We start from the raw sequence: 55,674 nt of genomic DNA, 5'->3' as shown, positions 1-55,674 counted from the left end.
ACCGCCGAGCGCGACGGCAATCGCCTGATGGCCGAAGCAGGCCCCGAACAGCGGAATGCGCCGCGCCTCGATCTCGCGGATCAATGTCATCAGTTCAGCTACCCAGGCCTCCGGCCCGTTCACCGACGCCGGCGAGCCGGTAATGACGTAGCCGTCGTAACTATCGGCGGACGCGGGAAATTCGCCATCCTTGACGCTGACAACATCGAAGCGCCAGTCTGGGCGCTGCGGCTGCAGCAGGGTGGTGAACTTCTCCCCGTCATCAGGATGACGCTTGGCGAAATCCGACCTGTCGGTGCTGGTCAGCAGGATGGCGATGCGTCGGGTCATTGCAAATCCCCTATCAAATCCCGTGTATGCAGGATCGGCTCTAGTGTGTGCATAAGGCACTTGAAAATATATTTAACACGTGTAATTGTTATTTCAACGACAAAAAGAGGGGTATGCGATGACGGTTTTCACGCCGACCGACGATGGCCACGCCGACCTGTCGAGCCATGACGCTTTCGTCAACGGCGCGCCCTACAACACCTTTGCCCGCATGCGCCGCGAGGATCCCGTCGCCTGGTGCGACTATGCCGGCGGCAAGGGCTTCTGGTCGCTGACGCGTCATGCCGACATCCTCGAGGCAAACCGCAACAACCAGATCTTCTCCTCGGCGCGCGGCATCCGCATGGAGGACCAGACCTACGAGGAATATTTGGCGCGCCGGACGTTCCAGGAGACCGATCCGCCCGAGCATACCCGCGTCCGCATCCTGGTCGCGAAAGCCTTTTCCAAGCCGGTCGTGGCTTTGTTCGAGGAACAGATCCGGCAGATCTGCGACGATATACTGGACAAGGTCCTGCCGCAGGGCGAGTTCGATGCGGTCAAGAGCGTGGCGCGGCAGCTGCCGATGCGGATGCTCGGCCAGATCATCGGCACGCCCGACGAGGATCTCGAATGGCTGGTGGAGAAAGGTGACGCGCTGATTGCCAACACGGACTCCGACTTCACCGATCTCGTGCTCGACAAGGCCGATACCGACGCCTACCGGCTGATGCCGTTCCGCTCGCCGGCCGGCGCAGAGCTCTTCGACTATGCCAAGCGGCTGATGCACGACAAACGCAAGCGCGGCGACACATCGGGCGTTCTCAACCTCATCCTGCAGCCCGACCGGGAAGGCAATGTCATCAGCGAGGAGGAGTTCCGCAACTTCTTCTGCCTTCTCGTGGCCGCCGGCAACGACACGACCCGCTATTCGATCGCCGCCGGCCTACATGCGCTTGCGAGCCATCCGCATCTCTTGACGGAATTGCAGACCGGCGACGACAGCCTCTGGGAAACCATGCCCGACGAGGTGATCCGCTGGGCGTCTCCGACCCTGTATTTCCGGCGCACCGCTACCCAGGATATCGAGCTGCAAGGCAAGACCATCCGCGAGGGCGATAAGGTACTTCTCTGGTTCGCCTCCGGAAATCGCGACGAGGAGGTGTTCGACCGGCCTTTCGAGGTGGATTTTCGCCGCTCGCCCAATCGGCACATGTCGTTCGGCCAGGGCGGTGCGCATGTCTGTCTCGGCATGTGGCTGGCGCGCCTCGAAGTGCGCTGCCTGTTCCAGGAATTCGCCAAGCGGGTGAAGAGCATGCGCCAGATCGAGCCGCACCAGTATCTCCGGTCCAATTTCATCGGTGGCATCAAGTCGATGCCCGTGGCTGTCGAACTCAACTGAAAATCAAGGGGAACCATGCCATGACACAGGATCGCCTGAGGGTCTTGTTCTGCGACCACCTCAATCTGGCGCGCGGCAAGTTCCTGCCGCCCTCGAAGATCGGCGACGGCGCCACCCGCGTCTGTCAGTCGACCTTCGGCGTGACCTACGACAAGGATCTGATCCCGGCACCGGGTTCGAAGGTGCTCGAAAACCTGCCCGATATCGAGATCCGCTACCGTGGCGAGGACATCCGCGCGGATTGGCTGCCCGGCACCCGGGTGGTTGTCGGCGATCTCTGGGAGGAGGGCAGCCCCTTCGGCGCCTGCGGCCGCCACGCCCTCAGGCGGGCCATCAAGGACTGGCAGGACCTGGGCTTCGAGCCGATGATCGGGCTGGAACTGGAGGCCTTTGCGTTCCAGCAGAATGCGGATGGCAGCCTCGTCCCCTATGACACGCCGAAGGCCTATGTCTATTCGACGGGCCCCTTCTCAGACCCGCGCGGCTTCACCCAGGCGATCTGGGAGCGGGCGACGGCGCGCGGCTTCAATATCGACTCCATGACCTCGGAATTCGATACGCCGCAATTCGAATTCACGCTGACCTATGACAAGGCCCTCAAGGCGGTCGACGACAACTTCCTATTCCGCCAGCTGGCGCGCGAGACCGCGCTCGAATTCGGCATTGTGCTGACCTTCATGCCCAAGCCGATCCTCGCCAAGGGTGGCAGCGGGCTGCATGTCAATTTCTCCTTCAAGGACAAGGAGGGCAGGAACGCCGTGGGCGAGCCCGACCGCCTGAGCCCGGTCGCAGAGGGCGCGATCGCCGGCCTGATGCATCATCACCGCTCGATGTCGGCGCTGGCGGCACCCACCGTCAATTCCTACCAGCGGCTCCAGCCATCGTCACTGTCGGGTTACTGGCGGAACTGGGGGGGCGATCATCGTGGCGTGACGACGCGCATCTCGGCCGAACGCGGCCCCAAGGCCCGGCTCGAACACCGCATGGGCGACGGCGCCTCCAATCCCTACACGCTGGTCGCCACGACGCTGCAAGCTGCGCGCCTTGGCTATGTCAACAAATACCCGCTGCCGCCCCGCGAAACGGCCGACTGCATGACGGCGCATGATGCGGTGGACGGTGTCCCCGACACGCTCGGCGAGGCGCTCGACGAGCTGGAAGCGGACGGCGCACTGATGGATGCCGTCGGCCGGCTGCTTTGCGAGAACCACATCTTCATCAAGCGCGACGAAATCGAGAAAGTGGGCAAGCTCGAAGACGATGATGCCCGCCGCGATTTCTACATCCATTACGTCTGAGGATTTCGAGATGGCCCAGATCACTTGGATCCTGAAGAACGGCGAGCGGATCTCTGCCGACGTCAAGGACGGCATGAACCTGATGACGGCCGCCGTGTTCAACAATGTGCCCGGCGTGGTCGGCGAGTGCGGCGGATGCCTCTCCTGCGCCACGTGTCATGTCGTCGTCGAGGACGAGTGGCGTGACGCGGTCGGGGCCGCCGAAGGCAGCGAGGACGACATGCTCGATGTCACCGAGAGCGGAAAGGTGGACGGCAGTCGCCTGTCTTGCCAGATAGTCGCCAACCCGTCGCTCGATGGCCTTGTCGTGCGCGTCGCCTGACGCGGGTCATCCCCAATCAAAGTGCACCGCTCAGCAATTCGTGGCCTCTGACAGGGGCCATGAAGAGTGGCTTATTTGCTGAATGGCATCGCGTGATGCGGCCAATCACAGAATGAGGCTCTGGAATAGGCATTGCCGGCCCCGAACGTTGACATGGCAGGATCAGCGTGCCGTCACGTCGCGACGGAAGGATAGTCCAGTTCCTTCCAGTGCTGGAGCTTGGCCGCGAATTCGCGCTGGAACGACAGTGGACCGGACTTGCTCATATAGGGCGCGTCATAGATCCCGATGAAGATCGTCAGGTTCAGGAAGAAGTGCGCGCCCATTTCGAAGAGGGCGACGAAATCGTGGTTGATCAGGGCCTCGCGTTCCGCGTCGGTGAAAGCGTGGACTGTCGAAGCCTCGGTTTCATTGCCGAGCAGCTTCGGTCCGATCGATTGTTCCCAAGTGACGACGAAGCTACTGGGATCCTCGATATAGCGTTTGAGATGTTCCGGATCCCGGTCGGTCATGAACAGGAACTTGTTGACATAATATTTGCTCATGCCGCCTGCTCCTTCGGGTACCAGGTGAAATAGGCTTCCATCGTGTGGAAGAGGTCGAGATTGTCGACATAGTCGGCGCCTTCAGGACCTGCGACGCCCAGCATCAGGATGAAATTGAGGAAGCCGTGGGTGGCGTTGCCGCTCTTGGCCATGCTGGCATGGGTGACATGGGTCAGGATGGAGTCGATATCGCCGGCGCGCAGCCATTCGATCGCCTGACGATCGAAGACCGGGTCGGGACCCGTCTCCATGAACTGGCGGGGTCCGCCGAGCTCCAGCGACAGATGCCCGGTGCCGATGGCGGCAACGCGCTTGTCGGACGGATAGTCGTCGATCGCCTTGCGGATGGCGCGGCCGAGATCATAGAAGCGCCGCGGCGAATGCAGCGGTGGCGCGAAGATGTTGGTGTAGATCGGCACGACCGGCAGATCGTTTTGCGGCCGGACGGTGATGATCGGGCAGATGATGGAATGATCGATCTTCAGCTCGTTCGAGAAGGCGAAATCGAAATTCTGGTCCATCAGCGACTGGTGCATGAATTGTGACATGTCTTCGTCGCCGTCGAGCACGTATTTCGGAATGTCGAACTCGCGCTCCTCATTGTAGAAGGTCGCGTCGTAGCGCGGCGCCTTGCCGATCAGGAACTGCGGGCAGTTGTCGAGGAAGATCTGGTGGAAATGGTCCGAGCCGACCATGACCAGAATATCCGGCTCGGTGCGGGCGAGGGTCTCGCGATAGGCCTCGATCTTGCGCTTCCATTCCGGTGCCTGCGGCATCTGCTGCTCGGGCGGCATGGTGGTCGCCTTGAGGTAGAACGGATGATGCGTCGATGCCAATGTGGCGACGAGTTTTGCCAATGCTCTCTCCTTTCAAAACAGGTGTGGATGCCGTTGCGACTGGTGTCATCGGCATCCGCAAGCGCAATCAGTGTCCGAACAGATTCCGCTCCACGCCGGCCGTTGCGAACAGATAGTCCCGGCTCTTTTCCAGTTCTCCGCGCAGACGCGCGACATCGAAGCCGAGAAGGCTTCCCTTCCATTTCTTCACCTTGCCGGCGACCAGCACGGTATCGACGTTGCTCCGTTCCATGAGCGTGACGACCGCGCCCGGCACGTTGTTGAGCGGCGCGACGTTGATGGCCTCGGCATCGAGCAGGATGACGTCGGCCTCCTTGCCCGGTGTCAGCGAACCGATCTTGCGGTCGAGACGGAGCCCCTTAGCACCGCCCATCGTCGCCATGCCGATCGCATCCAGCGCCGTCAGCATTGTCGGGTAATCCAGGCCGGAGAGTGCCTTTTCATTGACGAACATGCGCTGCAGGGTGACCACCGACCGCATCTGGGTGAAGAAATCCGACGTCATCGTGCATTCGACATCTGATGACAGCGAAATGCTCATGCCATGGTCGATCGCCTTCTGGATTGGCGGCGTGCCGTGCCGCATCTGCATCTCGATCGGCACGGAGAGGGAGACATGAGCGCCCGCGTCGGCCGCATATTTCCAGCCTTCATCCGACATGCCGGTCATGTGGAGGAAGATATTGTCGGGACCAAAAGCGCCGGATGCGCCGAGCTGGTCGAAAACCGGCTGCATTCCGAACGTGCCGACGACATGGAGCGCGATCGACAAGCCAAGCTCGCGTCCGACCCGCCACGATTCCTCGTAGCCCGGCAGATAGATTTCGCCACCCATTACCATGGTGAGCAACTGGTCGTCGGAAGCGAAGTGTTGTTCCCTCAGGCGTTTGGCGTCTCCCGGATACTGCGCCTTCTCACCCCAGCCCTCGAAATAGCCTAATACGGAGCGGCGGCCAGCATCACGAAGGCCTTCGATCAGCGCGTCGGAATGCTCCGGAGAATGGTGGATCTGGCTGACATCCATCACTGTGGTGACGCCCGCGTCGAGCTGGGCGATCGAGCCGAAGAGCGCATTGATGTAGACATCCTCCGGCCGGTAGACCATCGAGAATTTCTGCAGCACGGTCTCGTAATAGTTCTGGGCGTTCTCGGGCCGGCCATCGTTGATCAGAATGGCATTGGCGAGCTGGCCGCGCAGCGCGGTCTCGAACTGATGATGATGGGTGTCGATGAAGCCGGGCATGACGATCTTGCCGGATGCGTCGATGACGGCGGCATCCGGCGCGTCGATGCTGGCGGCGACCGCGACGATCTTTGAACCTTCGATCAGCACGTCGCCGACGACGAAATTGCCGATAGCGGGATCCATCGAGAGCACCGCGCCATTGCGGATGAGGATGCGGCGGCCGGCGCCGAGGCCTTCGGGCATGGCCGATGTCGCGGAGCCGGCAGCGTAGGCGCCGGCGCCCGAGGAGGAAGAAGCACCCGTGACATAGGTACCCGCCAGGATAGCCAGATCAGACCCTTCGGGCGCAACGGGGCAGGCGAATTGGGGTGTTCTCGGGTCACAAAGTCTGCACATGGGTCCTCCTCCCTTGTCCGGGTATTTGTCTACCTCGGACGCGTTCCTATGATTGATTGCAGTATTGGGTAACGGGCGATCTCGTGAGCGATATTGGACGCGGCCTCGCGCAGCGCCGGCAGGCGTTCCGCCACGAGAGTTTCCGGCGTGATCTTGCCGGTGTAGCCGGAGGTATTCAAAGCGGCAATCACGTGACCCTCGATGTCCCGGATCGGCACGGCAAGCGCCGTGATGCCGTAATCCAGCTGATCGACGGTGGTCGAGTAGCCGGCCTCCCGCACAGCGAGAATTTCGGAGTGCAAGACCTTCGGATCGGTGATGGATTTCGACGTCAGGGCGGCTGGACGCACATGCCCGATATAGCGATCGAGCGCGGCGTCGGGCAGGCCGGCCAGCAGGACACGACCCAGAGAGGTGGCGCATGCGGGATAACGTGCCCCGACGACGGCCGCGGCGCGCCGCGCCCGCTGGACCGAGACATGGGCGATATAGATCACGTCGTCGCCGTCGAGCGTACCGATCGATGAGGCGTCTCCGTAGGTCTCCACCAGAGCGCGGAGATTGGGCTGCAAAACATCTTCGATGCGGGTGGAAAAATAGAAGGTCGAGCCGAGCGTCATGATCTTCGGGCGTAGATGGAAGCGCTTGTCCTTCTGTCCGACATAGCCGAGGGTCTGCAGCGTGATCAGGCTGCGGCGGGCTGCCGCCGGCGACAGGCCGACGCGTCGGGCGACGTCGCTCAGCGTCATTTCCGCGTGGGTCGCATCGAAGGATTCGAGGATGGCCAGCCCCTTGGCGAGGGCTTCGACAAATTCCGCCGGCCTGTCATCCGTTTCGCTAGTCGCCTGCTCCACGCCTCGTCGAACCTCCCCGATGCATATGGCCGCCCCTCGCGACAAGTTCGCATTGTCACTTGACGGCACAGTAATTGCTGCTAACGTTTTCGGCAAGAGCAATTATTTTCGGCATGCGAAAACTAGGACCGTTATGCGAATAGGAAAGCAGGACCAGGCCTTCACCGCGATCGCGACTTCCGACGCCGAAAGCATCACCGTGCGCGGCTACGACCTGTGCGACGAATTGATCGGCAAGATCGACTTCACGGACTATTTCTGGCTTCTGGTGCTCGGCGAAAAGCCGAAGCGCGAACAGCGCGCTATGATGGACGCCTGCCTCGTCGCCATCGCCGAGCATGGCCTCGTGCCGAGTGTCCAGGCGGCACGGATGACGTTGGCCGCCGGGCCTGAATCCTGGCAGGGCGCGATGTCGGCTGGTTTGCTCGGCATGGGCAGCGTAGTGGCCGGCAGTTCGGAATCCGCCGGTCGCTATCTCGCCGAGATCATCGCCGATGCCGAGTCGCGTGGGATGAATATCGAGACCGTGGTCATCGACAGCCTGAAGGCGCTGAAGGCCGCGCGCAAGAAGGTGTCGGGCCTCGGCCATCCGCAGCACAGCGGCGGCGACCCACGGGCCGACCGGCTTCTTGCGATTGCCGACGAACTGGGTGTCAGCGGCCGCTATATCGAAACGCTGCGCCTTCTCGCCAAGCACGCGCCCGGCATCATGGATCGGCCACTGCCGATCAATGTCTCGGGGGCAATTCCTGCGGCGATCCTCGATGCGGGCTGGCCACTCGAAGCGCTCAAGGCGGTGCCGTTGCTGGCACGCACGGCGGGGCTCGCGGCGCATCTCTATGAGGAATCACTGCGCTCGATCGGCTTCATCATGTCCCATAAGGCAGATGTCGCTATTTCCTATGACGGCCAGGCTTCCTCCAAGACCTCATCATCCAAAGCGGATGGGCGGGCATCGGAATAGGGGCGGCAGCGTGGTCAAGATTCTGAAAGACATCCGCGTCATCGAGATGGGCACCTACATTACCGGCCCGGCCGCTTCAATGCATCTGGCCGATCTCGGCGCCGATGTGATCAAGGTCGAACGGCCCGAGACCGGCGACCCGTTCCGCGCCTTCAACGGCGGGCTCTATTCGCCGCACTACCAGACCTACAACAGGAACAAGCGTTCGATCGCGCTTGATACCAAGGAGGCATCGGATCTCTCGACGTTCCGCGAGCTGATCGCTGGCGCAGACGTCTTCATCCAGAATTTCCGCCCGGGCGTCGCCGAGAAGCTCGGTGCCGGCGAGGAAGACCTACACAAGCTCAATCCAAAACTGATCTATTGCGCCATTTCGGGCTTCGGCCAGTCCGGCCCGTCCCGCGACAGGCCAGCCTTCGATACGGTCGCACAGGCGGCGAGCGGCTATCTCAGACTCCTGACCCCGCCGACCAATCCGCGCGTCATCGGGCCGGCCATCGCGGATGCAGTGACGGGTCAGTATGCGGCAATCGGCATCATGGCGGCACTGCTTGAGCGGAGCACGACAGGCAAGGGGCGTCGCCTCGACATCTCGATGCTGGAGGCGATGACGCATTTCAATCTCGACAGCTTCACCCATTACTTCTCGGTCGGTGAGATCATGGGGCCGCTGTCGCGACCGGTCGTGTCGCAGAGCTACACATTCGAATGCGGCGACGGCAAATGGATCGCGCTGCATATGTCCTCGCCAACGAAATTCTGGGAGGGGCTTTTGGAAGCGACTGGCCAGCAGGCACTCGCCGCCGACCCGCGCTTTGCCGAACGGCTCGAGCGCATCAAGCATCAGGACGATCTGATCACGATTTTCACGCCGATCTTCAAAACCGACACGCGGGATGCCTGGTGCGAGAAGCTGCTGGCGCTCGAAGTGCCGCACTCGCCGGCCTATGATTCGGACGAGGCGCTCGAAGACCCGCAGGCCAGGCATCTCAAGCTGGCGGTGAAGACCTCGCATCCCGAGATGGGCGAATCGACCACGGTGCGACCGCCTTACAATTTCGACGGCACACCCGAACTCGAGGTGCGCCCGCCGCCAACTCTCGACGAGCATGGCTCGGAGATACGCGCCGAGCTCGCGGCAAAGAAGGCGCGATGACCGAACTTCTCTTCATTCCCGGCAGCCTGCGAACGGCCTCCTCCTCCCGCGCGACCGTTCGGGCGCTCATCAAGCGTCTGGAGTATGACGCTGTCTGCGTGACGGCCGATCCGGGACGGCTGCCGCATTACAATGCCGACGTGGCGGACGATCCCGCAGTCACGGCTTTCATCGACCAGGTCGCGCGCGCCGAGGGCCTGGTCTTCGTGACGCCGGAATACAATTACAGCATTCCCGGCGTACTTAAGAATGCCATCGACTGGGCGTCACGGCCGGCAATGAACTCCGTGTTCAAGGACAAGCCCTGTTTCGTCATGAGTGTATCGGGCGGTGCGCTCGGTGGCGTGCGGGCGCAGGCGCATTTGAAATACATTCTCAACGGCATGCTCGCCCGTGTTTTCGTCTGCCCCGAGATCGTCGTCCCGATGGCCAATGAAAAAGTATCGGACGGCCATCTCACCGAGGAAAAGGTGCTGTCCTTCGCAGAAGAGAAATTGCGGGCGTTCCTGGCTTCCATTCGCTGAGAAACTTGCTTCGACGCTAACGGGCATGCCGCCGCAGGGCACACTGCGCTTCCAGTGTCTTCCATCGCGCCGAGCACATTCCGGGTCTTGTGGAATCTAATGCGCAGTTCCGCACCCGTGCAGGCCTGCGTATGCCAGATCCGGCCGTCTCGCTCCCCCATCTCCCATTCCCATTGCAATACCTGCATCGCGGGCGCCTCAGCGAACGCCTTATTCAGCCGTCGCTATTGACAATTCATCGTTCATGCCGCTGGATATCGAAATCCAGTAATACGGACACATGTCTGATATATTGGACAACTGGGAAACAGCCAAAAGGGGAAATGCAATGTCTATGACCCTCCGTGCCGGATTGATCTCGCTGGTCGCCGCCACCCTTCTTTCTTCGACGCCTGCACTCGCTGACGGCAGCAAGCTCGACGAAATTCTCGCTCGCGGTCATCTGATCGTGGGAACGGGCAGCACGAATGCGCCCTGGCATTTCAAGGATGCCAGCGACAAGCTGGTCGGCTTCGATGTCGACATGGGCCACATCATCGCCAAGGCGCTGTTCGGCGATCCGGAGAAGGTGGAGTATGTCAACCAGTCGTCGGATGCCCGCATCCCGAACATCACCACCGGCAAGGTGGATATCACCTGCCAGTTCATGACGGTGACGGGTGAGCGTGCCCAGCAGATCGCCTTCACCATTCCCTACTATCGCGAAGGCGTGGGCCTGATGCTGAAGGCCGACAGCAAATATGCCGACTACGCAGCGATGAAGGCGGCCGGCTCCGCAATCACCATTTCGGTCCTGCAGAATGTCTACGCCGAAGCCATGGTGCATGCCGCCTTGCCGGAAGCCAAGGTCGACCAGTACGAATCCGTGGACCTGATCTACCAGGCGCTCGAATCCGGCCGCTCCGATGCCGCTGCCACCGACCAGTCATCGCTGGCCTGGTATATGACGCAGAATCCCGGCCGCTACAAAGATGCAGGCTATGGCTGGAATCCCCAGACCTATGCCTGCGGCGTCAAGCGCGGCGATCAGGATTGGCTGAATTTCACCAATACTGCGCTGCATGAAGCCATGACCGGCGTCGAGTTCGATTTCTATGCGAAATCCTTCAAGATGTGGTTCGGCAAGGACCTGGCGCCGCCGAAGATCGGCTTCCCGGTCGAGTTCCAGTAGGCCTTTCTCCCCTTGCGGCTCCACCGATCGGGTGGAGCCGCTGGAACGCTTGATGGATCGTGGGCTTGCATGGGCTATACTCTGAATTTTGCCGCTGTCTGGCGGAGCTTCGACCTGTTGCTCGAAGGGCTGGCGCTGAGCCTTGGCCTTGCCGTCGGGTCCATCCTCATAGGCTTCGCCATCGGTCTCGCCGTCGCCTTCGCCCTGGTGTCGAAATCGGCCTGGCTGAGGAAGCCCGCCGGTCTCTATGTCACGGTGATCCGCAACACGCCGATCCTGGTGCTCGTGCTTTTCACCTATTTCGCACTGCCTGAACTCGGCGTGCGACTCGGCAAGATCGAGAGCTTTGTGATGACCCTGGCGCTCTATTCCGGCGCCTATCTTGCCGAAGTGTTCCGGGGCGGGTTGCTCTCCGTGCCGCCGGGCCAGCGCGAAGCAGGGCTCGCCATCGGCCTGACCGAGATGCAGATCCGCACGTCGATCATCATTCCGCTGATGCTGCGCAATGTCCTGCCGTCGCTGTCGAGCACCTTCATCTCGCTGTTCAAGGATACGTCGCTTGCCGCAGCCATCGCGGTGCCGGAACTCACATTCGAGGCGCGCAAGATCAATGTCGAGACGTTCCGGGTGATCGAGACCTGGATCGTCGCCAGTTGCCTCTATGTCGCCACCTGCTCGCTGCTCGCCGCCCTTCTCCGGCAGGTCGAGCGACGCCTTTCGGTTCCAAGGTGACGCCGATGGAACTCTATGCTTTCTTTGACCAGCTATGGCTCGCCCGGCTTCCGATCCTGAAGGGTCTCGGCGTTACCATCTCGATTTCATTTTTCGCCATCCTTGCCGGCACCCTGCTCGGCGTCGCCGTCGGGCTCATTCTCACCTACGGGAATCGGCCGTTCCGCTGGCTGATCCGCGGCTACACGGATTTCATCCGGGGCACGCCGGTGCTGGTCCTGGTTCTGGCGAGCTACTATGTGCTGAGCACTGTCGGAATCGATCTCGGGCCATTCCAGGCCGGCGTTCTGGCGCTTTCTGTCTTCTGCAGCTCGCATGTCGGCGAGCTGACGCGCGGTGCCCTGCAATCGATCCCGAAAGGCCAGACCGAAGCCGCTAAGGCGATCGGGCTCACCTTCTCGCAGACCTTCCTCTATGTGCTCGGCCCGCAGGCTCTCCGCTCCGCGCTGCCGGCCTGGGTGAACACCGCGGCCGAAATGGTCAAGGCCTCGACACTGCTGTCGATCATTGGCGTTGCCGAGCTTCTGCTCCGGACGCAGGAGCAGATCTCTCGCACCTTCATGAGCCTCGAATTCTATTTCTTCGCGGGCTTTCTCTATTTTGTCATCAATTACGGCATCGAGCGTTTCGGCCGCTACGTCGAACGCAAGGTCACCGTCGCGTCATGAGGATCCGATGACTGGCGCGCTTCTCGAAATCAGCGATCTTCACAAGCGCTACGGCAATGTCGAGGTGCTCAAAGGCGTTGATTTCACCATGAACCGGGGGGAGGTGATCTCCATCATCGGTTCCTCCGGTTCCGGCAAGACGACCATGCTCCGCTGCATCAACATGCTCGAGGACTTCCAGGGTGGAACAATCCGCATCGACGGACAAGAGATCGGTTACGAGACCACCAATGGTGTGCGCCGTCGCAAGAAGGAGAGGGATATCGCCCGTCAACGGGCAATGACTGGCATGGCCTTCCAGCAGTTCAACCTGTTCCCGCATATGACGGCGGCCGGCAATGTCATGCTCGGCCTGATCAAGGTCCTCCGGATGAGCCGCGATGAAGCACGGGCGGTCGCCGAGAAATGGCTCGACCGGGTCGGCCTCCTCTCGCGTGTCGATCATTATCCTGGGCAGCTCTCCGGCGGCCAGCAGCAGCGCGTGGCCATCGCCCGCGCCATCGCCATGAACCCGAAGCTCATGCTGTTCGACGAGGTTACCTCGGCGCTTGATCCCGAACTGGTCAACGAGGTGCTGCAGGTCATCAAGGGCCTCGCCGCCGACGGCATGAGCATGCTGCTGGTGACCCACGAAATGCGTTTTGCCTACGAGACCTCGGCGCGGGTGGTGTTCATGAACCAGGGGCGGATCGGCGAACAAGGCGATCCGCGCGAGATGTTTCATCGGCCGCAAACCGAGCGGCTGGCAGAGTTCCTCAAGAATTCGACCTTTAACTGAAAGCGGAGAACAATTGTGACAATAAAACGCTATGGCGCAGGCGAAACGGGTGCGGGCGGTCAGGCCTTGCCCTTTGCACGCGCGGTCGAGGCCAATGGATGGCTCCACGTCTCGGGCCAGGTGGCGATGGAAAACGGTGAGATCGTCAGCGGCGGTATCATCTCCGAAAGCCGTCGGTCGATCGAAAACATGATCGCTATCCTCCATGAGGCCGGCTACACCGTCGACGATGTCGTGCGGATCGGCGTCTGGCTCGATGATCCCCGGGATTTCTGGAGCTTCAACGGTGTCTATGCGGAATATTTTGGCAAGAACCCGCCGGCGCGCGCTTGCGTTCAGTCGTCCATGATGGTCGATTGTAAGGTGGAGGTCGACTGCATCGCTTATCGTGCGGATCGCGGTTGAGGAATAGCCCGGAAACGGCATCGCCGAGGCGTCAACAGACACAATATCGCGACGCACAAGAGGGTTGGATCGGGCTTTCGAGATCCTGGAATTCCTGCGGGTCAATCGCCAGCCGATGCGCCCGAACGAGATCTCCTCGGAGACCGGTGCGCCGCGTTCGTCCGTCTATGAGCTGGTTGATCTGCTGCTTAGCCATGGAATGCTGGAATATCAGGACGGCGACGGGCGGGTCTTCCTCGTCCGGCGCCTCTACTTCCTTGGCACGGCCTATGCCCAGCAGTTCGATTTTATGCGGGGAATGCAACCGCATGCTGGTCCGGCTTGGCGAGGAGACCCGGGAAACTGCCCAGATGCGCCTGTATCGCCACGCTTTGCCTGGTTGCGCCCAGAGAAGACCGTCTCCGACATCGAGTGGCCTATCTCGATAGTCTGTTGAATGCTGCCGGAGAGATATCCGAAAAGCTGGGTTTCCACTCAGCGGAGAGCCCAGTTGCGCAAGCTCGGGCATGATGGCCGCTGACGGCATGGCAGACTGCCGACGCGACAACTAAATAGCCCCATTTCCGGTCTCCCCCTCATCACCACTGACGACGTGCTCGTTAATCTCGATCTTGCTGGGAGAACAGGTTCTCGTTGAGACATGCGTCGCAAAGGTTTGCCATTTCAAGAAGCATGGTCGTTCTCAAGATTTTTATTGACTAACTAATTAGTAAAATATATCCCAAACCCAGCAAGAGAGTTGGCCAGCCGACATACTGCAGGCGAATGGCCAGGAACGAGCGCAAGGGGAGCGTTTTGACAGCCATCGAGTCCGCCATCGAGGCGAAGGGCGTCACCAGGATTTTTCGATCGGCGGGACTGGAGCCGGTCACAGCGCTCGACGATGTCTCCGTCAAGATCCGCGAGAATGAGTTCTTCACCTTGCTCGGCCCGTCTGGCTGCGGAAAGACCACGCTGCTCCGGCTGATCGCCGGCTTCGAATATCCGACAGATGGCAAGATCCTGCTTTACGGCCAGGACATCGCGCCGCTTCCGCCCTTCAAGCGGCCGGTCAATACCGTGTTCCAGAGCTACGCCCTGTTTCCACACATGAGCGTGGCCGAGAACATTGCCTTCGGCCTTGAAATGCTCGGTAGATCCAAGGCTGAGATCGCAGCGCGCGTCGATGCAATGCTGAAGCTCGTGCATATGGAGGGCCTCCGGAACAGGCGCACCAGCCAGATCTCCGGCGGCCAGCAGCAGCGTGTGGCGTTGGCCCGTGCACTGGCACCGCAGCCGAAAGTGCTGCTGCTGGACGAGCCACTTTCGGCGCTCGACTACAAGCTGCGCAAGGAAATGCAGATCGAACTCAAGCGACTGCAGCACGAGACCGGCATCACCTTCATCTTCGTCACCCATGACCAGGAAGAAGCGCTGACCATGTCCGATCGGATCGCCGTGATGTCGTCAGGCAAGATCCTCCAGGTCGGATCGCCAAGGGCGATCTATGACCGGCCGGCCGATCGCTTCGTCGCGGACTTCATTGGCGAAACCAATTTCCTCACAGCAAGGATCGACAGCATCGATGGCGGCAAGGCCAGCGTGACGCTGAACTCGGGCGCCAAGATCTGTGCCACCGTGGCTGAGGACTACATGCCCAATGGCAAAGCCACCTTGGTTGTCCGCCCCGAGCATGCCAGGCTCGTCAAAGGTACGGGGGACATCGCAGGCACTGTCGATACCATCGTCTATTTCGGCACCGATACGCATATCAACGTCCGGCTCGGCGACGGCGAACTGTTCACCGTGCGCCAACAGAACACGCGCAACGGCGGATGCGGATTCGACAGCGGCGAGCCCGTCGGCATTCAGATCGGCGATGATGCCGCCCAGGTTCTCAAGGATTGAATGATGGGAACCGCCAGCGAGGTCATCGAAAGACATGAACGCCGGGATATTCGCTCACGCTGGCTGCTTTCGGCGCCCGCCCTTCTCATCATCCTGTTTGCGGCGGCCGGCCCGCTTCTGATCGTGGTGGTCTATTCATTCCTCGTCCCTGGATCCTATGGCGATGTGAAATGGCAGTTTTCGCCCGACGCATGGGTCGGCGTGCTTCTCGAACGCGACATGTTCGATGACACATTGTCTTTCGCCGACGCGCATCTCACAATCTTCTGGCGCTCGATCAAGCTCTCGGTCGCCACCACCGTCCTGACATTGGTCTTCGGATTTCCGACCGCCTATTTCATCACCACGCGATCGGAGCGCAGCCGGGATTTCTGGCTGTTCCTCATCACGATCCCGTTCTGGACCAATGTGCTGATCCGTACCTTCGCGATCCAGGAGGTGATCCGCAATGGCGGCGTGATCAATTCGCTGCTTTCGATGACCGGGATCACCGACCAGCCGATCCAGATGATGTACACGGACTTCGCCGTGCTGCTGGGCATGATCTATGTCTTCCTGCCGCTGATGGTGCTGCCGCTTTACGCCAGCATGGAGAAGATCGATTTCCGCTTGGTCGAGGCGGCCTATGACCTCTACGCCACGCGGTTTCAGGTGCTGTGGCGGGTCATCATCCCCATGGTAAAGCCTGGCATCGTCGCCGGCTCGATCCTCGTCTTCATCCCCTCGCTCGGCGCCTATGTGACGCCGCGGGTCATGGGCGGTGGCTCGAACCTGATGATCGGCAACCTGATCGAACTGCAGTTCGGCCAAGGTCGCAACTGGCCGCTCGGTGCTTCGCTCTCTATCACGCTGATGGCGATCGTCATGATCGCGATGATGGTCTTCGTGCGCAACGCGAGCCGATCGGGTGCCGGACATGGCTAAGGCTATTTCGACATATTCAAGATCAATCGGCCGGGGGGCACGTGGGTTCGATATCAGGCAGCAAGGCGGCTTTACCTTCGTGGCGGCGCTTTGCTTCTTCGCCCTCTATGTACCGATCGCCACCCTGGTTGTCTTCGCTTTCAATGACAACAATTCAACCGCTGTCTGGCTGGGATTCTCAACGCGCTGGTTTGAGACGGCCTGGAACAATCAGCAAGTCGCCGAGGCGGCGATCCGCTCCTTCCAGATCGCAGCGACGTCCGCCGTTCTGGCGACAGTGGCCGCGACCATGGCAGCACTTGCGACCACTCGCACCAAGCCATACCGCGCGCTGCAGTTCAAATATGCCTTCATCAACCAGCCGCTGATCGTGCCGGAGATCGTGCTTGCCGTCGCGCTGCTGATCTTCTTTTCGCGAATCAAGCTCGCGACCGGCTATTCGGGGCTCGGTTATCTCATCGCGGCGCATACGGCGTTCTGCATCCCCTTCGCCTATCTGCCGATCCGGGCGCGTCTCGAGAATATGGACCTGTCGCTCGAAATGGCGGCCGCCGACCTCTATGCCACGCCATGGAAATGCTTCCGGAGGGTGACACTTCCGCTGCTCTGGCCGGGCGTTATTGCAGGTCTGATGCTCGCCTTCGTCGTCTCCCTCGACGATGTGGTGATCACCGAATTCGTCAAGTCCGGCGGTCAGGAAACGCTGCCCACCTACATGCTCGGCCAGATCCGGCGCGGCGTGACGCCGGAGATCAATGCGATTTCGACTGTGTTCCTGCTGCTCTCGGTCGCGATCGTCACAGTATTTTTCTTTGCCAGCAAGAAACGGGCCTGAGGTCGTCGACCGCGCGCCCAACAAAAGGGGAGAATGACGATGAACTGGAGAACGACCGTGGCCATGGCCGTCCTGGCGATGCTTGGTTCGGGGGGCGCGGCGCTCGCCGATGGCGAACTCAACATCTACACATGGGGAAATTACACCAGCCCCGAACTGATCAAGAAGTTCGAGGAAACCTACAAGGTCAAGGTGACCATCACCGACTTCGATTCCAATGACACCGCGCTCGCCAAGATCCGCCAAGGCGGACACGGCTTCGACATCGTCGTGCCGTCGGCCAGCGTGGTGCCGATCTGGATCAGCGAAGGATTGCTCTTGGAATCTCGCCCCGACCAGATGGATAATTTCAAGCATGTCGACCCGAAATGGGCGGATGTCGACTTCGATCCCGGCCGCAAATTCACCGTTCCCTGGCAATGGGGTACGACTGGAATATCTGTCAATACGTCGGTCTATGCCGGCGATCCAAACACATCGGCCATCTTCCTCGACCCTCCGCAGGAGCTAGTGGGCAAGATCAATGTCGTGCCTGAAATGGGCGATATCCTCTATCTCGCGATCCACTATGTCGGCGGCGAATACTGCACCGGCGACAAGACGGTTCTCAAGAAGGCACGCGACAAGTTGGCAGAGGCCAAGCCGAAATGGCTTTCCCTCGACTATGGCGCCGTCGACGGCCTCGGCCGCGGCGATATCGCGGCGGGCGTCAACTGGAACGGCATCTCCTTCCGCCAGCGGCTGCAGAACGACAAGATCGTCTATGGCTACCCGAAGGAAGGCTTCCCGATCTGGATGGACAATGTCGCGGTCCTCAAGGATGCCAAGAATGTCGAGAATGCCAAGCTTTTCCAGAACTTCATCATGGCGCCGGAGAACGCCGCGTTGATCTCGGCCTTCGCGCGCTATGCCAACGGTATCAAGGGGTCGGAGGCGTTCATGCCTGCCGACATGAAGGACGCGCCGGAGATCAACATCCCCGCAGAGCTGTTCGACAAGGGCAAGTTCCTGCCGACCTGCCCCGAGGACATCCGGAACCTCTACACGAAGATCTGGGTCGATCTCCAGAAATAGCTGGACCCGGAGCGCCCCGGCATACCGGCCGGGGTCGCTCTGACGCCGCGACCTCCGACACACAATGTTCGAATTTCAAGCGCGACCGGTTCGGTCGCAGGAGACTATCCATGACCGATCTCGACCTTTGCTACATGCCGGCGAACGAAGCGCTCCGCCTGTTCAAAGCGAAGAAGCTCTCGCCCGTCGAACTGATGCAGGCCACGATTTCGCGTGCCGAGGCCACGGAGCCGACGATCAACTGCCTGACCTACACCTATTTCGACGAGGCGATGGATCTGGCCCGCAAGGCAGAGGCAAAATATGCAAAGGGCGCAAAGACGGGCTCGCTCGAGGGCCTGCCCATCGGCATCAAGGACGAGAGCTACATCAAGGGCAAGCCGACGTCGCACGGCTCGCTGCTGACCAACGACGGGATCAGCGACCACACGTCACCGGTCAACGAGCGCATCATGAAGGCGGGCGGCATCGTGCATGCCCGAACGGCAACGCCCGAATTCAGCTGCGCCGGCTACACCTGGTCGAAGCGCTGGGGCGTCACCCGCAATCCGTGGAATCCCGATTTCACGCCGGGCGGTTCGTCCGGCGGCACAGCGGCAACGCTGGCGGCGGGCACCTCGACAATTGCGACCGGCTCCGACATCGCGGGTTCGATCCGCATTCCGGCATCGGCCTGCGGCCTGGTGGGGTTCAAGCCGCCCTATGGCCGCAATCCCGACGAACCGCCGTTCAACCTCGATTTCTATTGCCATACCGGGCCCTTGGCGCGAAACGTCACAGATGCGATCCTGCTGCAGAACGTCATGGCTGGCCCGAGCCCGATGGACATTGCCACGCTGCGCCCAAAAATGCGTCTGCCGCTCGATTACAAGCCGATCAGCGGGTGGAAGATCGCCTTCTCGATGGATCTCGGCGAGTTCGAGGTGCACGAGGACGTACGGCGCAACACACTTCATGCCTGCGACGTGTTCCGTTCGCTCGGTGCCACCGTGGAAGAAGTCGATCTCGGCTGGAACGGCGGGGTGCTGAAGTCAGGCATGGCCTATCTCGAACATCTGTTCGGTGCATCGCTGGCGCCGCTGCTGGCTGAGCACGGCGACGAGATGACGAGCTACGCGCGCCAGTTCGCCGTGGACGGCCAGAAATCGAAGGCCACCGACTTCGTCGGCACGCTCGACACTGCCGCCCGGATGTACCAGACGCTTGGACCGCTGCTGGAAAAATACGATGTGCTGATCTGCCCGACCAATGCGCTCGCCTCGGTGCCGGCGGAGTTCGACCACACCATCGACATGGTGGAGATCAATGGAAAGATCGTCGATCCTTCGCTCGGCTGGGTGATGACCACGCCGTTCAACATGCTGAGCCGTTGCCCGGTCCTGTCCATGCCATCAGGCCATGCAAGCAACGGCGTGCCGACCGGCATCCAGATCGTCGGGCGTACCTACTGTGATGCCGACGTGTTCCGCGCCGCCATCGCCTATGAAACGGCTCAGGGCCAATGGTACCGCAGTGCCTCAACGCGCCCGTCGATCTGATCGGCAGGACGGTCCTCACGGGCGCCGGCGCTTGATCGACGACGGCAACTGTGGTGAGTGAGCGATCGGCGCAGCAGTGACCAGAGAAGTGCAGAATCCCAATGGCAGAGGCGAAACTTTCACGAGCCAATCCGGTTCCCAGAGACCGCCCCAAGGATCGCCGAAGGGAGCGCGGCGAGGCGAGCGTGCAGCGCATCATCGACGCCACCATCGAGCTGATCGCCGACGAGGGCCTCGCGGGCCTGACGATGCAGCGCATCGCCAAGCAGGCCGAGGCGTCCACGGCTCTGGTGGTCTTCCACTTTCAAAGCAAGGAGAACCTGTTCAGGGCGGTCCTGCAGTATCTCAGCGAGCAGTATGACCAGCTATGGGCGACGCTGGTGCGTGCCCCCGGCATGACGCCCGTCCAACGTCTGATGGGTGCGGTTGACTGCGCGCAGCGCTTTTCGCGGCTGCACCCGAAATGGGTCTCAGTGTTCGTCGTGTTCGCCAGCGACCGCAACAGCATGCAACTTTACCACGAAATCGGCCTGCCGGGTGATCTTGGCTACAACGCGGAATCGCGCGACCTGATCGCCGAAATCGCCCGCGACGGCGGTTACGACAGGGTCGACCCCGCCACGCTCTCCGAGGGTCTGAACTACCTGGTCCACGGCGCCTGGTTCTGGGATCACGTCAATCCACCGGCTGCCGATTCCGATGTGTTCCGCAAGACCGTGCTGAGACTGTTGCACCAGGCCTTTCCCCGGCATTTCGATCTCGCAATGGCCTGAGGCTCGCGGTTTCGGGAGCGGGGCGAACGTTCTTCGGCCGAACGCGTCCCTTCTCCGCGGCCGGGAACGGGTGCGGGATCCCGGCGTTCTCCATGAAGCATGCAAGCGGCAGGGAAGATATCATGTCCAGAGTTGAGTCAGATGACCTACAGGATCATCAGCGAAGGCTTCGTCGGCTGCAGACGATTGCCCGGGTGATGGACACTGCCCTTGTGATTCCAGGAACCAATATTCGATTCGGGGCAGACGCGATCCTCGGGCTCATACCGGGAGGCGGCGATCTGGTTGGGGCTGCAATCGGTCTGGCGATCGTCAATGAAGCCCGGCGCCTGGGCGTACCCAGAGCGGTGATGGCGAGGATGATTCTTGATATCGGCCTCGACACCGTGCTGGGTAGCGTCCCTCTATTTGGCGATGTGTTCGACGTCTATTTCAAGGCGAATCGCCGGAATGCCCAACTTGTGCTCGAGCATTTCCAGAGCGAACGGAACTGAGCCTTCAGGAAGGCTGTTGGGCCGCTTCCCTGAAGGAGACAAGGCGCCCACTTCTCTCGTCCCACAATGTCAGCCTGACACAATGAAGGCTCTGCCATAGCGTGATGCGGCCGATGTCGCCCAGTTCAGGGTGATCGCGCAAGACCTCGGGCAGTCGGTAGAACGGCACCCGGCTCGACAGGTGATGGACGTGATGAACGCCGATATTTCCTGTGATCCATCTGAGCGGGAAGGGGAGGTCGTAATGGGACGCGCCGTGAAGAGCTGCTGTCTGGAATTGCCATTCAGGCTTCTTCGACCAGTGTGTGTCCTCGAACTGGTGCTGGACGTAAAACAGCCAGACGCCGGCCGCGGCCGCCATCAAGGTGATCGGCAGGTGGACCGTCAGAAACGGCAGGAGACCAGTCACCCAGATTATTGCGCCGACGAGAAGGGCGACGGCCACATTGGTGGCCATGGTCGATACCCACGGCACATATCCCGATCGAAACATGCCGAAGGGCAATCGCTGCTTGATCAGGAAAAGCCATGCCGGTCCGATGCCGAACATGACGAGCGGGTGCCGATAGAGCCGATAGCCCAGCCGGCTCCAACGCGAAAGGGCCCGGTATTCTTCGATGGTGAGCGTGGTGATATCGCCTATGCCGCGCTCGTCGAGATTCCCGGCCGAAGCGTGATGTTCAGCATGGGCCCGGCGCCAATAGTCATAGGGGGTCAGCGTCAGCACGCCGATTGTCCGGCCGGTCCAGTCGTCGAGCCAGCGGCGGCCGAAGAATGAACCATGACCGCAGTCATGCTGGATCATGAAAAGCCGCAGCAGAAATCCGGCAGCGGGGAGCGTCAGGATCAGGCCCCACCAGATTTCGTACCACACCGACACCATGGCCAGCCCCCACAACAGAGCGAACGGGATGGCCGTTACGGCGAGCTCGAAGACACTTCGTCCGGTATGAGGTTGCCGATATCTTGCGAGGACTTTGAGCCATGACTTTTCGTCAATTCGGCTCGCATCATATGGACCGGACGCAGAGATCATCAATCGTCTTCTCTATTGTGGCGACACGCAACGCGTCGCGGACGTAGTCAGCTTGCCCGGCATCCTTCCGTTCAGGTGGTGCCGTACTAGGCTCGCTCGCCGCGATCAGGCGAATTTCGCGCGCTTGGCGGTAAGCGCGGCGACGGCATTGCTGCGATCGAGCATTCCCTTTGCGAGGCGGGCCTCACGCAACCGCGCCGTCTTATCCTCTCGGGCCTGAATGGATAGATCCTGCTCTTCCACGGCGTTTCCACGACCGAAGAATTGCGACTGAACATTGCCAAAGGCGATTTCCGCCTGCTGGCGCGATTTATTATAGCTTTGAGTCATGATTGTCTCGTTCTTTCGGTTGCTGCTCGGATAGGCGAGCGGCAATAAAAAAGGCCAGGCATTTAGCCTGACCTCGGTTGGTATCTTGCTCTCACAGTGCCAGTACATCCGTGGTCAAGGGAGAGCAGATACCGGATTTAAGCAGCCTGAAGGTTGCAGGCGGACATCTTGCCCGACTTGTTGTCGCGCTCCATGTCGTAGCCGATCTTCTGGCCTTCGACGATTTCGCGCATTCCGGCGCGTTCGACGGCCGAGATGTGGACGAACGCGTCAGCGCCGCCATCGTCAGGCTGAATGAAGCCGAAGCCCTTTGTGGAATTGAACCATTTTACTGTGCCAGTGGTCATGATGAACCCTTTCAATAGCAACTGAGAAACCTCAACGCGGATGCGCTGCGGATGGTGATAGCGATTTTTGAAAGGAAGGTTCGTTCAAGGCACGGTGCTAGTCGCGCGGTAACCAAAGCTCAGCAAGCAAATATCGATAAACTTTAAATAGGGCGCCTGGGAGGGAATGTCAACTTTTAGTTTTGCGATTGCTGCCTCCTTCCAATACGATCGGCGTTTTGCACAAGGCATCCCCGGCAAACGACACTCATGCCGGGGCGGAACATAGCGCTCAAATCTTGACCTGGTCATCGACCACTTCCGTGTCGGGGCGGTCGCCGCCGCTGGCCTCTTCGGACTGCCACCGACCATCGGAGAGCTGATAGGAAATGCCGACATTTTCGCCGCCGAGCTGCTGTCGCTGAGCCGCCGACTTTGCGGCGCGGACAGCGCTGTCGTGGTCCGGAAATGTTTCCGACCAGACATCTCCCACATGATATCCGAACCCGCCGTCATGCTCTCCAACTTGATATGTGACCGTCATCGAAGCTGTCCTTTCAAAGTTGCGGCTTGGTCGAACGTTGCGGCTCTGACGCCGTCTTATCCTCGCGCGAGAATCCTGGATTGCCGCTAGTGTCTGCGCGCGGAACCGATAAGCAACACCTGGCACGGACGAAAGTTCCCGCCGCGGAACCAATGGTCCGAGCCGGTGACCGCCCGAGACGTAAAGGCAAGATCTCGCCGTCCGCCTCGATGAAGATCGACTTCGAGAATTGGTGCTCTCTATCCAACCTGCGTCGCGAAAGACTGCGATGACATAGCGACCGTTCGCGAGAACGGTTTCCGCGACAGATCCGATATGACGGGAAGCGCCAACTGGGGCGAGGGCAACAAGCTTGCTATTTCGGCTGCTCCAAGGGCCAGACTTCAACCACCCCATGCGCGACAGCGCAGGGCGTCTTGGCAACCATCTCGATTACTTCCGCGAGACTATTGGCCTCGATGATCGCAAAGCCGGCAATCGGCAAAGTCGACTGCAGAAAGGCTCCCTCTGTCGTCTCGACGTGGCTGCCATCATGGTTGCGCACTTGGACCGGTGAGCCAGCGATGCCCATCAGGACGCCTTGGTTTTTCAGCGTCTCATCATGTGCGTGTGCGTCGTCACGGACGGCGCGAGCCGTCCGGTCGTAGCCCGCCTGGTCTCCGTATCCTATCGTTACATATCTGGGCATCTGGATTAATTCCCGTCTTTTTGAGTTGGGCGTGGTGACCTGCACCTCCAGGACTGGCCGAAGCGCAGCATGGTTTGCTGGGTTCCCATTCCATCCAATTGCGAATTGCAACTGGTTTAGGGTTGTCGCATAACTGGTCCTGTTACGCAACCGGTCTTCGATTGAAGATCGACAGCTTTTCAATGGCTGAGCAACATTGCGCAGTGAGCAGGACGGAATTCCGTCAGTAGACCAAGATACGCTTCAACACAGCCGCACGCCATGGATCAACCTGCCGCTTTCGTTTTCGCCGCCTCCATGGCAGCGGCGACGCTGGCACCGAGGAACATTGTGTCGCTGGCGAGGATGAAGAAGCGGATGCCGGATTGCGCCCAGGTGCCGATGTCGTCGGGCGACGGCCTGAAGATGCCGACGGTCCGGCCTGCGCGGGTCGCGGCCTTTGCGATCGTCTCGATGGCGGCATTCAGTTTTTTGGCGCCGGCCGGACCCATGGCATCGATCGACACCGAGAGATCTCCGGGGCCGATGAAGATCACGTCCACGCCGCCCACGGCTGCGATCGCGTCGATATTGGCGAGCCCTTCGGCCGTTTCGACCTGGATTGCCAGCAACAGGCTCTTGTTCGCCGCCGCCAGGTAGTCCGGAATGCGATAGCCGTAAGCCGCGGCCCGCCCGGGGCCGACGCCGCGCGCGCCGACGGGCGGATAGCGCGTCGCCTGGACCGCTGCTCGGGCCTGCTCGGCGGTGGAAACGCGTGGCACCAGGACGCCCGCAGCGCCGGCATCGAGCGCAGCCGCAATCGACTCCGCCGCATGCCCAGGCACCCGGACCATCGCCGGCACACCATGCACGTCGGCGGCCCGCACCAGATCCTCGATGCGTTCGCGGCTGATCTGCGCATGCTCCCAGTCGATGCAGATGAAATCGACGCCGGCGGACGCAGTGACCTCGATCGCAACGGGATGCGGAATGGCGGCGAACGTGCCGATGGTGACCTCACCGCCCGTGCATCGCTCCTGGAAATTCTGCATGCTTTTCTCCACTGACAACCTGTGCCGACCCAATAAATTTAAGCTTGAAATATTCTGCCGGTGCAATACCAATATCGTGCTCAAATGATCAAATGCGGCAAAATGCCGTGAGCGCGTCTGACGCGGGAGGCACGATGACACATCCGCTCAAAGGGGCCAACCGGCTCAAACTTGGCGTCTTCTCGGCCAATGCGGATGGCGGCCTGGCCATCACCGATGTTCCCGAGCGCTGGAAAGCGGGCTGGGACGACAATCTCACCGCCGCGCAGATTGCCGATCGTGCCGGGCTGGAGTTCTTCCTGCCGATTGCCCGCTGGGCCGGGTTCGGCGGCAAGAACCATGTGCGTGAATGGTCGTTCGAGACCTTTACCTGGGCAGCCGCACTGGCCGCCTCGACCCGTCAGATCGGCCTCTTCATGACCGTGCATGTGCCGCTCGTCCACCCGCTCTATGCGGCCAAGGCGTTGGCGACGGTCGACCATGTCAGCGGCGGTCGCGCCGGGCTCAACATTGTCTGCGGCTGGAATCCGAAAGAGTTTGCGATGTTCGGCACGCCGCTGGTCGAGAAGGGCTACGACCAGGCCGCCGAATGGATCGAGGTCATCGAGAAGGCCTATGCGTCGGATGATCCCTTCGATTTCGAGGGCAGCTACTACAAACTGAAGGGTGTCGTCAGCCGACCGGCGAGCCTGCAAGGCCCAAGGCCGGTGACGATGAACGCGGCCTTCGGCGGGCCAGGCCGCGATTTCGCCGCGGCCCATTGCGACTACCTATTCACCACTTTCACCGAGATCGACGCAGCCGGAAGCCATGTCGAGGATATTCGTGCGCGCGCTGAAAAAGCCGGCCGCGACGTCGGCGTTTACACGGTATGCCATGTGGTTTGCCGCGAGACGCAGGCCGAGGCGGACGATTATTATGAGCGCTATGCCCTCGAACTGGCCGACCATGCCGCCGTCGATATCCACATGGCCGGCAAGAAGGAATTTTCGCAGTCGCACGACGCAACGGCTTACGAGCGCTACCGCAAGCGCTTTGCGGGTGGTGCAGGCAGCTATCCGCTTGTCGGTACGCCGGAAAAGATCGTCGAGGATATGGCCGCCATATCAGCCAAGGGCTACGCTGGGATCGCGTTGTCCTTCGTAAACTATACGCAGGAACTGCCATTCTTCTGCGACCGGGTACTGCCGTTGCTGCGCAAAGCCGGGCTGCGCCAGTGACCCGATAGTAGGATGGATGCCATAACAAACCCGGGAGAACCATCATATTGACCGACATGGGTCTGACAAAAGTCTCTTCGCGCACGACCGTACAAGATGGGGTCTATGAGCAGCTGCGCCATGCGCTGATGTGGGGTATGTTCGAGCCATCGCAGGTGACGACCATCGCGTCGCTCGCGACCGAGTTCGGCACCAGCCATATGCCGGTGCGCGAAGCGCTCAGACGGCTGGCAGCCGAGAACGGGCTTGAGATCGCCCGCAACGGGTCGGCGCGGGTACCGGCTGTCTCGCGTGCGCGGCTCGATGACCTCTGCCGCGTGCGCAAGACGCTCGAGGGGCTCGCCACCGAGCTGGCGACACCGCGGATGCGCGCTGATGATATCGAGCGCTGCAGGCAGTTGGCGGTCGAGCATGAAGAACTGGGCCGCGCCGGCAAGGTCTATGATATGCTGCGCAAGAACCACGAACTCCACTTCGCGATCTATGATCTCTCCGGCTCAGAGGCCTTGCCGCAACTGATCGCGACGCTCTGGCTGCGTTTCGGTCCCTATATGCGGCTACTCTCGGACCTGGTCGCGCGGCAGCTCGATCAGGGGATCATCCACCCCTATTCGACCTATCATCACGAGATGATCGAGGCTTTTCAAGCGGGCGATGGCAAGAGGGCAGGTGCCTTAATGGCTGCCGATATCGAGGCGACGCAAAAACTGTTGCAGGTTTTGTGCTGAAATATAGTTGAACTTTAAAATATCTTGTGATCAAATAATCAAACCTGCCCCGCGAAGGGCCAAATGACCGGTGCGCCGAGACGGACTGGCGAGACAGAGGGAGCGGATATGTCGGTTCAAGGCACTGATCGGACGAATGCGGGCGGCAACGAATTTCCGGTCGACGAACTCCGCGCGCTGTTTCCGGCGCTACGCAAGGCCAACGGCTTCATCTTCCTCGAGAATGCCGGCGGATCGCAGGTGCCGCAGTCGGTCGTTGATGCCGTCGCCAACCACCTGATCGACAATAACGTTCAGCGCATGGCGAAATACGAACACAGCCAGGGCGTCGACCGCAATCTCGAAGCCGCGCGCGAAAGCGTCGCTCTCCTCGTCAACGCCTATCGGCCGGAAGAAATCTCCTTCGGCCTCAACGCCACGTCTTTCATACGGTTGGTTAGCCTCGGCATCGCCAAGCTGCTCGGCGAGCGCAATGAGATCGTGGTCACCGACATGGACCATGACGCCAATATCGCGACATGGATGGCGCTGGAAGCGGATGGCGCCAAGATCGTCTGGTGGCGGATGCGCGAAGACGGCACGCTGCACACCGCCGATCTCGAGCCGCTGCTCAACGCGCGTACGCGACTGGTGGCGGTCACGGTCACGGCCCATTCGATCGGCACCATCGTCGATGTCAAGACGGTCGGCAAGCTCGCACATGCCGTCGGCGCAGAAGTCTTCCTCGATTCCGTCCATTTCGGCCCGCATGGCCTCATCGACGTGCAGGCATGGGATTGCGACTATCTCGTCTGCTCTGGCTACAAGAATTTCTCGCCGCATATGGGCTTCCTCTGGGGTCGCTACGACGCGCTGGTCAAGCTTCCCACTTTCAAGGAAGATTTCATACCCGATGTCCCGCCCTACAAGATCGAGGTCGGTACATTCACCTACGAGAATGTGGCCGGCATGAATGCGGCCGTTCACTATCTCGAGGATATTGGCCGGCGGTTCCTGCCGGGCAGCGGGCAGAGCCGCCGCGAGGCGCTTGCAGCCGCGATGGCCGCGATCCGCGACTACGAACTGATCCTGTCGCGCGAGATGATCCGCGTGCTCAAACGGCATGGCGCCGAGATCTACGGCATTTCCGATGAGGCCAAGCTCGCCGGCCGCGTGCCGACCATCTGCTTCAACATTCCCGGTGTGACGCCGCAGCACATCGCCGCCGAAATGGGCAAGGCGCGGATCGGCGTCCGCGACGGCCACATGTTCGCACCGCGCCTGATGAAGCGGCTGGGCCTCGCCATGGAAACCGGCGCCCTTCGTGTGTCGCTGGTCCATTACAATAAGGTCGAGGAGGTCGCCCGTTTCGACGCCGTTCTCGGCGATATCATCGCGGCGGCGAAGGGTTCGCCCAAATTGGCCAGGAGCGCCTGACCGATGTCGCTGTTGCCATCAGACATTTCCAATGAGGCCATGAGAAAGCGCTACGCCTTCGATGGCATTCGCGCTCAGATCCGCGACCTGCGCACGGAGAATATCGCCGTCCTCGCCGCGCGGGCGAAAGCACTCGGCGATGTCATCCCGCTCTGGTTCGGCGAGGGCGATGTCGTCACACCGCCCTTCATCCGCGACGCGGCCAAGGCGGCGCTCGACGAGGGCCAGACCTTCTACATTCCCAATATGCGCGGCTACGGCCCGCTGATCGAGGAACTCTCCGCCTATCAGAGCCGCATCCATGGCCGGCCGATTCCGGTGGAGCGCTCGACGATCGCGCCGGGGGGCATGCAGGCGCTCTATCTGGCGCTGACCCTGCTTGTCGATGTCGGCACCAATGTTGTCTATGTCGCGCCGCAATGGCCGAATATCCACAACGCCATCCACCTGGTCGGCGGCGAGCCGCGCCCGGTGCCGCTTGGCTTCGACACCGACTGGCGCCTTGACCTCGACAAGCTCTTTGCCGCCTGCGATGCGCGCACCCGCGCGATCTTCCTGTCGACGCCCTCCAACCCGACGGGCTGGACCGCGAGCCGGGAGGAGATGCAGGCCCTTCTCGATTTCAGCCGCCGGACCGGTATCTGGATCATTTCGGATGAGGTCTATAACCGGCTGTACTTCGACGGCGTGGCGGCGCCGTCGATTCTCCAACTCGCCGAAGACGGCGACCGTGTGCTGGCGGTCAACAGCTTCTCCAAGGCTTGGGCGATGACCGGCTGGCGGCTCGGCTGGCTGACGCACCCCTCCGGCGTGGCGGACCAGCTTGCGGCGATGACGCAATATGCCAATAGCGGCACGCCTGGCTTCGTGCAGGCAGGTGGCGCAGTGGCGCTTCGCGATGGCGAGCCGCTGGTCGCCGAGATTGTCGGCCGCATCAAGGCCGGGCTGGATCTCACCTATGAGCGGCTCTCGGAGATACCAGGCGTCATTCTTCCCGAAAAGCCGCGTGGTGGAATGTATGCCTTCTTCGCGCTCGAGGGCCAGCCGGATGCGCGCGACGCCTGCACCATGATCTTGGAGAAGTCGCGTGTCGGGCTGGCGCCCGGTCATCTGTTCGGCGCATCATCGGGCGCGTTCCTGCGCATGTGCGTCTTCCGTGACATCGCGCAGATTTCTACCGCGCTCGACCGCATGGTCGACGCGCTTTGAAATGACGCTCCGCATGTCCGCGGATCGGCAATACCCGGCGACAGATTAACCCGCCGGGCTAAAACCAGAGGGAGACAAGAATGAGCCTGACCCGTCGCCACCTTCTCGCCATGACAGCCGCACTCGGCCTGTCCTCAGCCGCTTTCGGCGCACTCGCCGCCGATGTACTGAATGTTGGTTCCTATCCCAACAACCCGCCCTTCGAATACAAGACCGCAGACGGCGGTTTCGAGGGCTTCGAAGTCGATATCGTCAACGAAGCCGCCAAGCGCGCCGGCATGACCACCTCGATCGCCGACTACGACTTCCAGGCGCTGTTCTCGGCCACGACCTCGGGCCGTATCGATGTCGCGATCTCGTCCATTACCATCACCAAGGAGCGCTTGGGCTCACAGTCCTTCACCCAGCCCTATTACGACTCCGATATGGGCGTGGCGATCAAGGAAGACAGCCCGATTGCCGGTCTCAAGGACCTCAAGGGCAAGATCATCGGCGTTCTCTCGGGTTCGACCGGCGAGAAATGGGCCCAGGAACATACCGCCGAATATGGCTTCGCTGAAGTGAAGGGCTACAACACCCAGCAGGACGTCATGCTTGACCTCAATGCCGGCCGCGTCGATGGCGTGGTCAGCGACATCCCGGGCATGGAGTTCCTCTTCACCAAGATGAAGGGCCTTAAGGTCAAGGAACGCATCAAGACCGGCGAACAGTACGGCCTGATGATGACCAAGGACCATGCGAAGCTGCAGGCGCTCTCGGACGCCATCGGCGCAATGAAGAAGGACGGCACGCTCGCCGCAATCCACAAGAAGTGGTTCGGCACCGACGCGCCGGCCGGCTCGTCGACTGTCACCGAACTGCCGATCCCGACGCCCTGATCCTGGCTTCGCATCGTCGTTAGATTGCGGCTCTCCGCCCCTCCTGCATGGCAGCGAGGGGCGGGGATCCCCGATGGCAGCAGTCTGGACGCAGATTTCAGTGAACGAACGCGCATCCGTCGAATGCTCCATTTCCCTTTCCGCTCATCTGCTGCTTAGCTCGGTGAGTTCTCCAGCCTTACCGAGGTGCGGCCATGTCCTTGATCGAGACATTCTTCAATCATGAAGTGCTTTGGTCCAGCCTGCCGGCTCTGCTGCGTGGCTTTTGGAACACGCTGCTGCTCGGCATTATGAGCATCGCCATCGGCGTGCCCGCAGGCATGGTGATCGGCATCATCAGACTCTATGCGCCCAGGCCGGTACGCCTCCTGATGATCGGTTATATCGACATCATGCGCGCCATGCCGATGCTCGTGATGCTCATTCTGATCTATTACGCGCTGCCATTTGTCGGCATCCGGCTTTCTTCCTGGGCGTCTGCCGTGCTCGCCTTCTCCGTCGTCATGGCAGCCTATTCGGCGGAAGTCTTCCGGTCGGGCATCGAAGGCGTGCCTCGCGGTCAGTTCGAGGCGGCGGCGGCGCTCGGCCTTCCCTTCCTTCTGACCCTGCGCAAAGTGATCCTTCCGCAGGCGATCCGCATCGTGATCCCGCCGACGACGAGCAATTGCGTGTCAATGTTCAAGGATACGTCGCTGGCCTCGACCGTGGCGCTGCCGGAACTCCTGAAGGAAGCGAGCAATGCCCAGGCGCTCTATGCCAATCCTTCGCCGCTGATCGGCGCAGCGCTGGTCTATGTCGTCTTCCTCTGGCCGATGGTGCGGTTGGTGAGCGTGCTGGAGAAGCGCTACAAGGCCGAAGGCTCTCGATAATCGTTCTCAGGAAGCCGAGATCTCCAAGACCATCAAGGATAGCCTGCATGACAGCCATTCCCGATCTCGCCGCCATCGAGGCGATGGATGCCAGCGATCCCCTCCGTAGCATGCGCGATCGTTTCGTGCTGCCCGAGGGCGTGATCTATCTCGATGGCAATTCGCTCGGTGCCGCCTCCAAGGCCGTCTTCGGCGAGCTCGAAAAGGCCGCTCGGGAGGAATGGGGCCAGGACCTCATCCGTGCCTGGAACAAGGATGGCTGGTTCGAAATGCCGCTCGAGCTGGGCGACCGCATCGGCCGGCTGATCGGCGCCGCTCCCGGCCAGACCGTGGTGGCGGACACAACGTCGATCAATATCTACAAGGCGCTGCACGCGGCGCTGGGCCTGCGCCCGGATCGCTCTGTCATTGTGGCTGAAGGTAACAGCTTCCCCACCGACCTCTATATGGCCGAGGGCGTTGCCTCGACACGGTCGGGAACGACATTGCGCCTCGAAGGCGTCGATGCGCCCGCGATCGAAGATCTGATCGACGAAAAAGTCGCCGTGATCCTCGTCAACCACGCCAATTACAAATCCGGCGAACTCCGCGACATGGCGGCATTGACCCGGAAGGCGCACGAGGCCGGTGCGCTCATCGTCTGGGATCTTTGCCACACGGCCGGCGCGCTGACAGTGGATCTCGACGGATCCAACGCCGACTTCGCTGTCGGCTGCAGCTACAAATATCTCAATGGCGGCCCCGGCGCTCCTGCCTTCATCTATGTCGCCAGCAGGCATCTTGCCGAGGCGCGCCAGCCGCTCAGCGGCTGGTGGGGCCATGCACGGCCCTTTGCTTTCGAGCAGGGTTTCGATGCCAGCAGCGGCATCCGCCGCTTTCAATGCGGAACGCAGCCAATCCTGTCGCTGCGCGCGCTCAAGGGCGCTCTCGACATCTGGGCCGATGTGGATATGCAGGCGCTCCGCGCCAAGAGCATCGCGCTGACCGATCTCTTCATCCAACTGGTCGAGTCGCGATGTGCTGGCCATGGCCTCACATTGGAAAGCCCGCGCGACGCCAGCCGCCGCGGCAGCCAGGTATCATTTGAGCACGACAATGCCTATCCCATCATGCAGGCCTTGATCGAACGCGGTGTGATCGGTGACTTCCGCGCGCCGGCCACCATCCGCTTCGGCTTCACGCCGCTCTACACGAGCTTTGGCGATGTCTGGCGGGCGGTCGAGATTCTGGAGGACGTTCTGCGCAGCGGCGCTTGGCGGGAGCAGCGATTTTCGGTGCGGGCAGCCGTCACCTGACGGGCTCCTGACGCGGATGCTTGATCGCGCAGTTTGGGAGGACATCAGGTGCTATCGTGCAAAATCACCAACTGGGACGACGCCTATTCCAATGGTGCCAATATTCCCGGAGGCGACCGCTGGCCGGCTGCCTGGGTAGCGCCGGCCGAGGATTTCCGGAATAGGCTTTCTGGCATTGGCCGGGCTAAGCTCGGCATCGCCTATGGCGCCCGACCTCGCAACCGGCTCGATCTCTTCCTGCCTGAAGGCATGCCGAAAGGCCTCGTGGTCTTCGTTCACGGCGGCTACTGGATGGCGCTCGACAACAGCTATTGGTCCCATCTCGCCGGTGGTGCGGTTGCGCGTGGTTATGCGGTGGCAATGCCCTCCTACACGCTCTGCCCCGAAGTGCGCCTCAGCCAGATTGTCGCCGAGATCGGCGCGGCCATCGCCAAGACGGCCGAGTTGGTCGAAGGCTCGATCATGCTGACCGGCCATTCCGCCGGCGGCCATCTGGTTAGCCGGATGCTTTGTGCGACTACGCCGCTCCCACTCTCGGTCAGCGTGCGGATTAGCAATGTCCTATCGATTTCCGGTCTACATGACCTCCGCCCGCTGATGAACACCGGCATGAACGAAATGCTCCGCATCGACGAGACCGAAGCGCTGGCCGAAAGCCCTGCGCTGCTCAGGCCGATTGACGGCGCGCGCATCACCTGCTGGGCGGGCGGTGCCGAGCGCGCCGAGTTCCTGCGCCAGAGCGCGCTTCTCGCCAATGTCTGGACAGGCCTTGGTGCGACCACGTGTGCCGTGGTCGAGCCCGATCAGCATCACTTCAACATCATCGACGGCCTCGCCGATCCCGACCATCCATTGACGAGGACGCTGCTGGGAGAGCTATGACCTGTCGCGAGGGGCGGCCTACTTCACCGACGAACGCGCCCCTCCGTGGCGACCGATCCGAGATTTTGCGCCGTCGAGAAATGAGTCAGCAGGGGCGCGGAAGGATCATCCCCGAGCGGATGCTGGCATTCATCAAATTGATGTCTCGTAGGTCGGAGACGCGATCATCAGGGGAAAGACCGATATCGTCCATCAGAGCGTCAGGCATCGCGTTTACGTCCAGCCTGTTGCGATGTGTGTTCGTCGAGGTGATGCCTCTCAAGAACCTGAGAAATCCAGCGATTCTCGAAGTCTGACCCGTGTCCTGGCTGATCTCGGCATGGCTCATATTGCACCTGTTCATATTCCTATCTAGCGCTAATATGCCCGGAGGCTGAAATTCGTACCAATTCAAATTCCCGGCCTATGCATGAACTGGACTGATCCATGAGCGTCTTGAACCGATTTCCCGTGAACGCGCTGCGGGTGTTCGAAGCCGCGGCTCGGCTCGGCAGTTTTACCCAGGCCGGTGAGGAACTCGGCATCGGGCAGACCGCCGTGAGCTACCAGATCAAGCTGCTCGAGGAGCTGATCGGCACGCCGCTCTTTGTTCGAAGACCCCGCTACGTTCGCTTGACTGAGACAGGGGAGCGGTTGTCTGTCAAAGCCACCCAAGCCTTCAACATTCTGCGAGATGCGCTGGCCGAGGTCGAGAATGCGCCGGACACGGCGCTTGTGATCGATTCAACGCCCACCTTCGCGTCGCAATGGCTAGCCCGTCATCTAGGGACGTTTCAGCTCAGGCATCCGCGTCTGGCGGTGCGACTGACGAGCCGGGAGACATTGGTCGACTTCAGCCGGGACCTGGTGGATGTCGCAATCCGCGGCGGACGCGGAGACTGGCCGGGCCTGGATTGCCACAGGCTGATGCCAGTCGACTTCACACCGATGCTAAGCCCGGCTTTGGCAGAAAAAGTCGGCGGACTTCATGAGCCCGCCGATCTCCTCAAGCTGCCTATCCTGGATACCGAGGATCCCTGGTGGCGGTTGTGGTTCGACGCTGCGGGGGTAGAGAATGCAAGCCTCGCGGAGAGACCGGCAACCGAACTCGGCGTACAGTTCTTCGGCGCCCAGGCGGCGATGGCAGGACAAGGCGTGGCGATGCTGACACCCGCCTTCTATCGGGACGACATCACTTTAGGTCGGCTCTACCAGCCGTTCGATATCGTCGGAAATGACGGGCATTCCTACTGGCTGGTCTATCCGGAAACCCGGCGAAACATAAAGAAGGTGCGGGACTTCCGCGAATGGATCGTCGAGGAATTCCACATCTGGAGCCAGTCATGACCTGGCTTTGACACCGCACAGCCAGTTCAGCCTCCAGTTTGGTCACTCCGGCGCACCGCGTCAGCATGGGTCAAAATCCTGTTGCAATGCAGTTGTAGGATGATAGTATCACTCCATCAGGCGATAGGACGAGATCGTGAAGAAGGGAATACTCAGCACCCGGGAGCAGTTGCCGGACAAGGTCGTGTCGATGCTTTTCGCCGACATTGAATCCGGCCGGATGGTCCCCGGTGAAAAGCTGCCGACGGAGCAGCAGCTTGCAGATCGGTTCGGCGTGAGCCGCAACGTGCTGCGCGAGGCTGTTGCCAAGCTCAGGGCAGACGGTGTCGTCGAGACGCGCCAGGGGATCGGCACCTTCATCCTCGAGCCGGAAAAGCGCCAGGTCGTCCGCATCGATGCCGCGACGCTGCAGGATGGCGAGAATATGGAGCGGCTGTTCGAGCTGCGCTGCGTGCTGGAAACGGAGGCCGCCTCGCTCGCGGCCGTGCGCGGCGATACCGAGAGCCTCAGAAAGATAAAGTCGGCAGTCGACCGCATGGGCGGTGAAGAGAGATGGGAGGAAGGCAGCATCGATGCCGACCTCGAATTCCATCGCGAGATCGCACGCGCCACCGGCAACGGCTTCTTCTTCACGTTCATCACCTTCATCGGCGAACGGATCCGCGGCTCGATAGAATATGCGCGGCTGACCAATCCGCTGCACGACCTCGTCGCCATCAATGTGCCGGAACATGTCGCGATCTATGATGCGCTGGCAGCCGGCGATCCTGCGGAGGCGGGCGCGGCCATGCGGCGGCATATCATCGGCGCTGCCGAACGCGTCGGCGTGATGCTGCCCGGCCAGGCATGGGCGCAACCCACGCTCGGAACATTTCTTACGAAGGAACGGCCATGAGCTTCGCCAGCACGACGCGCATTACGGATATCTGCCTGCTGGTCGAAGACGTCGCCGCCACGGTCGATTTCTATGTCGGAAAGCTCGGCTTCTCGCTACGCCGGCGGGCAGAGGGTTTCGCGGATTTCCAGGCCAACGGCATCACGCTCGCAGCCTGGGAAATCGACCATATCCACGCCCATACCGGTGTATCTGATCTCAAGGCGCCGAAGCTGGCGCACAAGGCTTGCGTCGCGGTGGAGGTCGAGACGCCGGCGCTGGTCGACAAGCATTACCGCGATCTCGTCGCCAACGGCGTGAGCTTCTATGCACCGCCGGACGACTACGTGTGGAACGCGCGCTGCGCCTATTTCTACGACCCGGACGGCACGCTCTGGGAACTCTATGCCTGGCTCGAAGGCGGCCCGGGCTCCTATCACGTGGAGACCTGACCACCTCCGGGCATTGTCGCATCTCACGTCACAAAAAGGGGAACAGGAGACGCAGCATGACCAATCTCAATCACACCATCAGCCGGCGCGCATTTCTCAAGGCCGGAGCAACCGTTGCGGCCTTCGCGCCGGGCATCCAGCTGATCATGCCCAGCGAAGCGCGCGCCGCCGGCAAGGTCGTCATCCAGTATGACTGGCTGATGTCGAACGGACAGATCGGCGACGTTGCCGCAGCGACGAACGGCTATTTCAAGGAGGCCGGCCTCGAGGTCGAGTTCAGCCCTGGCGGTCCGAACAGCGCCACCGTGCCGCCGGTCATTTCCGGAAGCGCCCAGCTCGGGCAGTTCTCGGAAACGCCGCAGCTCTTCAATGCGCGCGCCAGCGGCATTCCGGTCAAGATCCTGGCTTGCGGCTTCCGCACTGGCCCCTATGCCCTGACCTCCAAGCCAGGCAAGCCGATCCGGGCCATCGCCGACCTCAAGGGCAAGAAAATCGGCATCCAGCCGACGGCGCGTTTCGTCATCGAGGCCATCGCGACGAAGAACAACATTCCGATGAGCGATTTCGAGGTCGTCAATGTCGGCTTCGACAAGGGCCCGCTGCTCAGTGGCGAGGTTGACGCGATCGGCGGATGGATCACCAACACCCAGGCGCTGAGCGTGGTCGGCGACGACCGTATCGACCTTCTCGTCAGCGATCTCGGACTGGCATCCTATGCCGACGTCTATTTCGCAACGGACACAGCGGTCGAGGAAAACGCCGAGACGCTGGCGAAATTTGTCGGTGCGGTCGCCAAGGGCTGGGGGTGGGTGCACGCCAATCCGACCAAGGCGGTGGAAACGCTGGTCACAGCCTATCCGCAACTCGATCTCGGCTGGGAGCAGAAGACGATCGATCTCGTCCTCAAGCTCAGCTTCGACGCAGCCACGGCCAAGGATGGCTGGGGCACGTTCGATCCGGCCTCGCTCGAAGAGCAGATCGCGCTCTATGACAAGATCGGGCAATATCCGAACGGCCGGCCGAAGGCCGAGGATGTCTATACGACGAAGATCCTCGAAATGACGGCGGCCGAGCGGCCGAAGCTCGATGCGCCGGGAAGCTAATGGGCGACGACCGCAGACAACGTGATGACATCGTGAAAGACCCGGAATGCCCGCTGCGATACAAGCTGACGGACTCGATATTGGTTACCGCCTCGGTGCCGCCAGCATGACAGTGCTTGCCGGTCTCGACCTTACGGTCGAAACCGGCGGCTTCCTTTCTATCCTTGGCCCGTCGGGATGCGGAAAGTCGACCTTTCTCCGGGTCGTCGCTGATCTGCTCGATCCGATTGGAGGCGGCATATCGGTGCTTGGCTCGACGCCGGCCGAATCGCGCGGCCGGCGCGATGTCGGCTTCGTCTTCCAGGACTCAACGCTTCTGCCGTGGCGCACGGTGCGCGAAAACGTGCGGCTGCCGCTCGAAGTCGGCCGGCACCGGCTGACACGGACGATCGAGGACCGCAGCGGCGAACTGCTCGACCTGATGGGGCTCAGCACCCTGGCGGACCGATATCCCGCGCAACTGTCGGGCGGCCAGCGGCAGCGCGCGGCCATCGCCCGCGCCCTCAATGGTGCTCCCAGGCTGCTGCTGATGGACGAGCCCTTCGGTGCGCTCGACGAGATCACCCGTGACAGGCTGAACGACGAGCTCCTCAACATCTGGCGCCGGACCGGCGCCACCATCCTGTTCGTTACCCATTCGATCATGGAAGCCGTCTACCTGGGCGAGCGGGTGCTGGTGCTCGCCGCCAATCCGGGCCGGGTCGTGGCCGACCGGGACCTGCGCACGCTGAAGGCCCATGGCAACAGGCGCGAAGACCCGGCTTTCGTCGCCATGATGGCCGAGCTGCGGCAGGCACTGGAGACGGGCGCATGACAGTGGCCGAGATGCGGAAGCTCATGCAGAGCGAGGCCATGCTGCCGATCCTCGGCGTTGCCTCGGTGCTGCTTGCTTGGCAGTTCCTCTTGCCGCTCGCCGGCGTACCAGCCTATATCCTGCCGCCGCCAAGCACAATCGCGCTGGTGTTCCAGAAGCAATGGCCGCTGCTCGCCAGCAATCTCTGGCCGACGGTTGTCGAAAGCGTGCTTGGCTTCCTCTGCGGTAACCTCGCGGCGATCCTGCTGGCGATCGTCTTCGTCCACATGCGGACGGTGCGCGGCATGTATTTTCCGGTCGTGCTCTTCCTCAACACGATCCCGGTCCTGGCACTCTCGCCGATCATCATCCTCATCTTCGGACTGGGCATGACACCGAAGATCGTCATCGCCTCGGTGATCTGCTTCTTCCCGACGCTGGTCAACATGATCCGCGGGCTGGAAGCGGCCTCTGCGAACGAGCAGGAGCTGTTTCGTATCCTTTCTGCATCGAAGAGCGAAATATTCTGGAAGCTCAGGCTGCCGCGTTCGCTGCCGATGCTGTTCTCATCACTGCGCATTGCCTCCGCCACCGCTGTGATCGGCGCCATTGTCGGGGAATGGATCGGATCGGAACGCGGATTGGGGGCGCTCATCATCCAGGCGACGTTCAATTACCAATCCGATCGGCTCTATGCCGCCATCGTGCTTTCGTCTGCCATGTCGATTGCGCTTTTCGGCGCCGTCGTCGCGGTCGAACGCAGGATCGTATCGCCCGCAGGTTCGGCTTAAACCCGCCCCCAGATCGTTCAGTTTCTCAGCCAGCTGGTGCAACCGCCAATCCGTGATGAACCTCGTGGAACGAACACCCGGCTTCTCCGTTTCTGGAGCCCTGGACGCTCAGTTCGGCCATTCCAGGTTTAAGGAGGAGTCCCGCAATGGATACTGTAACCAATCACACCGTCACCGCGTTTTTCCGCGACAAGTCTGATGCCGAAGAGGCGACCCGCAAGCTGGCGTCCGCCGGTATCGCGGAGGGCGATATTCGCCTCGTGCCCGGCCGCGAGTCCGACAGCGTTGCTGCCGCCGATGTCGACAACGGCAAGGGTTTCTGGGAAGCCCTGGGCGACTTCTTCTTTCCGGCCGATGATCGCGAAGTCTATGCAGAGGGTCTCCGGCGCGGCGGCTACCTCGTGACTGTGAGCGTCAGCGACGCTCAGCATGAAACCGCCGTTGATATTCTCGACGACGAGGGCACTGTTGATGTCGACGAGTGGTCGGATAGCTGGCGTGCCGAAGGCTGGGCGCCGTCCAATCCCGGCTTTGACCGCAATCGTTCTGTCGCCGATCCTGTGATCGCACAAGCTGCGAGCACGTCGGAAGATGCGTTCGAGACAGAGCGTCGCGCTCGCCGTGCGGAAGAGATGATCGGCAGGCGCGATACCGATCTGAGCGGGACTCGTGTGCGGTCATATCTCTACGACAAGCCGGAGACACAGACGGGCACGCCGCCGCGTGTCTGATCGTTCAATGAAGCCGGGCCGAGAAATTGGCCCGGTCCTGCTCATTGCACCGCGCGCTTTTCATCGATCCGTTTGGAGGCGAAGAGTGCCATCGCGATGGCTTCCTCGAACTGGATGTGCCGGCGAAGCGACTCGGCGAAAGATTCCAGTCGGAGTTTCAGATCCTGGAGATCGTCGGCAGTCGAGACCGACGGTGCCGCGAGCACCACGGCAATGGCGCCCGCCTTGGCGCGATCCCTGGAATGGTGTTTTCGAAACGTGTTGAGCAACGGCCGCATTTGTGGCGACATTGTCTCCAATAGCGAGAACAGGTCCCGCTCTTCAAAGGCGTGAACGCGATCGAGAACAGCTGTCAGGTGACCAGCGAGGAGACTTGCGGCTTCGACGTCGTGAAGCGGCAGCCTCTCAGCCAATTGATCGATTTTCTCGCACAACTGAAGCTGCTCCTGATGCGCCTGCGACCATCGCCCGATAAAGCCCGCGATCATAATGAACTCCCCGATCATAAGGGAATCACCATGCAACAGGGAGCATTCGCGATGCTTGCGTCTGCACTTCTGCACGCAGAAATGACAAACAGCGCAACGCCGACCATTCAATTGCATAAATTTTGATCATTATGAAATTGTGATTATTTTTTGGTATTCAAGGAAGCTGTTGTATGCAATGAATGCCGACGGATGAACGGAGGCATTTGCGTGTGGGAGCTTCTTCAAAAGGTCGAAGAAAAGCTGGAACTGCTGGAGGCGAGGGGCGATGGAGCGATGTTCATATCGCTGAAATCCCGCGAAGAGCTCGCCAGGGATGTTGCGAGAATCGAGGGCATAGGCCCATCGGGCAAGCCGCTCTATGGCCTGCTTTGCGCCGTGAAGGACAATATCGACGTGGCAGGTCTGCCGACAACGGCTGCCTGTCCATCTTTTGCTTACATCCCCGATCGCTCGGCATTCGTTGTCGAAAGGCTCGAGGCGGCAGGTGCGATCGTCATCGGGAAGACCAATCTGGACCAGTTTGCGACGGGCCTGGTGGGTGTCCGCTCACCCTATGGCGTACCGCGAAACGTGCTGCGGGCGGATCTCATCCCTGGCGGTTCGAGTTCCGGATCGGCCGTGGCTGTTGCCGCAGGTATCGTCGATTTCTCGCTCGGGACGGACACGGCAGGCTCCGGCCGCATTCCCGCAGGCATGAACGGGATTGTCGGCCTCAAGCCGTCGCTCGGATTGCTTTCGTCGACGGGAATGCTGCCGGCCTGCCGGACACTCGACACAATCTCCGTCTTTACCCGTGACGTGGAGCTTGCTGCGCTCGTCACATCCGTTGCGGCCGGCTATGACGAGGCGGACGCCTATTCGCGCAAGTTGCCGGTACCGGCACTCGGCTCGATGCCAAAGGGTCTTCGCATCGGCGTGCCCCGGGTCGATCAGCGGCTCTTCTTCGGTGATGAGGTGGCCGAAGCGGCATATGCCGCCGATCTGGAGACGATAAGCGCGCTCGGTGCAGACATCGTCGAGATGGACTTTGAGATCTTTCATGCCGTCGCCCGCCTGCTCTATGAGGGGCCGTGGGTGGCGGAGCGTTATTCCGCGACCAAATCACTGCTCGAAACGCGACCGGAGGAAATGCTTCCGGTAACACGATCCATCATCGAACCGGGCGGCAAGCTGAGTGCCGTGGCGGCCTTCGAGGCCTATTACAAGCTCGCAGAGCTTAGGCGGAAAGCGGAGCCGTTGCTGGCGACAGTCGATTGCCTCGCTGTCCCCACCATTCCTCGCTTCTACACTGTGGAGGATCTCGCCGCGGAGCCGGTGAAGTACAATTCTAACCTCGGCAGCTACACAAATTTCGTCAACCTGCTCGATCTCTGCGCCATATCGGTGCCGTCAGGAGTACGATCCGACGGGCTTCCTTCGAGCGTGACCTTTATCGCGCCGGCCGGTCGGGACGGCTTCGTCGCGAGCATCGCTGCGGCCGTCGAAGGGAAAGAGGCGGCTCGCTCGGAGGCCGTGACGGTCGACAGGATCGAAATCGCTGTCGTAGGCGCGCATCTGACCGGCCTGCCGCTCAATCGCGAGCTTACGGAACTCGGAGCCACCTTCCTGCGTGAGGCCACGACATCGGCGGACTACAGGCTCTTCGCGCTCAATGGCACGGTGCCGCCGAAGCCCGGTCTGCTGCGCACGGAAAAGGGTGCGGGCAGCGCGATCAAGACGGAAATCTGGGCGCTGGAGCCGGCGGCATTCGGCAAGTTCGTGGCCAAGATTCCTGGCCCGCTAGGGATCGGGACGCTGGAGTTCTCCGACGGGTCGCAAGCCAAGGGTTTCCTTGTCGAGGCTATCGCGACGGCGGACGCACGGGACATCAGCGAATTCGGCGGCTGGCGCGCCTATCTTTCGGCCAACTGATCACGTCCCGGCGAAGTCGTTCCAGGCATCTTCGACCAGCGTGATATGAGCGCGCATGAAGTCGCCCGCCTCGCTGCGGCTGCCGCGCAGGATCGCTTCCACCACCTGTCCATGCTCGGAATGTGAACGGGTGAGGCGGCCCAGATTGGAGAATTGCGCGCGCCGGAAGGGCTGCAGGCGTTGGCGCGTCTGGCGGGTTACATCCTCGAGATAGTTGTTGTGAGAGCCCTGATAGATCGCGTTGTGAAACAGTTCGTTATAGCGGATATAGGTCAGGCGGTCGCCGGCTGAGACGATGCCGGACATTTCGGCATGCAGGTCGTCCAGTGCGTGGCGCTCGGCCACCGTCATTCGCTCGGCGCTGAGTTCGGCACAAAGCGCCTCGAGATGTGCCATCAGTTCGAACATGCCAGTCAGGGCTGCGCTGTCGGGCTTGGCGACGATGGTGCGGCTGTGGGGTTTCTGTTCAACCAGCCCGCTGGTGGAGAGTTGCTTGAGCGCTTCTCGAATAGGAGTGCGGGATACCGAGAATTCGCCGGCGAGTTGGGACTCGTCGAGCACGGATCCCGGCGCAAGTTCTCCGCCGATGATGCGTTCGGCAAGCTGCCGCCTGATTTCCTCCGCGGATGTACGCGGTAGCTTCTTGAGCACTGGCCCGTCCGTCAATCTGCCCGGCCGCGAGGGTCAGGCGTCCATCATGCTTACATGGGCAGCCGCGACCTTCCACCCCGTTTCCGTCTTCACCCAGACCTGCGTCTGCCGGCCGATCTTGCCCGGCGTGTCGTCACGCAGGAACATCGTCTGGGCCGTCGCACATTCGGTGCCGTAACTGGTGATGACGGTGCGGTCAAGCTTACGATCGAAGGGTTGCTGGCTCGCGCGGAAGGCGAGAATCTCGGTATGACCGTGCTGGACGTCGTTCAGCCCGTAGCGCACTGTTTCGGGACGATCGAGAAACATGCGGGCCAGTGTCTCGTTGTCGTTCCTGAGAAGCGCGGCCTCGTAAGCCGCGAAGATTGCCTCAACTTCGGCAAGGGTTGCGGGATCGTTGATCACCATCACGATGCCTTCCTGCGCTCGACCATGCGTTCGCGCAGGGCTGCGAGGAAGGGAATGCTCTCGAACTGGTCCGGCCGGACGCGGTCCCAATCGACGCCGGGCGGGCGGCGCTCGCGATTATCAGTGCGGATGAGTTCCTTTTCCGTCGCGACCATGTCGAGCGGGGAGTCATGGGCTTCGATCACGACATCCGCGTCCTCGACGAGCTGACAGGAATGAACCGTGGTCACGACGGGTGTCGTATCGGAGATCGTGCCGAGCTCGCGGAAGATGGCGGTTTCGAGATCGGCAAAACCCGCGCCCTTGCCGGTCCGTCCGCCTGCACGACTCACTGCCACCGATCCGACGACACAGAAATCGAGCCGTTTGACCTGCTCGAAACCGATGCGCTCGCCATGCTCGACGAAGCCCTGCGATGTCGCCGCGAGCTCGAAGGAAATGCCCTTCTCGACCATCTTCTTCGGGTCGATCCGGAGATAGGGAAAATCCTTGGTCAGATAGGGAACGGGGGCGTAGACGATCTTGCCTTCGTAAAGCGCCCGGAGACGGATCGGGATTTGCGGCGCATCGGGATTGGTCTTGATTGTCTTCGCCGCCTTCCATTCCGGCGTTTGCGCCAGCCGCCAGGCGGCCATGTCGGCGCCGACGAAATTGGGGATCATGCTCCAGGCCGGACCAACAGCAACCTGGGTCTCCTCCAGACGGTGCCAGATCCGGTTGCGGACGACGTCCTTGGCGGTGTTGCGCCCCGCCCAACGCCCCTGCTCAGACATTTGCCTTCGCCTCCGATACTGCTTCTTCAAGGGCTGCAAGCGGCGCGACCCAGCCAACGATACCACCCTGCGCGACGATCATCTCGATCGCCGACGCCTTGAATTCCGGGAAATAGCTTTCGGTTGCATCCTCGACCAGCAGGCATTCATAGCCACGGTCATTGGCCTCGCGCATCGAGGTCTGGACGCAGACTTCCGTCGTGACACCGGCAAAGGCGAGATGGGTGATGCCGCGCTCCTTCAGCATCTCCTGGAGCCGTGTGTCCCAGAACATGCCCTTACCGGGCTTGTCGATGACGATCTCACCGTCGATGGGCGCCAGGCTGTCGACGATCTGGTTGCCTGGTTCGCCGCGGACCAGCAGGCGGCCCATGGCACCTTCTTCGCCGATCTTGAGCGAGGGATTTCCGCGCCGGATTTTCGACGGCGGGCAATCGGACAAATCGGTCTTGTGCGCCTCGCGGGTGTGGATCACGAGCCAGCCTTCTCGGCGGAAGAGGGCGATGAGGCCCGCCACCGTCGGGATGATGGCCTCAAGCCGACCCACATCGTTGCCGAGACTGTCGCCGAAACCGCCCTTTTCGATGAAGTCGCGCTGCATGTCGATGACGACGAGCGCGGTGTGCTTCGGGTCGAGCGGATAGGGATAGGGTCGTGCGGGGATGTCGATCATGATGCTGCCCTTTCGCGAAGCATGTCGGACTGGGATACCCCCCTCTGTCCTACCGGACATCTCCCCCTCAAGGGGGGAGATTCGATGGAATGCCGCCTCGCCTCAACTGCCCGTCGCATACTCAGCAACCGTCGCCCGCTTGCAGCAGGACGAGTGCACCTTGCCGATCTCCCCCCTTGAGGGGGAGATGTCCGGCAGGACAGAGGGGGGTGAGGCCACGAACTCGAAGCCATCTCAATGCCCCGCCATATGCTGGCCGATCGTATTCCGGTCCGTGTCCTCGATCCGCGACACATAGCTGATCGTGCCACCGGACATGACAGCCACCCGGTCGGCGAGTTCGAGGATTTCGTCGAGATCCTCCGACACCAGCAGCACCGCCGCGCCGCGGTTGCGCGCCTCCATGATCTGCGAGCGAATGTCGGCGACCGAGGCGAAGTCCAGCCCGAAGCAGGGATTGGCGACGATCAGCACATCGACGTCTCCAGACAGTTCACGGGCGAGGATCGCGCGCTGGACATTGCCGCCCGACAGCGATTCGATCGGCGAATCCGGCGACGTGGTCTTGACGTTGTAGCGGGCGATCAGTTCCTCGGCCTTCTTCTTGAGCGGCCCCGGCCGCATCCACCAGCCGAAGCTTGCGATGGGCGGCTTGTCGTAGGTGCGGAATGCGATGTTCTCGGCCACGCTCATCCGCGGCACCGCCGCATTCTTGAGAGGTTCCTCCTGCAGTCCGAACACCTTGAAGCGGGCGAAATTGCCCCGCGTCGGGGTGAAATCCTGGCCATTCACGAAGATCTGGCCCTGCGACAACTGACGCTGGCCGGACAGGGTCTCGACCAGTGCCGACTGCCCGTTGCCGGAGACCCCGGCAATGCCGACGATTTCCCCGGACTTGACCTTGAGATTGATGGCATGGATCGCAGGCAAGCCAATCTCGTCCTCGGCGAACAGGCCGGCGAGATCGAGCACGTCCTTCTTGTCAGTGATGGCAGCCCGCACCGCGCGTTCCTTGACCTCGGTGTCGCCGATCATCATCCGGCTCATGTCCTCGACGCTGACAGTCTTGGCATCACCATCACCGGTCAGCCGGCCGCGCCGGAGCACGGTGAAGCGGTCGCAAAAGGTCTTCACCTCGCGGAACTTGTGGGAGATCATCAGCACGGTGATCTCGCCGCGCTCGGTCATGCCGCGCAGCAGGCCCAGCATCTCGTCGGCCTCGCCCGGCGTCAGCACCGAGGTCGGCTCGTCGAGGATCATGAAGCGCTGGTCGAGATAGAGCAGCTTGAGGATTTCGAGCTTCTGCTTCTCGCCGGCCGAGAGCTGCGACACCTGGGTGTCGAGCGGCACGCGAAAGGGCATCCCCTCCATGAAGGCGTCGAGTGCCTTGCGTTCCTTGGCCCAGTCGATGACGGTGGGCACGTCCGCGCGGGAGATGACGAGATTTTCCGCCGCCGTCAGGCAGGGCACCAGCGTGAAATGCTGGTAGACCATGCCGATGCCGCTGGCGAGCGCATCCTTGGGCGACTTGACCACCACTTCCTGGCCGTCGAGCAGCACCTGGCCCTTGTCGGCGGAATAGAAGCCCATGATGCATTTGACGAGGGTGGACTTGCCCGCGCCGTTCTCGCCGAGCAGCGCATGGAACGAGCCGGCCTCGACGCGCAGCGACACCTCGCCCAGCGCGGTGAAATGCCCGAAAGTCTTGGTCATGCCGATCGCTTCGAGCGACGGCGCGCGCTTCGGCTTCTCGATCATGACTTGCCCTCCGGCAATGCGGCGATGAAATCGGCCGAATTGGAAACCGCACCGAAGACGCCGCCCTGCATCTTGATCATATCGACGGCGGCGAGATGGTTCTCGACCTTGGTCGCCGCGCAACAGTCTTCGAGCAGCAGGCATTCATAGCCGCGGTCATTGGCGTCCCGCATCGTGGTGTGGACGCAGACATCCGTGGTGACGCCGGTGAAGACGATGTTGCGGATGTTCTTCATAGACAGAACGAGCTGGAAATCGGTGGCAAGAAAGGTACCCTTGCCAGGCTTGTCGATGATCGCCTCGCCAGGTGCTGGCTGCAGTTCCGGAATGATCTCCCAGCCCGGCTCACCGCGCACCAGGATGCGCCCGCACGGCCCCTGGTCGCCGATGCCGGCGCCGATGCGCTGCGAGCGCCAACGTTTGTTGGCCGGCAGATCCGAGAGGTCGGGCTTGTGGCCCTCGCGGGTATGGATGATGAAATAGCCCTTGGCCCGCATCGCCTTCAGCACATTCTGGATCGGCACGATCGGCGCGCGAGTCAGCGAGATGTCGTAGCCCATCGAGTCGACATAGCCGCCCGGCGCACAGAAATCGGTCTGCATGTCGATCACGACAAGCGCGGTGTTGTGCGGACCCCAGTCGCCGTCGAAGGGCCAGGGATAGGGGTCGGCGGCGAGCGTTACACCGCCCTTGATGACTGCCGCGTCGATACGTTCGTCCATGGATGGCATGAGCTTGACCTCACTTATTGATCGAGAGTTCGCCGGGCACTTCGCGGGCAGCCGATTTCGACTGGGCCGAGGCGATCATGATGAAAAGCGTCAGGATGTAGGGCGCGGCGTTGAAGAAATAGTAGCCCTGGGAAATGCCGATCGACTGCAGCGCGGGTCCCAACGCGCCGGCCGCGCCGAAGAGCAGGGCCGCAAGCAGGCAGCGCAGCGGTCCCCAGCGCGCGAAGATCACCAGCGCCACCGCCATCAGGCCCTGGCCGGAGGACAGGCCCTGGTTCCACGAACCGGGATAGTAGAGCGACAGGAAGGCGCCACCGATGCCGGCCATGAAGCCGCCGATCGACGTGGCGGTGAAGCGGACGAGGTCGACCGAAACACCCATCGCCTTTGCCGCCGGCGCGCTGTCACCGGTCATGCGGACGATCAGTCCCCATTTGGTGTTCTTGAGCGCCCACCACAGGAAGACGCCGAGCGCAATGCCGACAAAGAATAGCGGATTGACTTCAAGCGCCTGCGCCAGCCGCGGATCGCCGGTCCAGCCGCCGAGCGGGATGGCTTCGAGACGCGGCGCGGTCGGTTGGATGTAGGGCTTGCCGAAGAAGAAGGCGAGGCCGGTCCCAAAACTCATGATGGCGATGCCGATCGCCATGTCGTTGACCTTGGGCAGCTTGCAGATATAGCCGTGGATGGCACCGAGCAGCATACCTGCCAGGCCGGCGAAGAACACACCGAACCACGGATTTCCGGTCTGGTAGGAGCCGGCATAGGCGACCATCGCGCCGAGCACCAGCGATCCCTCGAGACCGAGATTGACCCGGCCGGATTTCTCCGTGAGGCACTCGCCGAGCGCCACGAACATGAAGGGCGTCGACACCCGGATGGCGCCGCCGAGCATGGCGATCAGCGCGGTGATGAGAAGTGAATCGTCCATCAGCGTGTGCTCCCGGCTTTCGGCTGGAGGAAGGGTATGCGGCCATAGAGCGTGTCCGAGGTCAGCAGCACGACGAAGATCAGGCCCTGCAGCACCAGCACGGTCGCGTCAGGCAGGCCCATGCGCCGCTGGATGATGCCGCCGGCCGCGGCCAGCGCGCCGAACAGGATGGCGACCGGGATCACGGCCAGCGGGACCTGCCGCGCGAGGAAGGCGACGAGAATGCCGGTGAAGCCGTAGCCGGCCACCAGCGAGGCGTTGGCCTGGCCATGGATCGCCGCGACTTCGAAAAAGCCGGCGAGGCCAGCGCACGCGCCGGCAATGGCGCAGGAGGTAACGAGCAGGAAACCGACGGGAAGCCCTTGCGCCTGCGCGGCGCGCGGGTTCCCGCCGGTCATCCGCGCCGCAAAGCCGAAGGTCGTACGGGTCATCAGGAAATGCAGGCCGATCGCCAGGACAATGCCGGCTGCGAGGCCCCAATGCACTGCGGTGCCCGGCATCGAGCCGATTTTGTAGGCCTCGCCGATCGGCAGGGTCGAGGGCTTGTTGGCCGAGGATGGATCGCGCAGCGCGCCCTCGACGAAGAAGTTCATGATGGCGATGGCGATATAGGACAAGAGCAGCGAGGCGATCGTTTCGTTCACGCCGCGATAGTGGCGGAGCCAGCCGGTGAGACCCAGCCAGAAGCTGCCGGCCAGCATACCAAAGATCGCCATAACAGGTAGCGTCAGCCAGGGCGTGATGCCGTTCGAGACCAGCGGTATGGCGATCGCAGCCGAGGCGAAGCCGCCGAGGACCAGGGCGCCTTCGCCCCCGATCATGGTCAGGCCGATGCGGGCGGGGATGGCGAAGGCGAGACCGGTGAGGATCAAGGGTGCAGCACGCTGTAACGTGTTCTGGAAGGAGAAGCTTGAGCCGAAGCCGCCCGTCCAGATCAGGCCGAAGAAGGTCAGCGGGGATTTGCCGAGCAGGATCAGGAAGATCGAGAAGATCAGTGCCGAAACGATCAGGGCAGCGACAGGTATGATGATCGCTTCGGCGAACTTCATGCCCGCCACGGATGGGGCCCGTTTCACGGCACCTGCCGCGGATGCATCTATGGTCATCGTCATTGATGTCTCCTGATCGCCCGACTCTTGTCTGCCATTAGCGGGTTATGGAGGATTGCCCCTCATCCGCCTGCCGGCACCTTCTCCCCGTTCTGACGGGAAGCAGGGAGATGTGGCACCGCCGGTGCCTCTAGCGTCCCCTCTCCCCGCGAGCGGGGAGAGGGCCAGGGTGAGGGGCAGAGCCCCAACTTCAAGCCGATCAGGTAATCGAACCCTGCACGCCCTCGAGCAGCCAGCCCATGCCATCGAGATAGGGGTCGTAATTGTCGTAGGTCTTGTCGACCACGACCTTGCCGGTATTGTCCTTGAGCGTGCCCTTGTAGATCGGCTCGCCCTTCACCAACGCCGCGATGGCAGCATCGGCTGCCTTCTTGGCTTCCTCGGTCGCACCAGCGCCGTAAGCCGTCGACTGCAGCATGTCCTTGTCGAAGCCGCCGACGAGGAAGTTCGGCAGTTCCTTGCCGGCCGCGATGTCGGCCGCGTAGGACTTGTAGATCGTCTCCCACTTGTATTCGGCACCGGTTATGAAGCCCTTGGGCGCGAGCGACGCCTGCGAGGCATTGTGACCGCAGGTCTTGACGCCGCGGCCCTCCGCGGTCTCGATGACGACCTTCGGGCTGTCGACGTGGCAGGTGATGACCTCGCAGCCTGCATCGACCAGCGCGTTGGTGGCTTCGGCCTCGCGAACCGGCATCGACCACTCGCCGGTGAAGATCACGCGGACGGTGGCGTTCGGGTTAACGCTTTTGGCGCCGAGCAGAACCGAGTTAATGTTGGAGAGAACCGACGGGATTGGCTTTGCGGCCACGAAGCCGATCTTGCCGCCCGGGGCCGAGAGGCCCGCGGCGACACCGTTCACATAATGCGCCTGGTTGAGATACGGGAAGTAGGAGCCGGCGTTTTTCGGGTCCGCATCCTTGTTCCACAGCGGCGCGGCATGGCGGAAGGCGACAGCCGGATACTTCGCCGCCATTTCGAGGACGAAGGGTTTGTAATAGCCGAAGGACGTCGCGAGGATGAGGTTCGCGCCATCAATATTGATCATCGACTCCATCGACTTTGCGACGGCGTCGGTCTCGGGCACGTTCTCTTCCTCGACCACAGTGACGCCGGCCACCTGCTTGAGCGCTTCGGCAGCGACGGCATGAGCCTGGTTCCAACCGAAATCGTCTTTCGGGCCGACATAGACGATGCCGAGCGTCACCGCTGTCTGGGCGCGGGCGGTTGCGAAGGGAAATGCGGACGCAGCTAGGCCGGCCGCACCGGCCTTGAGCAGAGAACGGCGGCTAAGATCGAATGATGACATGGCATGCTCCCCTGTGTAACGGCGCGTCATGCGCCCTGTCAAAGGAAACGCAAATTGCATGCCACACGCGGGTCGAGACGTAAGGGATTGGATATATGAGGAAAATTGTCGGGGCGCGCGCTCGTGCCATCGAATTTCTCACGACAAATAGCTCAAGATGTATGCAAATCGAGTTTGCAGGCTAATTTTTGTGCATTTATAGGCGCGTTGTATACAATGAGCGGCCTAGCCAAGTTCGAGGGTCGTGACGCCGAAGACACCTGACAATCGCATATCAGGCGCGGCGCCGCGATACATGCGCATCGTGTCGAAGCCCTTCTCGAAAGCGAGATCGTCAAGATAGGCAGAGAAGCCGGCGGCCGGCTCGGGAACATCGATCGCTACCATTTCACCATTCGACCGAGCACAAAGGGCGACGAAGATCCGACTGGCATCATCCTCGCTCTCGGCAAAGAGCGGGCCGATCTTGTAGCCTTCATGGCATTTCCTCAGCACACCGTAGGCAGTAACGACGCCGTTTCGGATGATGGCGCGTACGGTGCGCGACCCGTCGAGCCAGGAGGCAAAAAATTCCGGTCGCGGTCCGGGATAGTGCCGCCGGTCAAATGCCGCGATTGCAGGAAGCAGGTCCGGGCCGATCGCCGAGACAGAGGGGTCGATATTCGACGGCAGGAAGCGGCCCGAATAGCGCCAGGTCCGGTAGGCGGCCGCAAAGCCCATGCCGCGGTAGTTTTCCTGCTGTGCCGGGACCCCGTCGAGGCCGACAGTCCGATTGCCGAGATGGACCATGCCGGCATCCCAGACCTGGCGGCCATAGCCTCGCCCACGAAAGTCCGGATGGGAGATATAGAGGCCGACAAAGCCGAAATCCGGGCCAGAGGTCACAGCGGAAATGCCCGCGGCCATGCGGCCATCGACGAAGCAGCCGAAAAACCCTGAGGGGTCGGCGGCAAGGAATGGTGCGGCGTCGTCAATGCCTGGATTCCAACCCTCGGCCTTGGCCCAGACAAGCAGTTCGGCCACATCGGGGAGCGATAGCTGTCGGATTTCCGTGGTCATCGGGCAAGCAGCAGATCGGGTGCGAAGGCTTCGAGCTTGCCAATGTAGAGTTTTGACACAGGCCTTGCATAGGCCCCGCGCTTGGCGGTGGTGAGGCCGAGCGCCACGAGCATCTCCGCCTGTTTCACGGCCGCAGCGACACCGTCGATGACGGGTACACCGAATTCCGCTCGGAGTTCATCGACGAGATCAGCCATGCCGGCGCAGCCGAGCACGATCGCTTCGGCCCGATCGGCTGCCAGCGCAGCCACGATCTCTTCGCGCAGACGTTTTTTGGCATTGGAGTTCGGGTCTTCCAGTGACAGCACGGGAATGTCCGCGGCGCGGACGTTGCAGCGATCGGCCATGCCGTAGCGGTGAACGAGATGTTCAAGCGGCTGGCGTGAGCGTTCCATGGTTGTCACGATCGTGAAGCGGCGCGCGATGAAGGCGGCCGCCGAGACCGCTGCCTCGCAGATGCCGATCACTGGGATGTCGGCGAGCGCGCGGGCGGCATCAAGCCCGGTGTCATCGAAACAGGCGATGATAACAGCATCTGCACCGTCCCGCTCGCCCTTCGCAAGTTCCACCAAAAGGCCCGGCACAGCGAAGGCTTCGTCATAATAGCCTTCGATCGAGACCGGCCCCATCGTGGACGTGACGGCACGGATCTCGGTCGCGGCGTTCTTCACCCGGTTGGCCGCATCCGCGATCGTTTCGGTCATGCTCGCGGTCGTGTTGGGATTGACGACCAGAATGCGCGTCATGCCGCTCATCCGCGCGCCCGCGCCCGGTTGAGGTAGACGATGAGGCCGAGCATGCTGAGGATGACGAGGAAGGAGAAGACCGTGGTCACCGTGCCCAGAGCATAGAGCACCGGCGTGGTGACGTTGGTCGTCATGCCGTAGATCTCGAGCGGCAGCGTGTTGTATGTGCCCGAGGTCATCAGCGTGCGGGCGAACTCGTCATAGGACAGCGAGAAGCCGAACAAGCCGACGCCGATCAGCGACGGCGCGATCATCGGCAGCACGACATGGCGAAAGGTCTGCCAGGACGTCGCACCGAGATCGCGTGCTGCTTCTTCGTAAGCCGGCGAAAAGCGATTGAATACGGCGAACATGATCAGCACGCCGAAGGGTAATGACCAGGTGAGGTGCGCTCCGAAAGCCGAGGTGTACCAGGACGGCTGGAAGCCGAGCTGGGAAAACAGCACGCCGATGCCGAGTGAGACGATGATCGACGGCACGACGAGGCTCGCGACCGAGAGATAGAACAGTGCCGTTGCGCCGAAGAACTTGCGGCGGAAGGCAAGTCCGGCGAGCAGCGAGACGACGACGGTGACGATCATCACCATGATGCCGAGAACAAGCGAACGTCGGAACGAGCCGCCGAAATCGCCGACCGCCTGCTTCTCGAACAGATTGGCGAACCAGTGGACCGAGACCCCGTTCAGCGGGAAAGTCAGGCCGCCATTCGGCCCCTGGAAGCTCAGGATCAGGATCGCCGACAGCGGTCCGTAAAGGAAGAGCACGAAGAGCGTGAAGAAGATCGCGAGGATCCAGAATTCCTTGCCGCGGCTTTCCGAATTCATCTTAGAGCTCCTTGCGGATGTCGACGATGCGCAAGATGCCGGCGACCATCAGCAGGACGAGGACCAGCAGCACCACGGCATTGGCGGCGGCAGCCGGATACTGCAGCAGCGACATCTGGTTCTTCATCATCAGCGCCACCGAGGCGCTCTGGCCGCCGGACATGACCTGCACGGTCGAGAAATCGGCCATCACGAGCGTGACGACGAAAATCGTGCCGATCGCCATGCCGGGCTTGGCGAGCGGGATGATGACATTGGTGAGGATCTGCATGCTCGACGCACCGGCGTCGCGCGCGGCCTCGATCAGCGATTTGTCGATGCGCATCAATGTGTTGAAGATCGGCGTGACCATAAACAGCGTATAGAGGTGCACCATGGCAAGCACGACGGCGAAATCGGAATAGAGCAGCCATTCGATCGGCTGCGGGATGATGCCGGCATTGACCAGCGCCGAATTGACCAGCCCGTTGCGGCCCAGCACCGGGATCCACGAGATCATGCGGATAATGTTCGACGTCAGGAACGGCACGGTGCAGACGAGGAACAGCACCATCTGCATGGCCGATGTGCGGATGTGGAAGGCAAGAAAATAGGCAACCCAGAAGCCGACGAAGAGTGTGATCGCCCAGACGACAGCCGCGAATTTCAGCGTGTTGAGATAGGTCTTCCAGGTGATCCAGGAGCCGAGCGTGTCGGTGTAGTTCGTGGTCAGGAAGTCGGGATACATCTGGGCGAAGTCGTAATCCCAGAAGCTGACCGTGGCGATCAGCGCGATCGGTATCAGCAGGAAGGCGCCGAGGATGAACAGCAGCGGCATAGCCTGCAGATAGGAGGCATGCTCGGCGAGCCCGCTGCCGGGTTTCCGCTTCCGTTCGCGGACGGCGATTGCTGTCGTGTCGGTTACGGCTGCCATGAATTGTCTCCTGTTGAGGCGAGAGGCACCGCGGGTGCCGCAAGTCTCCCTCCCCCTTGTGGGGAGGGTGGCCGGCAGGCCGGGAGGGGATCTCCTTCGATCCGACGAAAGACCCCTCCCTACCCCTCCCCACAAGGGGGAGGGGACCTGCCGAGATTCCTTACGCCGCGATGAACTCGTTCCAGCGCTTCACCATGTAGCGGTCCTCGTCCATGACCGAATTCCAGCACGCCACCCGGCCCATGCGTTCCTCGAACGAGCCGCCGTCGCGCACCGCGCCGGCCTTTTCCATGACCTTGCCATCAGGGGCGAGGATGTCGCCCTTGGCCGGCTTGCCCTCGATCCAGTAGCCCCATTCGTCCTCGGACATGAAGCCCTTGGCGGTGTCCATGCAGGCCGAGTAGTAGCCCTGGCGGTTGAGATAGCCGCCGACCCAGCCGGATGTGTACCAGTTGATATACTCATAGGCAGCGTCGAGCTGGGCGCCTTCGAGATGGCTGGCGAGACCGAGGCCGCCACCCCAGGAGCGATAGCCCTCCTTGAGCGGCTGGTATTTGCAGGCGATGCCCTTGGAGCGGACGGCGGCGACGGCCGGCGACCACATCGACTGGATGACGACTTCCCCCGAAGCCATCAGGTTGACGCTTTCGTCGAAGCTCTTCCAGAAGGCGCGGAACTGGCCGTCCTGCTTGGCCTTGATCAGGAAGTCGATCGTGGTGTCGATCTCCGCCTTGGTCATGTTGCCCTTGTCGGCATATTTGATGATGCCCATGGCTTCGCAGATCATCGCGGCGTCCATGATGCCGATTGAGGGGATGTTCAGGATCGAGGTCTTGCCCTTGAAGGCCGGGTCCATGATATCGGCCCAGGTGGTGATCTCGCGACCGACCAGGTCGGGGCGGATGCCGAGCGTGTCGGCATTGTAGATCGTCGGCATCATAGTGAACAGCTCGGTCTCACCCGAAGCGAAAGTCTTGGCGTCCTTGCTCTCGACATAGCCGACCGTGTGCGGCGCGGTGCCTTGGGCGATCACGCTGTCGGGCAGCAGCTTGCCGTTCTTGAACAGGCCGACGACCTTGTCGTAATATTTGAGCTTCTTGGTTTCCATCGGCTGGATCGCGCCCGATGGATAGACCTTCTTCAGGATCCAGTATTCGATGTCGGCGATGTCGTAGGAGCCCGGCTGGGTGACTGTGCGCTGCGCCGCGGCGTCGGAATCCGTTGCCGTCATTTCAAGCGTGATGCCGAGGTCGGCCTTGCACTTCTCGGCGATCGCATTGAGGTTCGACACGCCGGTGCCGAACTGGCGCAGCGTGATGTTCGATTGCGCCCAGATGGTGGGGAAGCCGGTGATCGTGCCCGTGCCGGCTGCAACGCCGACGGCGGCCGCACCGGTCTTGAGTAGCGAGCGGCGGGTAAGGCCCGTTTTCGTCTTGGTCGTGGTTTCGTTGATGCTGGTCATGCTGTTCTCCTTCCGTCCTTGTTGTCAGCTGTCGAGGCGGCCGAGGACGATGACGTCCCCTGCTCCCCAATGAAGTGGCAGCGCCTGGCCGACCGTGATCGGCTGGGCATAGAAATCGGTGTCGTCGAGGATCACGGTGAAATCCTCGATGCCTGCGCCGTTGACGAGCAACTTCACCGTCGCGCCGCGATATTCGATGTTCGAAACGATGCCGGTGAAGCCTAGGCCGGGTTGGGCGCTCTCGCCGATCAGCACGCGGTCATTGCGCACGGCGATATCGACTGGCGCACCGATCTCGCCCTGCCGGCCGGAAG

Annotated in this window: 62 protein-coding genes and 1 pseudogene (2 of these 63 running past the window's edge); 36 read left to right on the top strand and 27 right to left on the bottom strand. The window is 61.6% G+C overall.

Features of this window, described 5'->3' with window-relative positions:
* Positions 1-330 carry the 5' portion of a glutamine amidotransferase-related protein gene (locus AC2YI2_RS21500; protein WP_487388532.1) on the bottom strand. Its footprint begins 387 nt before the window's first position, so only the first 330 of its 717 coding nucleotides appear in the window; the start codon lies at positions 328-330; its stop codon lies off the left edge, out of view.
* Positions 331-448: 118 nt separating this feature from the next.
* Here AC2YI2_RS21500 and AC2YI2_RS21495 point away from each other — a divergent pair, with 118 nt between their 5' ends.
* From AC2YI2_RS21495 to AC2YI2_RS21485, 3 genes are read left to right on the top strand one after another with little or no spacing between them, the layout of a single operon-like run.
* A complete protein-coding gene (locus tag AC2YI2_RS21495; RefSeq protein ID WP_487388531.1) occupies positions 449-1,711 on the top strand; it encodes a cytochrome P450 in 1,263 nt (420 codons plus the stop codon).
* A 20-nt stretch (positions 1,712-1,731) separates the two neighbouring features.
* The gene (locus AC2YI2_RS21490) at positions 1,732-3,009 is read left to right on the top strand and encodes a type I glutamate--ammonia ligase (protein WP_487388530.1); all 1,278 of its coding nucleotides are present in this window, start codon (positions 1,732-1,734) and stop codon (positions 3,007-3,009) included.
* Positions 3,010-3,019: 10 nt separating this feature from the next.
* Positions 3,020-3,331, top strand: a complete 312-nt coding sequence (locus AC2YI2_RS21485; RefSeq protein ID WP_487388529.1) for a 2Fe-2S iron-sulfur cluster-binding protein — start codon at positions 3,020-3,022, stop codon at positions 3,329-3,331.
* Between the two features lie 173 nt (positions 3,332-3,504).
* Here AC2YI2_RS21485 and AC2YI2_RS21480 read toward each other — a convergent pair whose 3' ends face one another.
* From AC2YI2_RS21480 to AC2YI2_RS21465, 4 genes are all read right to left on the bottom strand, one after another.
* The gene (locus tag AC2YI2_RS21480; RefSeq protein ID WP_487388528.1) at positions 3,505-3,876 is read right to left on the bottom strand and encodes a hypothetical protein; all 372 of its coding nucleotides are present in this window, start codon (positions 3,874-3,876) and stop codon (positions 3,505-3,507) included.
* A complete protein-coding gene (locus AC2YI2_RS21475) occupies positions 3,873-4,733 on the bottom strand; it encodes a DODA-type extradiol aromatic ring-opening family dioxygenase (protein ID WP_487388527.1) in 861 nt (286 codons plus the stop codon). Before AC2YI2_RS21475 ends, AC2YI2_RS21480 begins: the two co-directional genes overlap by 4 nt.
* 67 nt (positions 4,734-4,800) lie before the next feature.
* The gene (locus AC2YI2_RS21470; protein WP_487388526.1) at positions 4,801-6,315 is read right to left on the bottom strand and encodes an amidohydrolase family protein; all 1,515 of its coding nucleotides are present in this window, start codon (positions 6,313-6,315) and stop codon (positions 4,801-4,803) included.
* A 29-nt stretch (positions 6,316-6,344) separates the two neighbouring features.
* Positions 6,345-7,169, bottom strand: coding sequence for an IclR family transcriptional regulator domain-containing protein (locus AC2YI2_RS21465; RefSeq protein ID WP_487388525.1), 825 nt, complete (start codon positions 7,167-7,169; stop codon positions 6,345-6,347).
* Between the two features lie 133 nt (positions 7,170-7,302).
* Between AC2YI2_RS21465 and AC2YI2_RS21460 the strand changes: the two genes are divergently transcribed.
* The 16 genes and pseudogenes from AC2YI2_RS21460 (at position 7,303) to AC2YI2_RS21385 (ending at position 21,092) form a co-directional block, all read left to right on the top strand.
* Positions 7,303-8,133, top strand: a complete 831-nt coding sequence (locus tag AC2YI2_RS21460; protein WP_487388524.1) for a citryl-CoA lyase — start codon at positions 7,303-7,305, stop codon at positions 8,131-8,133.
* Between the two features lie 10 nt (positions 8,134-8,143).
* Positions 8,144-9,289, top strand: coding sequence for a CaiB/BaiF CoA transferase family protein (locus AC2YI2_RS21455; RefSeq protein ID WP_487388523.1), 1,146 nt, complete (start codon positions 8,144-8,146; stop codon positions 9,287-9,289).
* Positions 9,286-9,813 carry an NADPH-dependent FMN reductase gene (locus AC2YI2_RS21450; protein WP_487388522.1) on the top strand — a complete coding sequence of 176 codons (528 nt, stop codon included), beginning with the start codon at positions 9,286-9,288 and terminating at the stop codon, positions 9,811-9,813. The genes AC2YI2_RS21455 and AC2YI2_RS21450 overlap by 4 nt, the downstream gene beginning before the upstream one ends.
* A gap of 328 nt (positions 9,814-10,141) precedes the next feature.
* Complete coding sequence (locus AC2YI2_RS21445; protein ID WP_487388521.1) at positions 10,142-10,984, top strand: transporter substrate-binding protein; 843 nt, start codon at positions 10,142-10,144, stop codon at positions 10,982-10,984.
* Between the two features lie 69 nt (positions 10,985-11,053).
* Positions 11,054-11,716: an amino acid ABC transporter permease gene (locus AC2YI2_RS21440; RefSeq protein WP_487388520.1), complete on the top strand. Its 663-nt coding sequence runs from the start codon at positions 11,054-11,056 to the stop codon at positions 11,714-11,716.
* A gap of 5 nt (positions 11,717-11,721) precedes the next feature.
* Positions 11,722-12,384, top strand: coding sequence for an amino acid ABC transporter permease (locus tag AC2YI2_RS21435; RefSeq protein WP_487388519.1), 663 nt, complete (start codon positions 11,722-11,724; stop codon positions 12,382-12,384).
* Positions 12,385-12,391: 7 nt separating this feature from the next.
* Positions 12,392-13,162, top strand: coding sequence for an amino acid ABC transporter ATP-binding protein (locus AC2YI2_RS21430; RefSeq protein ID WP_487388518.1), 771 nt, complete (start codon positions 12,392-12,394; stop codon positions 13,160-13,162).
* 15 nt (positions 13,163-13,177) lie between these two features.
* Complete coding sequence (locus AC2YI2_RS21425; RefSeq protein ID WP_487388517.1) at positions 13,178-13,567, top strand: RidA family protein; 390 nt, start codon at positions 13,178-13,180, stop codon at positions 13,565-13,567.
* 19 nt (positions 13,568-13,586) lie between these two features.
* Positions 13,587-13,920 (top strand): annotated as a pseudogene (locus tag AC2YI2_RS21420) (helix-turn-helix domain-containing protein); the annotation flags it as partial.
* 442 nt (positions 13,921-14,362) lie between these two features.
* Complete coding sequence (locus AC2YI2_RS21415; RefSeq protein ID WP_487388516.1) at positions 14,363-15,454, top strand: ABC transporter ATP-binding protein; 1,092 nt, start codon at positions 14,363-14,365, stop codon at positions 15,452-15,454.
* Positions 15,455-15,457: 3 nt separating this feature from the next.
* Complete coding sequence (locus AC2YI2_RS21410) at positions 15,458-16,378, top strand: ABC transporter permease (RefSeq protein WP_487388515.1); 921 nt, start codon at positions 15,458-15,460, stop codon at positions 16,376-16,378.
* Positions 16,371-17,213, top strand: a complete 843-nt coding sequence (locus tag AC2YI2_RS21405) for an ABC transporter permease (protein ID WP_487388514.1) — start codon at positions 16,371-16,373, stop codon at positions 17,211-17,213. Before AC2YI2_RS21410 ends, AC2YI2_RS21405 begins: the two co-directional genes overlap by 8 nt.
* Before the next feature lie 39 nt (positions 17,214-17,252).
* Positions 17,253-18,287 (top strand): extracellular solute-binding protein, encoded by a 1,035-nt coding sequence (locus AC2YI2_RS21400; protein ID WP_487388513.1) that lies wholly within the window; start codon positions 17,253-17,255, stop codon positions 18,285-18,287.
* A gap of 110 nt (positions 18,288-18,397) precedes the next feature.
* Positions 18,398-19,825 (top strand): amidase, encoded by a 1,428-nt coding sequence (locus AC2YI2_RS21395; protein WP_487388512.1) that lies wholly within the window; start codon positions 18,398-18,400, stop codon positions 19,823-19,825.
* Positions 19,826-19,926: 101 nt separating this feature from the next.
* Positions 19,927-20,598, top strand: a complete 672-nt coding sequence (locus AC2YI2_RS21390) for a TetR/AcrR family transcriptional regulator (RefSeq protein WP_487388511.1) — start codon at positions 19,927-19,929, stop codon at positions 20,596-20,598.
* A gap of 122 nt (positions 20,599-20,720) precedes the next feature.
* The gene (locus tag AC2YI2_RS21385) at positions 20,721-21,092 is read left to right on the top strand and encodes a DUF4112 domain-containing protein (protein ID WP_487388657.1); all 372 of its coding nucleotides are present in this window, start codon (positions 20,721-20,723) and stop codon (positions 21,090-21,092) included.
* A 4-nt stretch (positions 21,093-21,096) separates the two neighbouring features.
* Here the strand turns inward: AC2YI2_RS21385 and AC2YI2_RS21380 are convergent, their stop codons facing one another.
* The 6 genes from AC2YI2_RS21380 to AC2YI2_RS21355 form a co-directional block, all read right to left on the bottom strand.
* Positions 21,097-22,128, bottom strand: coding sequence for a fatty acid desaturase (locus AC2YI2_RS21380; RefSeq protein WP_487388510.1), 1,032 nt, complete (start codon positions 22,126-22,128; stop codon positions 21,097-21,099).
* A gap of 105 nt (positions 22,129-22,233) precedes the next feature.
* On the bottom strand, positions 22,234-22,458 hold the full coding sequence (locus tag AC2YI2_RS21375; RefSeq protein ID WP_487388656.1) for a hypothetical protein: 225 nt from the start codon (positions 22,456-22,458) through the stop codon (positions 22,234-22,236).
* A gap of 137 nt (positions 22,459-22,595) precedes the next feature.
* On the bottom strand, positions 22,596-22,805 hold the full coding sequence (locus AC2YI2_RS21370; RefSeq protein ID WP_487388509.1) for a cold-shock protein: 210 nt from the start codon (positions 22,803-22,805) through the stop codon (positions 22,596-22,598).
* A 271-nt stretch (positions 22,806-23,076) separates the two neighbouring features.
* Positions 23,077-23,328 carry a hypothetical protein gene (locus AC2YI2_RS21365; RefSeq protein WP_487388508.1) on the bottom strand — a complete coding sequence of 84 codons (252 nt, stop codon included), beginning with the start codon at positions 23,326-23,328 and terminating at the stop codon, positions 23,077-23,079.
* A gap of 355 nt (positions 23,329-23,683) precedes the next feature.
* Positions 23,684-24,016, bottom strand: coding sequence for a YciI family protein (locus AC2YI2_RS21360; protein ID WP_487388507.1), 333 nt, complete (start codon positions 24,014-24,016; stop codon positions 23,684-23,686).
* Positions 24,017-24,282: 266 nt separating this feature from the next.
* A complete protein-coding gene (locus AC2YI2_RS21355; RefSeq protein WP_487388506.1) occupies positions 24,283-25,047 on the bottom strand; it encodes an HpcH/HpaI aldolase family protein in 765 nt (254 codons plus the stop codon).
* Between the two features lie 134 nt (positions 25,048-25,181).
* Here AC2YI2_RS21355 and AC2YI2_RS21350 point away from each other — a divergent pair, with 134 nt between their 5' ends.
* The 15 genes from AC2YI2_RS21350 (at position 25,182) to AC2YI2_RS21280 (ending at position 39,614) form a co-directional block, all read left to right on the top strand.
* On the top strand, positions 25,182-26,267 hold the full coding sequence (locus AC2YI2_RS21350) for an LLM class flavin-dependent oxidoreductase (protein ID WP_487388505.1): 1,086 nt from the start codon (positions 25,182-25,184) through the stop codon (positions 26,265-26,267).
* Positions 26,268-26,323: 56 nt separating this feature from the next.
* The gene (locus tag AC2YI2_RS21345; protein WP_487388655.1) at positions 26,324-26,995 is read left to right on the top strand and encodes a GntR family transcriptional regulator; all 672 of its coding nucleotides are present in this window, start codon (positions 26,324-26,326) and stop codon (positions 26,993-26,995) included.
* Positions 26,996-27,103: 108 nt separating this feature from the next.
* On the top strand, positions 27,104-28,411 hold the full coding sequence (locus tag AC2YI2_RS21340) for a cysteine desulfurase-like protein (protein WP_487388504.1): 1,308 nt from the start codon (positions 27,104-27,106) through the stop codon (positions 28,409-28,411).
* Between the two features lie 39 nt (positions 28,412-28,450).
* On the top strand, positions 28,451-29,620 hold the full coding sequence (locus tag AC2YI2_RS21335) for a pyridoxal phosphate-dependent aminotransferase (RefSeq protein WP_487388503.1): 1,170 nt from the start codon (positions 28,451-28,453) through the stop codon (positions 29,618-29,620).
* 80 nt (positions 29,621-29,700) lie between these two features.
* Positions 29,701-30,498, top strand: coding sequence for an ABC transporter substrate-binding protein (locus AC2YI2_RS21330; protein ID WP_487388502.1), 798 nt, complete (start codon positions 29,701-29,703; stop codon positions 30,496-30,498).
* 194 nt (positions 30,499-30,692) lie between these two features.
* Positions 30,693-31,367 (top strand): amino acid ABC transporter permease, encoded by a 675-nt coding sequence (locus AC2YI2_RS21325; protein ID WP_487388501.1) that lies wholly within the window; start codon positions 30,693-30,695, stop codon positions 31,365-31,367.
* A 47-nt stretch (positions 31,368-31,414) separates the two neighbouring features.
* Positions 31,415-32,662: a kynureninase gene (gene kynU / locus AC2YI2_RS21320; RefSeq protein ID WP_487388500.1), complete on the top strand. Its 1,248-nt coding sequence runs from the start codon at positions 31,415-31,417 to the stop codon at positions 32,660-32,662.
* A 48-nt stretch (positions 32,663-32,710) separates the two neighbouring features.
* The gene (locus AC2YI2_RS21315; RefSeq protein ID WP_487388499.1) at positions 32,711-33,544 is read left to right on the top strand and encodes an alpha/beta hydrolase; all 834 of its coding nucleotides are present in this window, start codon (positions 32,711-32,713) and stop codon (positions 33,542-33,544) included.
* A gap of 426 nt (positions 33,545-33,970) precedes the next feature.
* A complete protein-coding gene (locus AC2YI2_RS21310) occupies positions 33,971-34,870 on the top strand; it encodes a LysR substrate-binding domain-containing protein (protein ID WP_487388498.1) in 900 nt (299 codons plus the stop codon).
* 136 nt (positions 34,871-35,006) lie between these two features.
* Positions 35,007-35,765 (top strand): FadR/GntR family transcriptional regulator, encoded by a 759-nt coding sequence (locus tag AC2YI2_RS21305; protein WP_487388497.1) that lies wholly within the window; start codon positions 35,007-35,009, stop codon positions 35,763-35,765.
* Complete coding sequence (locus AC2YI2_RS21300) at positions 35,762-36,196, top strand: VOC family protein (protein ID WP_487388496.1); 435 nt, start codon at positions 35,762-35,764, stop codon at positions 36,194-36,196. The genes AC2YI2_RS21305 and AC2YI2_RS21300 overlap by 4 nt, the downstream gene beginning before the upstream one ends.
* A gap of 56 nt (positions 36,197-36,252) precedes the next feature.
* A complete protein-coding gene (locus AC2YI2_RS21295; protein WP_487388495.1) occupies positions 36,253-37,299 on the top strand; it encodes an ABC transporter substrate-binding protein in 1,047 nt (348 codons plus the stop codon).
* Positions 37,300-37,345: 46 nt separating this feature from the next.
* Positions 37,346-38,113 (top strand): ABC transporter ATP-binding protein, encoded by a 768-nt coding sequence (locus tag AC2YI2_RS21290; protein WP_487388494.1) that lies wholly within the window; start codon positions 37,346-37,348, stop codon positions 38,111-38,113.
* Positions 38,110-38,883, top strand: a complete 774-nt coding sequence (locus AC2YI2_RS21285; protein WP_487388493.1) for an ABC transporter permease — start codon at positions 38,110-38,112, stop codon at positions 38,881-38,883. Before AC2YI2_RS21290 ends, AC2YI2_RS21285 begins: the two co-directional genes overlap by 4 nt.
* Positions 38,884-39,029: 146 nt before the next feature.
* Entirely contained in the window at positions 39,030-39,614 is a 585-nt protein-coding gene (locus AC2YI2_RS21280; protein WP_487388492.1) for a hypothetical protein, read from the top strand.
* Positions 39,615-39,655: 41 nt separating this feature from the next.
* On the opposite strand, the gene AC2YI2_RS21275 is transcribed toward AC2YI2_RS21280, so the two are convergent.
* Positions 39,656-40,027, bottom strand: coding sequence for a hemerythrin domain-containing protein (locus tag AC2YI2_RS21275; protein ID WP_487388654.1), 372 nt, complete (start codon positions 40,025-40,027; stop codon positions 39,656-39,658).
* Between AC2YI2_RS21275 and AC2YI2_RS21270 the strand changes: the two genes are divergently transcribed.
* Together AC2YI2_RS21270 and atzF are read left to right on the top strand one after the other, a co-directional pair.
* The gene (locus AC2YI2_RS21270) at positions 39,971-40,228 is read left to right on the top strand and encodes a hypothetical protein (protein ID WP_487388666.1); all 258 of its coding nucleotides are present in this window, start codon (positions 39,971-39,973) and stop codon (positions 40,226-40,228) included. The two genes, AC2YI2_RS21275 and AC2YI2_RS21270, sit on opposite strands and share 57 nt — an antisense overlap.
* A gap of 84 nt (positions 40,229-40,312) precedes the next feature.
* Positions 40,313-42,016 carry an allophanate hydrolase gene (atzF, locus tag AC2YI2_RS21265; RefSeq protein ID WP_487388491.1) on the top strand — a complete coding sequence of 568 codons (1,704 nt, stop codon included), beginning with the start codon at positions 40,313-40,315 and terminating at the stop codon, positions 42,014-42,016.
* Here the strand turns inward: atzF and AC2YI2_RS21260 are convergent, their stop codons facing one another.
* From AC2YI2_RS21260 to AC2YI2_RS21190, 15 genes are all read right to left on the bottom strand, one after another.
* A complete protein-coding gene (locus tag AC2YI2_RS21260) occupies positions 42,017-42,667 on the bottom strand; it encodes a GntR family transcriptional regulator (protein ID WP_487388490.1) in 651 nt (216 codons plus the stop codon).
* Between the two features lie 33 nt (positions 42,668-42,700).
* Positions 42,701-43,075, bottom strand: a complete 375-nt coding sequence (gene hpxZ / locus AC2YI2_RS21255; protein ID WP_487388653.1) for an oxalurate catabolism protein HpxZ — start codon at positions 43,073-43,075, stop codon at positions 42,701-42,703.
* Complete coding sequence (locus AC2YI2_RS21250; RefSeq protein ID WP_487388489.1) at positions 43,075-43,848, bottom strand: 5-formyltetrahydrofolate cyclo-ligase; 774 nt, start codon at positions 43,846-43,848, stop codon at positions 43,075-43,077. Before AC2YI2_RS21250 ends, hpxZ begins: the two co-directional genes overlap by 1 nt.
* Complete coding sequence (locus tag AC2YI2_RS21245; protein ID WP_487388488.1) at positions 43,841-44,521, bottom strand: cysteine hydrolase family protein; 681 nt, start codon at positions 44,519-44,521, stop codon at positions 43,841-43,843. Before AC2YI2_RS21245 ends, AC2YI2_RS21250 begins: the two co-directional genes overlap by 8 nt.
* 234 nt (positions 44,522-44,755) lie before the next feature.
* Positions 44,756-46,279: an ABC transporter ATP-binding protein gene (locus tag AC2YI2_RS21240; protein WP_487388487.1), complete on the bottom strand. Its 1,524-nt coding sequence runs from the start codon at positions 46,277-46,279 to the stop codon at positions 44,756-44,758.
* Positions 46,276-47,001 carry a biuret amidohydrolase gene (gene biuH, locus AC2YI2_RS21235; RefSeq protein ID WP_487388652.1) on the bottom strand — a complete coding sequence of 242 codons (726 nt, stop codon included), beginning with the start codon at positions 46,999-47,001 and terminating at the stop codon, positions 46,276-46,278. Before biuH ends, AC2YI2_RS21240 begins: the two co-directional genes overlap by 4 nt.
* Before the next feature lie 19 nt (positions 47,002-47,020).
* Positions 47,021-47,941 (bottom strand): ABC transporter permease, encoded by a 921-nt coding sequence (locus AC2YI2_RS21230; protein ID WP_487388486.1) that lies wholly within the window; start codon positions 47,939-47,941, stop codon positions 47,021-47,023.
* Positions 47,941-49,047 (bottom strand): ABC transporter permease, encoded by a 1,107-nt coding sequence (locus AC2YI2_RS21225; RefSeq protein WP_487388651.1) that lies wholly within the window; start codon positions 49,045-49,047, stop codon positions 47,941-47,943. Before AC2YI2_RS21225 ends, AC2YI2_RS21230 begins: the two co-directional genes overlap by 1 nt.
* Before the next feature lie 202 nt (positions 49,048-49,249).
* A complete protein-coding gene (locus AC2YI2_RS21220; protein ID WP_487388485.1) occupies positions 49,250-50,356 on the bottom strand; it encodes a BMP family ABC transporter substrate-binding protein in 1,107 nt (368 codons plus the stop codon).
* Positions 50,357-50,581: 225 nt separating this feature from the next.
* Positions 50,582-51,415 carry a GNAT family N-acetyltransferase gene (locus AC2YI2_RS21215; RefSeq protein ID WP_487388484.1) on the bottom strand — a complete coding sequence of 278 codons (834 nt, stop codon included), beginning with the start codon at positions 51,413-51,415 and terminating at the stop codon, positions 50,582-50,584.
* Positions 51,412-52,161 carry an aspartate/glutamate racemase family protein gene (locus AC2YI2_RS21210; protein ID WP_487388483.1) on the bottom strand — a complete coding sequence of 250 codons (750 nt, stop codon included), beginning with the start codon at positions 52,159-52,161 and terminating at the stop codon, positions 51,412-51,414. Before AC2YI2_RS21210 ends, AC2YI2_RS21215 begins: the two co-directional genes overlap by 4 nt.
* 5 nt (positions 52,162-52,166) lie before the next feature.
* Positions 52,167-52,985: an ABC transporter permease gene (locus AC2YI2_RS21205; RefSeq protein ID WP_487388482.1), complete on the bottom strand. Its 819-nt coding sequence runs from the start codon at positions 52,983-52,985 to the stop codon at positions 52,167-52,169.
* A gap of 1 nt (position 52,986) precedes the next feature.
* Positions 52,987-53,898: an ABC transporter permease gene (locus AC2YI2_RS21200; RefSeq protein WP_487388481.1), complete on the bottom strand. Its 912-nt coding sequence runs from the start codon at positions 53,896-53,898 to the stop codon at positions 52,987-52,989.
* Positions 53,899-54,058: 160 nt separating this feature from the next.
* Positions 54,059-55,360, bottom strand: a complete 1,302-nt coding sequence (locus AC2YI2_RS21195; protein WP_487388480.1) for an ABC transporter substrate-binding protein — start codon at positions 55,358-55,360, stop codon at positions 54,059-54,061.
* A 24-nt stretch (positions 55,361-55,384) separates the two neighbouring features.
* Positions 55,385-55,674: the 3' portion of an ABC transporter ATP-binding protein gene (locus AC2YI2_RS21190; protein WP_487388479.1), read on the bottom strand. The gene runs 799 nt beyond the window's last position; the window shows 290 of its 1,089 coding nt (coding positions 800-1,089); its start codon lies off the right edge, out of view; its stop codon occupies positions 55,385-55,387.

Source organism: Rhizobium sp. SRI_017 (genome assembly GCF_057586295.1).
This window is presented reverse-complemented; position numbering and strand designations above follow the sequence as displayed.

Bases quoted from the DNA above. Each gene is read 5' to 3' on its own strand.
- AC2YI2_RS21495 (WP_487388531.1), top strand. From the start codon at position 449: ATGACGGTTTTCACGCCGACCGACGATGGCCACGCCGACCTGTCGAGC.
- AC2YI2_RS21490 (WP_487388530.1), top strand. From the start codon at position 1,732: ATGACACAGGATCGCCTGAGGGTCTTGTTCTGCGACCACCTCAATCTG.
- AC2YI2_RS21485 (WP_487388529.1), top strand. From the start codon at position 3,020: ATGGCCCAGATCACTTGGATCCTGAAGAACGGCGAGCGGATCTCTGCC.
- AC2YI2_RS21480 (WP_487388528.1), bottom strand. From the start codon at position 3,876: ATGAGCAAATATTATGTCAACAAGTTCCTGTTCATGACCGACCGGGAT.
- AC2YI2_RS21470 (WP_487388526.1), bottom strand. From the start codon at position 6,315: ATGTGCAGACTTTGTGACCCGAGAACACCCCAATTCGCCTGCCCCGTT.
- AC2YI2_RS21460 (WP_487388524.1), top strand. From the start codon at position 7,303: ATGCGAATAGGAAAGCAGGACCAGGCCTTCACCGCGATCGCGACTTCC.
- AC2YI2_RS21450 (WP_487388522.1), top strand. From the start codon at position 9,286: ATGACCGAACTTCTCTTCATTCCCGGCAGCCTGCGAACGGCCTCCTCC.
- AC2YI2_RS21445 (WP_487388521.1), top strand. From the start codon at position 10,142: ATGTCTATGACCCTCCGTGCCGGATTGATCTCGCTGGTCGCCGCCACC.
- AC2YI2_RS21440 (WP_487388520.1), top strand. From the start codon at position 11,054: ATGGGCTATACTCTGAATTTTGCCGCTGTCTGGCGGAGCTTCGACCTG.
- AC2YI2_RS21435 (WP_487388519.1), top strand. From the start codon at position 11,722: ATGGAACTCTATGCTTTCTTTGACCAGCTATGGCTCGCCCGGCTTCCG.
- AC2YI2_RS21430 (WP_487388518.1), top strand. From the start codon at position 12,392: ATGACTGGCGCGCTTCTCGAAATCAGCGATCTTCACAAGCGCTACGGC.
- AC2YI2_RS21410 (WP_487388515.1), top strand. From the start codon at position 15,458: ATGGGAACCGCCAGCGAGGTCATCGAAAGACATGAACGCCGGGATATT.
- AC2YI2_RS21405 (WP_487388514.1), top strand. From the start codon at position 16,371: ATGGCTAAGGCTATTTCGACATATTCAAGATCAATCGGCCGGGGGGCA.
- AC2YI2_RS21400 (WP_487388513.1), top strand. From the start codon at position 17,253: ATGAACTGGAGAACGACCGTGGCCATGGCCGTCCTGGCGATGCTTGGT.
- AC2YI2_RS21395 (WP_487388512.1), top strand. From the start codon at position 18,398: ATGACCGATCTCGACCTTTGCTACATGCCGGCGAACGAAGCGCTCCGC.
- AC2YI2_RS21390 (WP_487388511.1), top strand. From the start codon at position 19,927: ATGGCAGAGGCGAAACTTTCACGAGCCAATCCGGTTCCCAGAGACCGC.
- AC2YI2_RS21385 (WP_487388657.1), top strand. From the start codon at position 20,721: ATGTCCAGAGTTGAGTCAGATGACCTACAGGATCATCAGCGAAGGCTT.
- AC2YI2_RS21380 (WP_487388510.1), bottom strand. From the start codon at position 22,128: ATGATCTCTGCGTCCGGTCCATATGATGCGAGCCGAATTGACGAAAAG.
- AC2YI2_RS21375 (WP_487388656.1), bottom strand. From the start codon at position 22,458: ATGACTCAAAGCTATAATAAATCGCGCCAGCAGGCGGAAATCGCCTTT.
- AC2YI2_RS21370 (WP_487388509.1), bottom strand. From the start codon at position 22,805: ATGACCACTGGCACAGTAAAATGGTTCAATTCCACAAAGGGCTTCGGC.
- AC2YI2_RS21365 (WP_487388508.1), bottom strand. From the start codon at position 23,328: ATGACGGTCACATATCAAGTTGGAGAGCATGACGGCGGGTTCGGATAT.
- AC2YI2_RS21360 (WP_487388507.1), bottom strand. From the start codon at position 24,016: ATGCCCAGATATGTAACGATAGGATACGGAGACCAGGCGGGCTACGAC.
- AC2YI2_RS21355 (WP_487388506.1), bottom strand. From the start codon at position 25,047: ATGCAGAATTTCCAGGAGCGATGCACGGGCGGTGAGGTCACCATCGGC.
- AC2YI2_RS21350 (WP_487388505.1), top strand. From the start codon at position 25,182: ATGACACATCCGCTCAAAGGGGCCAACCGGCTCAAACTTGGCGTCTTC.
- AC2YI2_RS21345 (WP_487388655.1), top strand. From the start codon at position 26,324: ATGGGTCTGACAAAAGTCTCTTCGCGCACGACCGTACAAGATGGGGTC.
- AC2YI2_RS21340 (WP_487388504.1), top strand. From the start codon at position 27,104: ATGTCGGTTCAAGGCACTGATCGGACGAATGCGGGCGGCAACGAATTT.
- AC2YI2_RS21335 (WP_487388503.1), top strand. From the start codon at position 28,451: ATGAGAAAGCGCTACGCCTTCGATGGCATTCGCGCTCAGATCCGCGAC.
- AC2YI2_RS21330 (WP_487388502.1), top strand. From the start codon at position 29,701: ATGAGCCTGACCCGTCGCCACCTTCTCGCCATGACAGCCGCACTCGGC.
- AC2YI2_RS21325 (WP_487388501.1), top strand. From the start codon at position 30,693: ATGTCCTTGATCGAGACATTCTTCAATCATGAAGTGCTTTGGTCCAGC.
- kynU (WP_487388500.1), top strand. From the start codon at position 31,415: ATGACAGCCATTCCCGATCTCGCCGCCATCGAGGCGATGGATGCCAGC.
- AC2YI2_RS21310 (WP_487388498.1), top strand. From the start codon at position 33,971: ATGAGCGTCTTGAACCGATTTCCCGTGAACGCGCTGCGGGTGTTCGAA.
- AC2YI2_RS21300 (WP_487388496.1), top strand. From the start codon at position 35,762: ATGAGCTTCGCCAGCACGACGCGCATTACGGATATCTGCCTGCTGGTC.
- AC2YI2_RS21295 (WP_487388495.1), top strand. From the start codon at position 36,253: ATGACCAATCTCAATCACACCATCAGCCGGCGCGCATTTCTCAAGGCC.
- AC2YI2_RS21290 (WP_487388494.1), top strand. From the start codon at position 37,346: ATGCCCGCTGCGATACAAGCTGACGGACTCGATATTGGTTACCGCCTC.
- AC2YI2_RS21285 (WP_487388493.1), top strand. From the start codon at position 38,110: ATGACAGTGGCCGAGATGCGGAAGCTCATGCAGAGCGAGGCCATGCTG.
- AC2YI2_RS21280 (WP_487388492.1), top strand. From the start codon at position 39,030: ATGGATACTGTAACCAATCACACCGTCACCGCGTTTTTCCGCGACAAG.
- hpxZ (WP_487388653.1), bottom strand. From the start codon at position 43,075: ATGGTGATCAACGATCCCGCAACCCTTGCCGAAGTTGAGGCAATCTTC.
- AC2YI2_RS21250 (WP_487388489.1), bottom strand. From the start codon at position 43,848: ATGTCTGAGCAGGGGCGTTGGGCGGGGCGCAACACCGCCAAGGACGTC.
- AC2YI2_RS21245 (WP_487388488.1), bottom strand. From the start codon at position 44,521: ATGATCGACATCCCCGCACGACCCTATCCCTATCCGCTCGACCCGAAG.
- AC2YI2_RS21240 (WP_487388487.1), bottom strand. From the start codon at position 46,279: ATGATCGAGAAGCCGAAGCGCGCGCCGTCGCTCGAAGCGATCGGCATG.
- biuH (WP_487388652.1), bottom strand. From the start codon at position 47,001: ATGGACGAACGTATCGACGCGGCAGTCATCAAGGGCGGTGTAACGCTC.
- AC2YI2_RS21230 (WP_487388486.1), bottom strand. From the start codon at position 47,941: ATGGACGATTCACTTCTCATCACCGCGCTGATCGCCATGCTCGGCGGC.
- AC2YI2_RS21225 (WP_487388651.1), bottom strand. From the start codon at position 49,047: ATGACCATAGATGCATCCGCGGCAGGTGCCGTGAAACGGGCCCCATCC.
- AC2YI2_RS21220 (WP_487388485.1), bottom strand. From the start codon at position 50,356: ATGTCATCATTCGATCTTAGCCGCCGTTCTCTGCTCAAGGCCGGTGCG.
- AC2YI2_RS21215 (WP_487388484.1), bottom strand. From the start codon at position 51,415: ATGACCACGGAAATCCGACAGCTATCGCTCCCCGATGTGGCCGAACTG.
- AC2YI2_RS21210 (WP_487388483.1), bottom strand. From the start codon at position 52,161: ATGACGCGCATTCTGGTCGTCAATCCCAACACGACCGCGAGCATGACC.
- AC2YI2_RS21205 (WP_487388482.1), bottom strand. From the start codon at position 52,985: ATGAATTCGGAAAGCCGCGGCAAGGAATTCTGGATCCTCGCGATCTTC.
- AC2YI2_RS21200 (WP_487388481.1), bottom strand. From the start codon at position 53,898: ATGGCAGCCGTAACCGACACGACAGCAATCGCCGTCCGCGAACGGAAG.
- AC2YI2_RS21195 (WP_487388480.1), bottom strand. From the start codon at position 55,360: ATGACCAGCATCAACGAAACCACGACCAAGACGAAAACGGGCCTTACC.